We start from the raw sequence: 57671 nt of genomic DNA on the forward strand, positions 1-57671 counted from the left end.
TTAGATACCCACTCATATCTTCCTTGTCGAAGGAGAACCCTATACCAACGAGATAACCAGACACACTGCAGACAGCTCTAACAACACAGAGAGGATCCATAACGTTTCCTTCTATAAGCCCAACAGGTCGCGTCTTGCTGTAGTAAGCGTCTAATTCAACCCGTTGCAAAAGGTTAGATAGCCTTTCTGAAAACTTACCTACACTCCCACTGATCTTTGTTCGTACTGCCTCTTCCCCAAAACTCAGGATTTGTCGAGACTTCTGTGAAAAGCTCTTTGTGACGTGATATCTAAACTGCGGAAGACTTGGAAAAGGCTTACCCTCCTTCTGAATATATTTAAACTCCCCCCTTGATACCACAATTGATTCACAGCCAAACACGTTACACACTACCGCCCCATATATTTTCTCCATACTAGTCAATGCTTTACTATACTGAGCATACCCCCTAGTAATCATATTCAACATTTCTTTTGTCACTCCGTATTCTTGCCCTCCTTCATGTAATGGCTTTCTACCGAGCTTTTTCACTTTGGAAACCTCCTGTCGGTCCCAACGACCTATGTTTGAGAATTTGGACATCAACGACCAGATATTTCTGCCAAATAATATATATGTATAAAACCAAAGCCTAATTCGCTTGGCATGCTGAGTGGGGCTTAATTCCCTTGCATATTTATTGAGCTTTGAATCCAACCCAGGATCACTTAAACCTCCTTCAAATAATTCTAACGCACCAGATATGTACATAAACCGCTTAACGACTCTATCTGCGTATGAAATAACTTTTGACTTTCGTTGCCGCTCAAGTTGGTAAAAATTTACTCCTTCGTAATCACGAAGCCATGGAGGAAGGCCCCATTGTTTTTCAGCACAAACTATACGCCCACTCAAAAGCCCATTTTCAAAATCCAAGGCGCTCATAGAGAGCAAAATTGATTTCGGGTCCTTTCCTAATGAAAAGAAAACCAAATTTACGCGCATTAATTCCTGATTATTTGATAAAAAATAGTACGTTTCACCCGCCAGAAGTCCGTTATACCCACGCTCACTTACCAATTGCATTCCAACGTTCATATTTTCTTACTCGGCAAACAGAGACTGATAAACACTCAAGACATCCCGCGCCTCCTCTCTCATAGGCTTATCAACAAGTACCGGATCAAATAGACTAACTCTCAGCTGGCGCGTCCAGACCGCATTGTAAAATACACGCAACAAATGTTCCCTATTGGCATACTTTAGATATTTATTAATTATAGAAAAAGGAGTATCACTCTCAACAACACCAAAATTCAGGTTTTCTATCAGATCCGAAACTAAACTTTTTTCAAGAGGTATCGACCTATGGTGCCATGAAAACAACAAATCCAAGTTAACTATTACCTGCACATCAATGTCGTCCGGCACGAACCTTACTGTTCGTATTCCTGCATCTCTGTAATAGCGCTCTTCTAATTCGTGTCTAAACTCAGCAGCATGCATATCCTTTTGCTTCTTCAAAGGACCTTTTACCTTTCCGTAGTCCTTTTCTGAAAAATCCCGACGATACTTTTTCACTGTCCAATTTACGCAATATGGATAATTGTCACCGCCCATACAAAAAAGCAAAAGATCGCCTATATATGGAAACGCCATCCTTTCGCCACCTTCACTTTTAGGCAAATAAAATCCATTATGCCTTTTCACATCGCCCATTCGTTCGCAAACTCTTAATGTCCCCTCCAAACTTTTAAGCACCATTCCAGCGCTTGCTTGATGACCATACAATGGGTGCTCCGAAGATGTCGCCCACAGCATTTTTTGCTCATGTAGATCAAAAACAGCAGGATTATAAAGAGCTAACAACGCTGCCTGTTTCTCGGGAGAGGATAAAAAATGTAGCGATCGACCTAACCGCTCACTTCTCATTATTGTTGCCCAGGAAATACGGGGGGCCTCGAACTTTGTGGCCTCTATGGCGGGAGTATAATCAGCCCCAAATATTCCTGTTTTTTGACGGGCGTATATTTTCAATAGATTAGTTAAGTTGGCTTTCATCTCGTTATGCCTCGAATACCCACGTTACACATCCCGTCCGCACTTTTTTTCGTGCACAGCAGCTTCTTTCCGCCTGACCACCCGTGGGTTCTCAGGCCGAACAATTTCATGGACGAATGGGTATATCGCCGGACTTGACGTCCGCCGCTCAGAGACACAGAATGGAGTTATCAGGACGCAATCTGATAGCTCCACGGAAGCCCGAGGTCCTACCCTCGGGCTTTCTGTTTTCTTGAATACCCTTCAGCTTATTTTGTCTTCATTTTTTGACCTCTTCAGATTTTCTGATTGCCGCCGAGCAAACGCGTCAGGGCTTGCTCTTGGGTGGGTTCCTCAACCCGAGTGCTACAGCAATTGCATGTGCCTTACCTCTCAGGCACCTTGAGCGTCCGCTTAACACCGCATACACGTCTACCCGTGAAAACCCGTGCGCATCGGCCCAAGCGCTTACAGTCATGCCACTCTCTGCAAACTCAGAACGTCTAAGCTCCAGCTTTTCACGAGGTATGTCCATGATAAGCATCCTTCAAATTTGTCTAATTTTTTTATAATTACTCATCCTTTCGTTAAAAATCAAGATAATACTTTTAGTTAAACTTTTAACTCTTGCCTCGTATACATAAGAAACTTTCGTTTAGAGATTCTTTTCACGTACCTATATTTAAGATCTACAACGCTGCCCGCCTTAGCGTTGCACTTTCTTCCAGCGAAAATCTCAATATTCGCGGCCTCAGACCATCTGTATTCCCGTCTATACTCTGTAGGAGCACAGTGTTCGCATATAGGTACAACGGGGGTGTAAGCCCGGACTACCAAGGGCACAAGGCACAATGCAGGGAGTAAGGTCATGTCCGAATCTGCGTTCACGGCCCTGGAGGAATGAAGCTTCCATCGACGTACTGATAGTTGTTTTCGAGCTCGGCTCGACGGCAGCGCATAGGCTCCGAAACTACCGACCTTAAATCTAACAGTATCCGAAATGCTGTCCCGGCCTTCGATTTCAGTTCGCAAAATCCGTAGTCGACGACGTGCTCAGCGCAGCCATCGCAATTCTTTTCGCCTCGCACTGCCATGGGATACCCAACACGTGGACTTCCAGCCCAAAGCCGTTGATCTGCCATCTGTCAGCAGGTGTTGCACGCGATTTAATTAGGAGCCTTGAGATGCCCCTGAAATGGTTGCCCGATGAAACGCTGTATAGCCTCTGCTGCCGCGAGCACTGCGTTAGCGGAAATACCTCCGACGCTGACACATGCATAAGCCTTTTCGATCACCCATACGTGGGAAGCCGGACTGACTTTCCCGCGCGCCTTGATGCGCTCATGAGGAATAGCAAAGGTGTTCTAGGCTCACCGCAGGAAATTATCAATAACCACTCAGTGCTTCCGTTCTTTCTGCACTGGCAATCAGAGCAATTCAAATCACAGATACTACATGCGGCATTAGTTTCAAGTACAAAAGCCGTAGTATCTACGAAATATAGATTAGGCTTAATGAGCAGTAGCTTTCCCTCAAGACTGCCTCTTAAAGCGTGCTCAGCTTGTATAAAGGTAGACCTAGAGAAATACTCAACCCCTTATTGGCATCTATCGCATCAATATCCGGGAGTCTGGTACTGCAAGGTGCACAAGCTACTATTACAAGAACACCCAATCGACCCTGAACTATTTCGAATAAAAATGTGGCAGTTACCATCCCTTAACACCCTGCCACCTCTAAACACGGAAGGACACACCTTAATAAACACCGAAGCACTCACCGGCATCTCAAGACTGAGTTCAATATGCGAAGCCTACGGTAGGCTCCCTCTAGAAATATCACTCAACCAAGAAACAGTGTTAAAAACACATTATGAAGCGCTGGAGTCCTTAACACTCAGAGCCAACTCAAAGCTGCTGCTAACAGAACTCTCGCATAGCTACTGCCTTGCAATACGCGACCTAATCAATATACCAGAGCTTTCCGTGCTGCCCTTGACAGCACAAGAAGCAAAATCACAACTAGCAACATTATTCAAAAAAAGAGCCTCAAACACACACCCACTTCGTCATCTTTGTTTTGTCTTTTTTTTATATGGTTCATGGGAAACCTTTTGGAAAGCCTACAACAGAAACATTATAAACAATCATCCCACTTTTGCGCTCCGCGCTTCAGCAGGAGCAGTTTTCACCTCTAAGCCCACATCGGACCTAAGTGAAAAAATATTAGTATTAAAAAACACCGTAAAATGCAGTAGCAAAGAAGCAGCAAAAATATTAGGGGTTAACATTGAAACACTCATCATCCATGCAGAGCGTTGCGGAGTACCGTACCCCAAAAGACCGAAGAAACTTACGCCTCTGATACGTGCCTCCATCCTAAATGAATTAGGCAAATGCATCGATCTACAAAAAATCTCAGATCTATATCAAGTATCCATAAAGACCTTAAAAACTTTGCTAAGAGCTAACCCTGAAATTTATCTGACACATAGGAGAGAAAAACATAAAGCCCTTATTGAGTCATATCGTCAGCGTTGGACCCTTAACATTCGGCTGCACAAAAACGAAACCATCAGGGGGCTCCGAAAGCTCGACAGCCAGACTTACACATGGCTCTATAGGCATGATCAAAAATGGCTTAAAAATATCAACAAAACGAGAACAAAACACACAACCAATAACAGGGTTTCACTCTGGAAAACCAGGGACGACGCGCTATTGGCCCTGCTGCTTCCTGCTATACAATCGCTGCAAGAGAACAAATCTCTATCCCTATCGAATGTATTCAATCGAGTACCCAGACTTAAAAAATACATTAGAAATCTGGCAAAGCTACCAAAAACCCACGAGGCTTTAACTGCTAATAACATCATTAGCAAACCTTGAATACTGTAACCATCTTCTGCCTATTTATACCTCTCATCTCACAAACCCAGTTCCTCATAGAGCCTTTGACGCCCGCCAACTCTCAACCCGTGATTCGACTCATGAGCACTTAAGCGTTCATATTCAAATTGAATGGCCGCCAAGAATGTTTCGAAGGTATCAAATAAACAGAATCCAGTTAAAAGCTTTCTGGATAGCGGAGCTGCTGCTACATTATTTTTAGGGAAAATTATTCTTGCTGAAGGATTTCGCCATCCACCAAGAACCTTACTCAAAAAGCTGCCATCAAAATTCGAATACATATAATCATTTATATCATCCAATCCACACCCACGCCCTGAAACTCGCTCTCCTATAGCTTTGTTAAAAGCTCTAACTAGAACCTCATTAGGTATAGGCGCCAGATTAGCAAACATGAATTCTCTTGAAAAAACTGAGAATAACTGGCCAGTGATATCTCGCTCTTCGACTAAAGTTGAGCCACGCCATCCACAATCGCATCCGGCGATATGCACACTTAATACCTCAGCTCTTTTCAAAAAACCACTAGAGCAGTCGGGGCACGCACTAAAAACTCTTATACCGTGCCTCCAACATGAATACACACCGGGGATTTGGTGAGAACGATGCAAATAAGCCACTCCATATTTATTACGATCCTCCTCCAAACATTCAGGACAAACCCAAACTTTATTTTCCTCACCTGAGATAGACTTCGACGAGTACAACTCTTCACCGCCCACTAAACCGTCCAAAAATCTGACATTACGAGCAACAAAGGCTGCATATAATGGGAGCATGCTATTTTTGTATATCAAGCCTTGAGCAACTTCTATACTTTTATCACCAAATCGACTCAACACACCCCTAACATCATCAACACTTAATGACGACAGGTTAAATGCTTTCTTCCCAAACAAGTCCAAAATTGTTTCAGTGACTGAATACCCACCCGAAACAACGTGATAACGAGAGAGAAGAGACGCTAAGCTTTCATCAGGAAACGAAGACAATAGAAATTTAACGGCATCAACCACAGCATTGCCTCACATCAAAACCAAGGCACAAAAAAATACAATAACAAATACTCAAAGTCTATCTAACGTCGAGTTAACTCCAATTACCATCGCCATTTTTACATCAACCTCCACGCGGCCATCTGAAGATGGCGTGGTCGAAGACTCTCAACCTCCATACACATCCAGCCTCCCCCCCCGCAGAAAGGGGATGGTGTGAAAATGATCTCATCCAGGCGAACGAGCGCCCGCCACCAATAATCTGCTGCCAAGGAAGGAAGCATTCAGCCAGCTCCTACCTTACCCACGTCTCGCAGTACGACTCGAAATCGCGCCAGACTTTTTTATTTTGCGACCGACTTTATTATTAAGGATCACATTTGAACGCTAAGCTTGGGCCTATGGATGACTCAGATTATTTACGCCTGCTGACCATCGCGGCCGAGCAAGCCAACGCGTTCCTGTCCAATGCCCGCAAATGGGAGCGTGAGCGTTGGGTCTGCCAACGCCTGCTGCAAGGCTTGAACATTCCCTATCGCGCCGACGAATTCGCCCCCGCTGGCGAGCCACCGGACGTGCTGTTTCGTGACGCAAGTTTCGAGGTGTTCTTCGTGCTCGACGAAGGCCGGCGCCTCAACGACGAATGGCGCGACGAATTGCAGCGGCGGCGCAGCGCGTTTTCCCTGAGTTCGCTGGTGCGCCGCGAGGCCAAGCCCCGGCGCATCCCGGCCAATGAATTCCTGCTGAGACTGGCACCGACCTTGCGCAAAAAAGCCCACAACTACAAAGAACGCGGCATGGATCTGGGGGAGCTGGACATCATCGCCTTCGCCAGCCTCAAGCGCGAAGTGCTCGACCTCAACAGCCATTTCCCGCCGCCCACCGAATACCTGCGCCAGGGCTGGCGTTCGCTGTCGCTGGTCGGCCCGACGTTCGCCCGCGTGCTGTTCGCCCACCCGGATGCGCCGGATTTCCTGCGCAGTAACCTGGGACGCAGCATTGTTTTCGACGTCGGGATCAGCCTGTGAGCCCATTGCAGGAATTGATTGCCGAGGTCCCGCAAGTCGGTCGTGTGCGCTGGATCGGAGTGCGCCCGGAACCACACGTACCGATGATCGAACTGGAAGCCGTGGAAGCGCGGCTCGAGGCCGGTTTGACGGGTGATCGCGCCCGCCCCGGCGTGCGCAATGCCCGGCAGGTGACGTTGATTCAGTGGGAACACCTGGCGGTGATCAGTTCGCTGATGGGCCGCCCGGACGATCAACCGGTGCTGCCGAATGATCTGCGGCGCAACCTCGTCGTCAGCGGGATCAACCTGTTCAGCCTCAAGGGCCGTCGCTTCAAAATCGGCCAGGCGATTTTCGAAACCACGGGCTGGTGCCAACCCTGCGCCCGCCTGCAAAACAACCTCGGCCCCGGGACGTTTCAGGCCGTTCGCGGCCATGGCGGAATCACCGCCCGGGTGTTACAAAGTGGAATCATTCGCCTGGACGATACGGTGAGCGTCGAGCCTGTTCCCGACAGCGGCTATGCTCCGTTCAACGTTCGTTAACTCTGCCTGTAGCTTCTACACATTCAGCAACGTCTACTCCCCTGACGAGGCCCAATATGACCAGCCGCCTGAACCCCGACGACCAGAAGCATGTCGAAGAGTACCTGCACTTGTCCCAGCACCAAGTCGAGCGCCGGCCTTTCCGGCCGTGGATGCTCCTGGTGGTGGTGCTGGCAGTGACCATTGGTTTGGGCCTGTTGAGCCGACTGATCAGTTACCTGACGCTATGAGCCGCTTCGCGCTCGCGGGGGTGACCGCACCGATTTCTTTTAGCCTTGCGAGATATCCCCATGACTCATCGTATTGTCATCGTTGGCGGCGGCGCCGGCGGTCTGGAGTTGGCTACCCGTCTGGGTAAGACTCTGGGCAAGCGTGGCACCGCCAGTGTGATGCTGGTCGACGCGAACCTGACCCACATCTGGAAACCGCTGTTGCACGAAGTGGCGGCCGGCTCGCTGAACTCTTCCGAAGACGAACTCAACTATGTTGCCCAGGCGAAATGGAACCACTTCGAGTTCCAGCTGGGGCGCATGAGCGGGCTCGATCGTACGCAGAAAAAAATCCAGTTGGCGGCGACTTACGACGAAGCCGGTATAGAACTGGTGCCCGCCCGTGAAGTGGGTTACGACTCGCTGGTGATCGCGGTCGGCAGTACCACCAACGATTTCGGCACCCAAGGCGCGGCGCAGCATTGCCTGTTCCTCGACACCCGTAAACAGGCCGAGCGCTTCCATCAGCAACTGCTCAACCACTACCTGCGCGCCCATGCCGGGCAAACCGATGTCGTGGAGCAAATCAGCGTCGCTATCGTTGGCGCCGGTGCAACCGGTGTCGAACTGGCCGCCGAACTGCACAACGCCGCCCATGAACTGGCGGCCTACGGTCTGGACCGGATCAAACCGGAAAACATGCACATCACCCTGATCGAAGCCGGGCCACGGGTGCTGCCAGCCCTGCCGGAACGCATCGGCGGGCCTGTGCATAAAACCCTGGAAAAACTCGGGGTCAACGTGATGACCAATGCGGCTGTGAGCGAAGTCACCGCCGACAGCCTGATCACCGCCGATGGCAAAGTGATCAACGCCAGCCTGAAAGTCTGGGCCGCCGGGATTCGTGCACCGGGTTTCCTCAAGGACATCGATGGCCTGGAAACCAATCGCATCAATCAACTGCAAGTGCTGCCGACCCTGCAAACCACTCGCGACGAAAACATTTTCGCCTTCGGCGACTGCGCCGCTTGCCCGCAACCGGGCACTGACCGCAACGTTCCGCCACGGGCCCAAGCAGCGCATCAACAGGCTTCGTTGCTGGCCAAATCCCTGAAGCTGCGGATCGAAGGCAAACCTCTGCCTTCGTACAAGTACACGGATTACGGCTCGCTGATTTCGCTGTCGCGTTTTTCGGCTGTGGGTAACTTGATGGGCAACCTCACTGGCAGCGTGATGCTGGAAGGTTGGCTGGCGCGGATGTTTTACGTGTCGCTGTACCGCATGCACCAGATGGCGCTGTATGGCGCGTTTCGCACGGCGATGCTGATGCTGGGCAGCAAGATTGGGCGTGGGACTGAGCCAAGACTCAAACTCCACTAAGATTCTCGTCGGCTGTCAGGGCCTCTTCGCGGGCAAGCCTCGCTCCTACAAGGTCATCATTAACCTGTAGGAGCGAGGCTTGCCCGCGAATGGGGCGCCTGGGTCTAACCTGCCAACACTTGCGTATCCCACTGTATCCCGCGCCACCGTTTCGCCCCTTCGCTTACAAACTCCCCCTCGCGCGACACAGTAGCGATACACCCGCCCCGCTAAATGGCCCCACCCAAGCAAGGCACTGCCTGCTTCGGTTAACGCCGCGCTGTGCGGCAACCTTTATCGAGCGGTTGTGTCGTGCAACCGAAGGAGAGTTGAAATGTCCCGTACCACTAAAAACACTATCGGTCTGCTCGGCGCTGTTTTGGCTGGCGGCATGATGTTGACCGGTTCCGTATTTGCTTCCCAGCCACTGACCCAAGGCTACCTGCTGGCATCGGCCGAGCCAGTGGTGAAGACCCCGGAAGGCAAGTGTGGCGAAGGTAAATGCGGTGATGCGTCGATGGCCAAGACTGACACTGATGGCGATGGCAAGGTGTCCCGCGCGGAGTTCCAGGCTGTGGCGCCCAAGGCTGACTTCGACAAGATCGACACCAACCATGACGGCTTCATCGACGAACAAGAGGCATTCGATAACGTGAAAGCCAACTACGAAGCCAATGGCAAAAAAATGCCAAAAGGTTTGTTCGAACACCTCAGAGACAATAGCTGAGTCAGCCAACACCCAAGCCCCGCCTCTCCCTGGAGACGCGGGGCTTTTTTTCGTCTGGCCGTCTTACACCCGAAAGCGCTGCACCATGCCTTGCAGGGCATTGGCCAGTTTCGACAGTTCATGGCTGGAGGCGCTGGTCTGATCGGCACCTGCGGCGGAGCGTACGGACAGGTCGCGAATGTTCACCAAATTACGATCCACTTCCCGCGCCACTTGCGCCTGTTCCTCAGCCGCGCTGGCGATCACCAGGTTGCGCTCGTGAATCTCGTGCACCGACGCGGTGATGGTCTGCAAGGCCTCGCCTGCGCGCTCGGCCAGGACCAGGGTGCTGGCGGCACGGGAGGCGCTGGCCTGCATGGAATCCAGCGCCAGGCTCGAACCGCTGCGCATGCCCTGGACCATTTGTTCGATCTCCTGGGTCGATTGCTGGGTGCGATGGGCCAGCGCCCGCACTTCATCGGCCACCACCGCAAAACCACGACCACTCTCGCCAGCGCGTGCTGCTTCAATCGCCGCGTTGAGCGCCAACAGGTTGGTTTGCTCGGCAATGGCCCGAATCACCTCCAGCACTTTACCGATGTCCTGGGACTGATTGGCCAGCGACTGCACCAACTCACCGGTGTGCTGCACGTCGCTGGCGAGGGCGTTGATGGCATTCGCGGTTTCGCTGACCCGTTCCTGGCCCAAGTGCGCCGACTCGCTGGACTGACGCGTGGCGTCGGATGTCGACACCGCGTTGCGTGCGACTTCTTCGACGGCGGTGGTCATTTCGTTGACCGCCGTCGCGGCTTGCTCGATTTCGTTGTTCTGCTGTTGCAGCCCCTGGGTGCTGTCGAGCGTGACGGCGTTCAGCTCATCGGCGGCGGTGGCCAGTTGCGTGGCGGAACCGCTGATGCCTTGCAGGGTTTCGCGCAGGTTTTGCTGCATGCTCGCCAGGGCTTTGAGCAAACGGCTGACTTCATCGTTGCCATGGGTCTGAATCGGGTTGGTGAGATCGCCCCGCGCCACGTTTTCTGCAGCGTTCAAGGCTTCTTTCAAGGGGTGCACGATGCTGCGGGTCAGCAGCATCGCCAGGCCGACGGTGGCCAGCGCCGCCAACGCGATGAACAGGCTGACGATCATCCGCGATGTTTCGTAGTGCGCGGCAGACTTCTGACTTTCAGCGGCGACCTGTTTGGCGAACAGATCCGCGAGGTCATTCAGTTGTTTGCCGGAACCGTCGACCACGGTCTTCATGTCCACCAGCAACAGTTTGGTCAATTCGTCGCGACGGCCCTGTTCGGCCAAGGTGAACGACTGGGCAATCCCCGAACGGTAAGCGGCGAAGGTGCTTTTGAACTGGTCATACAACAGTTTGCCGTCTGCGGTGGTGACCAACTTGTCATACGCGGCAATCTTGTCGCTCAGCTCTTTATCCCGGGTGTCCATCTGGCTGCGGTACTGCGCAATGTTCTTCGGGTCCTGATCCAGGGCCATGCGCAGGGAAATGGTGCGGATGCGCAGCATGAGCTCACGAATTTCGTCGCCACCGCGAATGCTCGGCAGCCATTGGCTCTCAACCGCCACTTCGCTGTCGCGAATGCTCGACATCTGCCCCAGCGCAAACACCCCGAGCAGTGCCACCAGTACCGCGATCACAGCGAAACCCAGCGCAGCACGGGGGGCAATATTGAGCTGACGAAGAAACATAACGAACGCCTTTTCTTTTTATGGGCGGAAGGAAAGCGCTGTTTGCGCTCCGATGGCTCGTTATCGGCAAGTTGTACGATGACTTGAAGAGGGATTCACTTTCTCGCGAACAAAAAAAATCCCCGTATCTTTCGATACGAGGATTTTTAATATGGTCGGGGTAAGGGGATTCGAACTCCTGACATCCTGCTCCCAAAGCAGGCGCGCTACCGGACTGCGCTATACCCCGGTAAAAAAAAGGCGACCTTTACAAGTCGCCTTCTTCGATCAGTGCTTTTGGCCTCTGATCTTAAGATCTGATTCCAGCGTTAACTGGTTTCAAAAATGGTGGGTCGTGTGGGATTCGAACCTACGACCAATTGGTTAAAAGCCAACTGCTCTACCAACTGAGCTAACGACCCAAAAATGGTCGGGGTAAGGGGATTCGAACTCCTGACATCCTGCTCCCAAAGCAGGCGCGCTACCGGACTGCGCTATACCCCGGTTTGAAATTGGCTCCGTGACCAGGACTCGAACCTGGGACCCAATGATTAACAGTCATTTGCTCTACCGACTGAGCTATCACGGAACTACATATTTCAATTTACAACGGTGAAACCTTTGCTTCTCTTCGACCCGTTCGCATCGCTGCGTTCGTGTGTCTGAGGCGCGCTATTCTACAATCTTAAGCACCTCTGTCAACCCCCTAAATTGCATTCAAGTTAATGATTTGCAACTTATTTCAGATTTCCGCTTGGGGAGCAGAAACCCTTCCGGGTGACTTACTGCGGGGCGCACTTTACAAGCCTTTTCCTTAGAGTTCAACAGCCTGGCGAAAAAAAGGCCTCGCAATGCGAGGCCTTCTTTATTTCAGTGGCGTTACGGCTCAGGAGAAAACGATTTCGTCGTTTTCCACACTGCCAACCGCTGTCTCGCCCGGCAGGAAACGACCGGACAGAATCAGTTGCGCCAACGGGTTCTCGATCCAGCGCTGAATCGCCCGTTTGAGCGGCCGTGCGCCATAGACCGGGTCGTAACCGACGGCGATCAACTTATCCATCGCCTCAGGGCTGAGCTCCAGTTTCAGCTCACGCTCGGTCAGGCGACTGCGCAGACGGCCCAACTGGATCTCGGTGATGCCCGCGATCTGATCCCGCGCCAGCGGCTCGAAGATCACCACTTCGTCGACACGGTTGATGAACTCCGGCCGGAAGTGCGTGGAAATCGCATCCATCACTGCCGCCCGTTGCGCTTCACGATCCCCAACCAGTTCCTGGATCTGTACCGAACCCAGGTTGGAGGTCATGACGATCACAGTGTTCTTGAAATCCACCGTGCGGCCATGGCTGTCCGTCAATCGGCCATCTTCCAGCACTTGCAGCAAAATGTTGAAGACGTCCGGGTGGGCCTTCTCGACCTCGTCCAGCAGGATCACCGAATAAGGCTTGCGACGTACCGCCTCGGTCAGGTAACCGCCCTCTTCATAGCCCACATAGCCTGGTGGCGCGCCGATCAGTCGAGCCACGGAATGTTTCTCCATGAATTCGGACATATCGATGCGGATCATCGCCTCTTCAGTATCGAAGAGGAATTCGGCCAGCGCCTTGCACAGCTCGGTTTTACCGACACCGGTCGGGCCGAGGAACATGAACGAACCACTCGGACGATTCGGGTCGGACAACCCGGCACGGGAACGCCGCACCGCGTTGGAGACCGCGATCACCGCTTCGTTCTGACCTATCACACGTTGGTGCAACAGGCTTTCCATCTTCATCAGCTTGTCGCGCTCGCCTTCGAGCATCTTCGACACGGGGATGCCGGTCCATTTCGACACGACTTCAGCAATCTCTTCTTCCGTCACCTTGCTGCGCAGCAACTGGTTTTCGCTTTTGCCGTGCTGGTCGACCATTTGCAGGCTGCGCTCCAGGTCCGGGATGATCCCGTATTGCAGCTCGGCCATGCGGTTCAGGTCGCCTTTACGACGGGCCGCTTCCAGTTCCTGACGGGACTGTTCGATTTTCTGCTGGATCTGCGCAGAACCCTGGACTTCGGCTTTCTCCGCGTTCCAGATTTCTTCGAGGTCCGAATACTCGCGCTCCAGACGCACGATTTCTTCCTGGAGTTTTTCCAGGCGTTTAATCGCCGCTTCGTCGCTTTCTTTCTTCAGCGCCTGGGACTCCACCTTCAACTGAATCAGGCGACGCTCCAGACGATCAAGCACTTCCGGCTTGGAGTCGATCTCCATGCGGATGCGGCTGGCGGCTTCGTCGATCAGGTCGATGGCCTTGTCCGGCAACTGACGGTCGGTGATGTAGCGATGGCTGAGCTTGGCCGCCGCGATGATCGCACCGTCGGTGATCGCCACTTTGTGGTGGACCTCATAACGCTCTTTGAGGCCCCGCAGGATCGCGATGGTGTCCTCTTCGCTCGGCTCTTCCACCAAGACTTTCTGGAAACGCCGTTCGAGGGCTGCGTCCTTCTCTATATATTGGCGATACTCGTTGAGCGTGGTCGCGCCAACGCAGTGCAGCTCGCCGCGAGCCAGTGCCGGTTTGAGCATGTTGCCCGCATCCATCGAGCCTTCGCCTTTACCGGCGCCGACCATGGTGTGCAGCTCGTCGATGAACAGAATGATCTGCCCTTCCTGCTTCGACAGCTCGTTCAACAAAGATTTGAGGCGTTCTTCGAACTCGCCACGGTACTTGGCGCCGGCAATCAAAGCGCCCATGTCCAGGGACAACAGGCGTTTGCCTTTTAGGCCATCCGGCACTTCGCCGTTAATGATGCGCTGGGCCAGGCCTTCGGCGATGGCGGTTTTACCCACGCCAGGCTCGCCGATCAGCACCGGGTTGTTCTTGGTTCGGCGTTGCAGGACTTGAATGGTCCGGCGAATTTCGTCGTCACGGCCAATCACCGGATCAAGCTTGCCTTCTTCGGCGCGCTTGGTCAGGTCGACCGTGTATTTATCCAGGGCCTGACGCGACTCTTCGTGATTGGCATCGTTGACTGCTTCGCCGCCACGCAGGTTGTTGATCGCATTTTCCAGGGCTTTCTTGCTCACGCCTTGGCCGAGCAGCAGCTTGCCGAGCTTGCTGTTGTCGTCCATGGCGGCGAGCAGCACCAGTTCGCTGGAGATGAACTGGTCACCCTTCTGCTGGGCCAGGCGATCGGCCTGGTTGAGCAGGCGCGCCAAATCCTGCGACATGTTGACGTCGCCGGTCGGGTTCTGGATTTTCGGGAGCTGATCGAGTTCTTTGGTCAGCTCTTTGCGCAGGCTGTTGACGTCAAAGCCGACTTGCATCAACAGGGGCTTGATCGAACCACCCTGTTGTTCAAGCATGGCTTGCATCAAGTGCGCGGGCTCAATGCCCGGATGATCGTGGCCGACAGCCAGGGATTGGGCGTCGGACAAGGCTAACTGCAACTTGCTGGTTAAACGGTCTATACGCATGGGTCACCTTCCTTTTGAGCAGGCCGGACCTAAAAACCATCCTGAATGAAGAAACCTGCCAGATGCTTCACTAGATGTGGTCGATTCTGGGAGTTTCAAGCGTCGTACAGTTGATGTAGATCAGCGAAGTCTAGCGCTCGAGCCAGACAAGGGAGGCAAACCGACCAGTACGTGGACTGCGGCGGTAAGAAAAGAAGCGTGGATCGGTCACGGTGCAGAAACCGCCACCATACACAGCGGTGACACCGCGAACCGCCAGACGCAAGCGCGCCAATTCATAGATGTCAGCCATAAACTTGCCGGCATTCTGGCTCGGAACAAATGCTTTAGCAGCCTCAGGCAGTTGCTGAATGAAGACGTCCCGTACTTCCGGGCCGACTTCAAACGCTTGCGGGCCAATGGCCGGGCCGAGCCAGACCAGCACGTCTTCCGGCGCCAGGGCCAGACGGTCGAGGGTCGCTTCCAGCACGCCACCCGCCAACCCGCGCCAACCGGCATGGGCGGCGGCAACGCGAGTGCCGGCACGGTCGCAGAACAACGCGGGCAGGCAGTCCGCCGTCATCGCCGTGCAGGCGATCCCGGGCGTTGCGGTCCAACTGGCGTCGGCGGCATCCACCCGGCTCGGGTCCGCATGGGCCACGACAATGCCGTGAACCTGCTGCAGCCAGGCCGGTTGAATAGAGAAATGATCGGTGAGGCGACGGCGATTTTCGGCCACAGCGTCGGGGCTGTCGTCGACGTGATCGCCAAGGTTGAGGCTGTCGAACGGCGCCAGACTGACGCCGCCCGCACGGGTGGTTACACAGGCTTTCACCCCGGCAGGCGCAGGCCAGTCGGGAATCAGCCAGTCACTCATCCGATGAACGCCTCACGGTCTTGCTTGAGCAATGTCAGCAACCAGACGAAATCGTCGGGCAGTGGCGATTCCCAGCTCATGCGTATACCGGTCGTCGGATGATCCAGTTCCAGGAACCGCGCATGCAGTGCCTGACGTGGAAAAGCCTTCAACGATTCGACCATGGTCACACTGGCTGCCGGCGGGATGCGGAAGCGACCGCCGTAGGCAGGGTCTCCGACCAACGGGAAGTTGATGTGGGACATGTGCACACGAATCTGGTGCGTACGACCGGTTTCGAGCTTCACCCGCACGTGAGTGTGGGAGCGGAAACGCTCGAGCACGCGGTAGTGGCTGACGGCTTGCTTGCCACCTTCCATCACCGCCATGCGCTGGCGTTGCTGGCCGTGACGACCGATCGGCGCGTTGATCTTGCCACCGGCAGTCACCACGCCGATCACGATGCACTCGTAGATCCGGCTGACGCTGCGGCTCTGCAACTGTGTTACCAGTTGCGTCTGCGCTTGAATGGTCTTGGCCACCACCATCAGGCCGGTGGTGTCCTTGTCCAGGCGATGCACGATACCGGCGCGGGGCACATTGATAATGTCCGGCACGTGATGCAGCAAGGCGTTGAGCAAGGTGCCATCAGCATGACCGGCAGCCGGATGCACCACCAGACCCGCAGGTTTGTTGATCACCAGGATGTCGTCATCTTCATAGACGATGTCCAGCTCGATGTCCTGAGCGATCCATTCGCCTTGAGCTTCCTGCTCGGCAGTCAGCTCAAGAATGGCGCCACCATGAACGATGTCTCGCGGGCGGATAACCGCCCCATCCACAGTCAGGCGGCCGTCTTTGATCCAGGCGGAAAGGCGCGAGCGCGAGTGCTCAGCGAATAATTGTGCGGCGACTTGATCGAGGCGTTGGCCGCCCAATTCGGACGGCACCTCTGCGCGAAGTTCAATTTTATCGGACATGCTCAGACTAGGCGTCGGCACAGCCTTTGGTTTCGGCTGCGCGCTTGTGGTTAAATACGGCGTCTTTTGCCCCGAGGCTATTCAACGGGGCGCTCATCATAACAGGACGGCCCCGCCCAAGACAGCGGCCGTCATAGGGACGCAAGCCGCCATGCAAGTGAAACACCTGCTGCTGATCGCCATCCTCGCATTGACCGCTGCTTGCTCATCGAAGGAAGTCGTAGACGAAAACCTGAGCGAAGTCGAGCTGTACCAGCAGGCTCAGCACGATCTGGACAACAATAGCTACACCGCCGCCACAGCCAAGCTGAAGGCGCTGGAGTCGCGTTATCCGTTCGGCCGCTATGCTGATCAGGCTCAACTCGAGCTCATCTACGCCAACTACAAGAACTCCGAGCCAGAAGCTGCCAAGTCTGCCGCCGAGCGCTTCATTCGTTTGCACCCACAGCATCCGAACGTGGACTACGCGTATTACCTCAAGGGTCTGACCTCCTTTGACCAGGACGTGGGCCTGCTGGCGCGCTTCCTGCCGCTGGACATGACCAAGCGTGATCCGGGTGCTGCCCGCGACTCGTACAACGAGTTCGCCCAGCTGACCAGCCGCTACCCGAACAGCCGCTACTCGCCGGATGCCAAGCAGCGCATGATTTACCTGCGCAACCTGCTGGCGTCCTACGAGATTCACGTTGCCGACTACTACCTGACCCGTCAGGCCTATGTCGCCGCCGCGAACCGTGGTCGTTATGTGGTGGAAAACTTCCAGGAAACCCCTTCGGTCGGTGACGGCCTGGCGGTGATGGTCGAGGCCTACCAGCGTCTGCACCTGGACGAACTGGCCAACACCAGCCTCGAAACCCTGAAGCTCAACTACCCGAACCACCCAAGCCTGGTGGACGGTCAGTTCAAGCCTTCGGTCGACGAAGCGGACAACCGCTCGTGGCTGAGCAAGGCTACCCTGGGCCTGATCGAATCCCGTCCGCCGCTGCCGCCGGGCGAAACCCGCGCCAACCAGGACGTGCAGAAGCAGTTCCAGGACGCGAAAGATTCGATTCCTAGCGAACTCAAGCCTAAAGACAGCAATGGCGACGTGATCAAGGAAGAGCAACACGAAGCTGAAGGCAACAACAGCGACCGCTCGTGGTTCAGCTACATGACCTTCGGCGTGTTCGACTGACACCGCCGTTGTGCAAAAAGGGAGACTCTTGAGTCTCCCTTTTTTATGGCGGCGATTTATTACGCTGTGCGCCTGTCATGTCCTTGGCTAAACTGCCGGATCATCACTCAAAAAGCCGCCCATCATGCTTCGTTTATTGTTCTGGATCGCCCTGATTGCCGCCGCGGTATGGTTCTGGCGCAAGTTCAAGAGCCCGGCGTCTGCCGCCCGACCTTCTGCCGAACTGGAAGCCGCACCCATGGTGCGCTGCGCCCACTGCGGCGTACACCTGCCCCGCGACCGCGCGCTGAGTCTTCAACAACAGTGGTATTGCAGCCAGGCTCACCTTGAGCAAGGCCCGGGCTCCAGTGCTCGCTGAGGCGTCCAGCCCCGGCAGTAAACAGGCCCAGCGACTGCTGCGCCTCTATCACCTCTACCGTTTAAGTATCGGCATCACCTTGGTGCTGCTGATTTCCAGCAACATGGACAACCAGTTGCTGACGCTGGCCAATAACGACCTGTTGCGCAGTGGCAGTTGGTTGTACCTGGTGCTGAACATTTTGCTCGTGGTGTTCCTGGAGAACATCCGGCGCCCGGCACAGCTGTTCAGCCTGACCCTGGTCGATGTCTTGCTGCTGTGCGGCCTGTTTTACGCCGCCGGAGGCGTGGCCAGCGCCATCGGTAACTTGCTGATTGTGTCAGTGGCAATCAGCAATACGCTGCTGCGTGGGCGCACAGGCCTGCTGATTGCGGCGGTCGCGGCCCTTGGCATCGTCGGCTTGAGTTTCCTGCTGAGTTTCAACCGCCCCACCAACCCCAGTGACTACCTGCAAGCCGGCACCCTCGGCGCCCTGTGCTTTGCTGCGGCGTTGCTGGTGCAAGGTCTGATCCGTCGCCTGGAAGTCAGCGAACACCTCGCCGAACAACGGGCCAGCGAAGTGGTCGGCCTCGAAGCGCTCAATGCGCTGATTCTGCAACGTATGCGCACCGGTATTCTGGTGCTCGATGAGCAGCGCCGTGTGCAACTGGCCAACCACAGCGCCCTGTCCCTGCTGGGCCAGGAGCGTCTCGACGGCGAGCTGATCGATGACTACTCGCCGCTTCTGGTCGAACGCCTGCAACTGTGGCGCAACAATCCGACCTTGCGCCCACAGAGCCTGAGAATCGCCAGCTCCGGCCTTGAGCTGCAACCGAACTTCATTGCCCTGGGCCAAAGCCCGCATCCGCAGACCCTGGTGTTTCTCGAAGACCTCGCTCAAGTTGCCCAGCAAGCCCAGCAACTGAAACTCGCCGCCCTCGGTCGCCTGACGGCCGGTATCGCTCATGAGATCCGCAACCCGCTTGGCGCCATCAGTCACGCGGCGCAGTTGCTGCAAGAGTCCGAGGAACTGAACGGCGCGGACCGGCGTCTGACGCAGATTATCCAAGACCACTCTCAGCGAATGAATCGGGTTATCGAAAACGTCCTGCAACTGTCCCGCCGCCAGCAAACCACGCCACAACGGCTTGATCTGAAGCCGTGGCTGACACAGTTCGTCGCACAAACCCGTGAAGCCGCCACCGAGCGTCAACAGATCCACCTGCACATCGACTCGGGAGACTTCAGCACCCTGATGGACCCCAATCAACTGACCCAGATTCTCGACAATTTGTTGCGCAATGCCTGGCGGCACAGCGCATTGGTCCACGAACAGGCGCAGGTCTGGCTCGAGTTATTTGTCGACGCTGACAGCCAGTTGCCGGTCCTGGAGGTGCTGGATAACGGTCGCGGCGTTGCCCCGGACCAGCAGGTGCACTTGTTCGAACCCTTCTTCACCACCAGTAGCCAGGGCACAGGCCTGGGGCTTTATCTGTCCCGTGAGCTGTGCGAAAGCAACCAGGCCCGCCTAGACTTCAAACCACGCCAAGGCGGCGGCTGCTTTCGCATCACCTTTGCACACGGACGGAAACAAAGTTGAACATGAGCCCACGGCAAAAAATCCTGATCGTCGACGACGAACCGGATATCCGCGAACTCCTGGAAATCACCCTGGGACGGATGAAACTCGACACCTTCAGTGCCCGCAACCTCGGCGAAGCCCTGGCCCTGCTGGCCCGGGAGACATTCGACCTGTGTCTGACCGACATGCGCCTGCCCGATGGCACCGGCCTGGACCTGGTGCAACACATCCAGCAACGTTATCCACAAACGCCGGTGGCGATGATTACCGCCTACGGCAGCCTCGAAACCGCCATCAACGCCCTCAAGGCTGGCGCTTTCGACTTCCTGACCAAACCGGTGGACCTCACCCGACTGCGAGAACTGGTCACCAGCGCCCTGCGCCTGCCGGCTCCGGGTGGCGCCAACACCGCCATCGATCGACGGTTGCTCGGCGATTCATTGCCCATGCGCAACCTGCGTAAACAAATCGACAAACTGGCGCGCAGCCAGGCCCCGGTGTACATCAGCGGAGAATCCGGCAGCGGCAAGGAACTGGTCGCCCGCCTGATCCACGAACAAGGTCCACGGGCCAGCGGCCCCTTCGTCCCGGTCAACTGCGGGGCGATACCGTCGGAATTGATGGAGAGCGAATTCTTCGGCCATCGCAAAGGCAGCTTCAGCGGCGCCATCGAAGACAAGCCGGGGCTGTTCCAGGCGGCCCATGGCGGCACGCTGTTCCTCGATGAAGTGGCGGATCTGCCGCTGGCGATGCAGGTCAAACTGTTGCGGGCCATTCAGGAAAAAGCCGTGCGCAGCGTTGGCGGGCAACAGGAAACCGTGGTCGACGTGCGCATCCTTTGCGCCACTCATAAAGACCTGGATGCTGAAGTCAGCGCCGAACGTTTTCGCCAGGATTTGTACTACCGGCTCAACGTGATCGAGTTGCGGGTCCCACCCTTGCGCGAACGCCGGGACGATATCGAGCTCCTGGCCAGCCATGTCCTCAAGCGCCTGGCCGCCGGCACCGGCCAACCGGCCGCCAAACTGCACCCGCAAGCCCTGGATGCGCTAAAAGGCTACCGGTTTCCGGGCAATGTGCGGGAATTGGAAAACATGCTCGAACGCGCGCACACCTTGTGCGAGAACAAACAGATCGAAGCCAGCGACTTGCGCCTGGCCGAAGGTAACTGCGCCGCCGAGGCCGGCGTGCCGGACCTGACCCGGATCGACAATCTGGAAGACTATCTGGAAAACGTCGAACGCAAACTCATCCTCCAGGCCCTGGAAGAAACCCGCTGGAACCGCACGGCGGCGGCTCAGCGGTTGAATCTGTCGTTTCGGTCGATGCGCTACCGGCTCAAAAAATTGGGGCTGGATTAAAACCTGAAAGATCGCAGCCTTCGGCAACCCCACAGGGGCAATGTTCTCCTGTAGGAGCTGCCGAAGGCTGCGATCTTTCGATCTTCTTAAATCCGCCCGAGCGGCGCATATGGCGCCGGATCAATAATCGGCTCGCGCCCCAACATCACATCCGCAAACAACTGACACGACGCCGGCGCCAGCACCAACCCATTGCGGTAATGCCCACAGTTGAGCCACAGCCCGGCAAACCCCGGCACTTGGCCAATGTAGGGAATGCCTTCTGGCGAACCCGGCCGCAGCCCGGCCCAATGCCCAACCACTTCGGCATCCGCCAGCGCCGGGATCAACTCCACCGCCGAAGCTTTCAGGCTTTCCAGCGCCGATTCGGTCGGGGTCTTGTCGAAGCCTTCGTGCTCCAGCGTGCTGCCAATCAGGATATGCCCATCGCGCCGCGGGATCGCATAACGCCCCTTGGCCAGCACCATGCTCGGCAAAAAGTCCGCCGCGCATTTGTAGAGAATCATCTGGCCTTTGACCGGTTCGACCGGCAACGCCAGGCCGAGGCTTTTCAGCAAATCACCGCTCCAGGCGCCCGCCGTCAGCACCACTTGATCGCCATGAATCGCGCCGCTGGATGTCTGCACCCCGACCACCGTGTCGCCTTCACGGATAAACCCGCTGACTTCACATTGCTCATGGATTGTCACGTTTGGCAGCGCCAGCAGCGCGGCTTTCAGGGACTTCACCAATCGCGGGTTGCGTACGTTGGCCACGTCGGCCATGTAGATCGCCCGGGAAAAACCGCCGCCCAGGACCGGCACCGCATCATGTGCCGCCGAGATATCCACAGCCCGCAGCGGGCGGTTTTCCCGTTCGGCCCAGGCCAGCGCTTCGGCCTCGTCATCCAGATCCAGCCAGTACAGCCCGGTGGTGTGCACTTCGGGGTCAACACCGGTGGCGGCAAATAACCGCTCACCGAGCTGTGGATAAAAATCCTGGGACCAATGAGCCAATGCCGTGACCGCCGGGCTGTAACGCCACGGATAGAGCGGCGAAACGATACCGCCCCCGGCCCAGGACGATTCCTGGCCGACATTCGAGCGATCCAGCAGCACAACACTTTGCACTTCGGACGCGAGATTGAACGCCGTCAGCAGGCCAATCACCCCGCCGCCGACAATCACCACTTGCTGTTGCCTGGTCATGTTCTGATCCAACCGTTCAAAAGACAGCGGGCGCAAAAGGCGCCCGAAAAAGAAACTCAGCGGCCCCAGCAATCCTTGGTGGCCAGCCCGGCCGTGGCGTTGACCATGCTTCTGACGCCGGTGTTGGTGATCGTGAAATCACCACATTTGTCGGTGGCCATGGCCGTACCGGCCTTGCGCACGGCCGTCAGTAGAAAGGTCTGGTCGGTAATGGTCGGGGTGATGGTGTAAAAATCGTTGCCCGTGCTCAGGCCGGTGGCGTTGGTGTAGACATTATTTCTGGAATAGAACCGTTCAAGAATTTGCGCCTGCTCGGAAAGCAACCCGGCCACTTCGGTGCGACGGCCCTTTTTCACGTATTCGGTGAGGCTCGGATAGCCAATGGTGATGACGATACCGATGATCGCAATCACGATCATGATTTCGATCAGGGTAAAACCTCGGTTGGATCTGCGCATTGCCTCAACTCTCACTTACTGTATTTGTCGCCACATGATGCGACGGCTGCCGCCACCGCCAGGTTTTTCCGCCAGAGAGGTGATTCCACCACTGGAGTCGTTCACGATCTTGCGGCCCGCATTGTTGACGATCGCGTTCAGCGTCGGAATACCACCGGAGAAAATCACTCCGCTGGTAATCGAATCCGTGCTGTCGACCACCCCGTCGCCATTGGTGTCGAGCACCGCATAGCTGAGCATCTTACCGCTGAATGCATCCAGTTCGACCAGTTTGCCGGTGCCGAAACTGGCGCACGGGTCAGTGGTATCGACGCTGGCCGTGGTGAACACGATTCGCCCGGCCGCCAGGCTGGCCTGATTGATCACCCGTTCACCGGTCAACACGTTGTTGTACACCAGCGGCAGGTACCAGCCCTTCTCTGCCGGGTATGTCGTCTCATTCTGGCTCGTGGTGATGAACTGTCCGCCAGCGCTGCCAGTGATCACCCCGGTCACCGACTGGGCTTGCAAGCTCGCCACGGTCAGTTGGCCAGATCCACCATCGGCATCCCACACGGAGTAGAACGCCTGAAGATCCTTGTTGGTTTTGTCGGCCGTTTCATTGAACTTGCCGGTGCCAAAAAATATTTGCTTGCCGCCCAGAGAGTTGTCCGCCAGCAGCGGTTGCGCGGTAATCGGCTGCGTCGCGCCCCCCGGAGTCGTGAACAACGGCTTGCCGGAAAAGGCCACGACCCAGGTGTCTGTCGAAGTGCCGCTCAGGTCAAACTTCCACAGCCGCCCTTTCAAGTCGCCGCCATAGGCGGCCTGCACCACATTCTGCGAGTTGACCTTGAGCTTCACCGACGACAGTCCATTGGTGGTCTCGGTGCTGTCGATGACGATTTTCTTGATCAGCGAGCCGTCGCGAACATCCACCACGTACAGCGCCGCCACCCCCGAGTTACTCCCGTAACCGTTGGAGATGAACGCCGCCCAGCGCCCATCGGCCAAGCGTGCCACTTCGGGGCGCGCGTAGGCATAACCCAGATCATTGAAAACGTTCGCGGTGTTTGCCGTGGTCGGTGCGCTGATTTCCCATAACGCCTTGTATACGTTGCCCGCCGAGGCATCGAACAACTGCACCGCGTAGAACGCCTTGCCACCCGCGCCGGTCCCGCCCAGGGCCAGGGTCTTCCAGGCGCTGTTGAGTTGCATGTCGTACACCCCGACCTGACCATCGACCAGAAACTTGTGGCTGACACCATTGATGTAGGTGGGATCGGCGATGTATCGCAGCGAAGGCAGCACGCTGGATGGCATGTAGGCATAACGTCGAGCGCCATTGGACGCGTTGATGACGCTGAGGAACCCGTCATTGGCGTTGACTACCAGGCTGGCGCTCATATTCGCCGCTTTGGTCGCCAGGTAGGCGGTATAGGTGGTGTCGCCCACCAGGTCCGAAGCGGTTTGATCCGAGGGTGAAGCCAGCGCCAGCGGTGAGTTGATGATGTCGCCGAGCAGCACCGTACGGACTTTCAGCCCGGCCTTGTTGGTGCCCTTGCTCCATTCCACCAGGTCATTGCCGACAATGCCGGTTGGCAAGCTCAGGCCGAGTGTCGTTTGCTGGGCCGGGGAAAAGTTGCTGTAGGCCAGGGTAATGGCGGCGTTGCTCAGGGTGTTCCAGGACTGGTAGGTCGGCGCCGTGGCACTGGGCACAATGGCCGTGTCGGTGGTCCACAACACCGACGCGGTGTTAACCGAGCCGCTGGCGGTAAAGCCGTAGGCCTTGATCGTCCCGCGCCAGTCCTTGGGGTCGTAGGTGGTCTGGAAATAGCTCGAACCGCTGGACAGCGTGCTACTGCTAGTGACCCCACTACCACCCGAGCCCGCCTTGGAAGTGATGTTACTCAGGGCCGAGGACAGTGCCGTGTTGAGGCCGGCCGCATCGTTCGCCTGGTAATACAGGCCCTGGCCGTAAGCCGCGGCATCCGACAGCATCGGGTTGGCCGAGGTGAATCCCACGGTGTAGGTATTCATGTTCTGCTTGGGAAAGTCCGCCAAGTCCCAGGCCTTGCCCGCCAGATCGGTGCCGGTCGAACGCATGTCGATGTCAAAGGCGAATTTGACGATGTCGTCCAGATACAACGTGTCACCCTCGCCGTCACCGTTGAGGTTATTGCCGTCGTTGTTGATCCCGTCCCAGTTCGGCAAACGGCTGCCGCCCAGCGGATCGTTGCTCGGGAACGTCCGGTCATACGTCGGCAAGCCGTCGGTGATTACCACGCCATAGTTCTTCTGGCAGCGGTACTGGATCGGGCTGGTGTAGGTCGACGGTGTGGAGTTGTAGTACGGCGCCATACCGCGAAAGTAACGGGTGATTTCGTAATAGGTTTCGGCCAAGGGTGTGTTGGCGATGGCACTGAGCCCGTTGATCGCATTAATCAGGGCGTTGTAGTTGGTGTCGGCCTGGGCCTGGGTAACGCTACCGCTAACGACCGACAGATCGCTGATGGAGCGCGCGATGAAACCGCCGTTTGCGCCGTTGTTACTGGTCGGTGGATTGAAAGTCGCCAGGCCGATACGCAGGCCGCGGTTACTGGCCACCAGTGCCGTGGAGACGTTACGTGCCACGTTGACTCGGTAATCGTTGGGAATCGCGCCGGTGGTGAAGTCCCGGTTACTGCCGTTCGCCAGGCTCACCACATAGGACAGATAGTCGTCGGTATAGCGGGTGTTGCCGCTGCCGACCGGGTCGGGAAGCTTGAGGCACAACGGCGTCAGGCTGTTGTTGTAGAACGCGTAGGCGCCCCCGGAGCAACCGGAGGTCGGCAGGCTGGAGAGGAAAATCGAGTCGCCGACGATATCGGACGAACTCACACACAATCCGATAAAGGCGTTGCATTGCCTGGCCGGTGTCCGGCTGACAGAGGGATCGAATCCTGCCGCGTAGATGATGGTGTTCATGCTCCCCGAGTCATCGATCAGCAACATGACGTTCGGCGGCACGGCGGCGGCGCTCAACAACGGCGAATCCGACGGTGTGAAGGCGTAGGCCGGCGCGGCCAGGTACAGGCTCAGCAGCGCGCCGAAAACCATCTGCGCCCATCGGCGACGCCAGCCACCGCGAGCATCAATACTTGGCATAGATGCTCTCCACCACGCTGCGAACGTTGTTGCCCACGATGCCCACCGCCGTGACCCGGTACAGCGTCGCCGAGGTATTGCTTGGCACGTTGACGGCGGTCAGCGTGGTACCGATGTTCTGCACGCCATAAAAACCGCCACCGGCGGCGATCCAGGTAACCCCCGACGTCGAGTTAAGCCCGGTGCCGGTCACCGTTGACGATTCTGCCGGCGGCGCACATTGGGCCGTGCTACCGCAAACCGCCAGCGTATAGGTCGCCAGTTGCACTGCGCTTTCGCCCATGCGCAACGTCGCCTCGGCCAGTTGAAAGGATTGATTGCGCAGGGTCACGCTGCCGGCCATTTTTTCCTGGAGGGTCGCGTTCTGCATCGATGAAATACCAATCAGGGTCAGCAACAACAGAAACACCAGGCTGACCAACAAGGCCATGCCCTGTTGATTGTTTTGTCTGCCGGTCGGGGTTCTCATCCGCCACTCCCCCTATTGAAGCCGGTTGCGCAAAGCGGCAACCACGTTGAAGGTTTGATTGCGCACGAGGTTGTTCGGATCGGTCAGCGTCAGGGTCAGACGCACGCTGCGGATCAGCGCCGGGTTGGCCGGGTTGCTGCTGTAACTGGAGGCCGCCACATCCGTGGTGCTGGTGGCCACACCGAACGACACGTTGAACGCACTGACGTTGTTGACCAGCACCGCCTGAGTCGGCGTGCCGCTGCCGACGCCCATCAACAACTGGTTGTTGCTGAAGCTGTAGATCAACCGGCGGATCGGGAACGCCACTTGCCCGGACGCCGGCGCCCTGACGCCGGTATAGGCCGTGGCGCTGTTGCGGCAGTCGGACACCACCGTCCAGGTCGGCGTCCCGCCATTGCCGCCGACATCCGCAGTCACCAGCGTGAGCTTGAGGTTGGCGTTATCCCAACTGATCGGCGCCAACTGACTGGCATTGAAGTCACCCGCCGAGCTGGCGTCAGTCACCGTCCCCAGGCAACCGAACATGCCGATCATGCGAACTTCCTGAATCATCTTGCTCAACACGAACCGCGCATCTTCCTGCATCCCGGCGGCGGTGTTCTGGCTGACGTAGGTGTTCTTGGCGGCGATGAAAACCTGCGCCACGCCCAGCACCACGATCAGGCTCAACACCAGGGCGATCAGCATTTCGATCAGGCCGAAACCTCGGCTGGAATGCTTCATGGGGTCGCCGCCGGGTCGACGGCGGCGCGACTGGTCAGGACGAAACTGCGGCGCGTGTTGGCAACGTTGGCGGCCCGCGAGTCATCCCAGGTGATGGTGATGGTGTACACCCGCTGGTTCAACGCAACGCTGCCGGTGGCGGTCGTGCCGCCGAAGTTGACGATGTTGGTGGTGAAATCGTAGAGATCCTGATCCCGGGCGACGCTCAGGTTGGCCGAGGTTGGAGGCGTGACGGTGTAATCGGCGCCGGAGTTGGCGCGGATGCGGTCCATCATGTCGTAGGCGATGAAACTCGCCTGACTGGTCATGCGCGAGCTGTCGGTGTATTTGAGCGCATTGAGCTGAATCGCCGCCGCCCCCAACAGCCCCACGGTCAGAATCAACAACGCGACCAAGACCTCGATCAGCGTCATGCCTTCCTGAGCAGCCTTGCTCCATTCCCTCATCCGCAACTACCACCCAATAGAATCCGTCCGTTCAAACACACATTCAGCGTCCTGCTTTGCGCCCCCAATACATAGCTGATCACCACCGCCGTGGACGGTGCCGCCAAACCGCCCAGATTGTTGAAATCGATGGTGGTCACTCCTGAGGTTAGCGTCAGAGTCGCACCGCTGCTCATCGCTGGAACAACCCGCAATACATTCGCCGAAGTGCCAGTACTGTCATAAACCGTCAACTCCCCGGTCCAGACGCTGCCACCGGCCGTCGGGCGCAGTCGCGTGGTGATGCCTCGGTCGATGGCCTCCAGCCGGGCGTAGTTGAGACCGCGCTGCAGGTCGCCGATCTCGGTATCGGCCCGGGTCCCCTGGACCGAACGGGTAAACATCGGCACGGCCAAAGTAATCAGGATCAAAAAAATCGCGAGCGTGATCAGCACTTCGACCAGCGTGAAACCTTTTGTACGATGATCCATCGGTGCCCTCCGTTGCCGTCGGCTATACCTGCCCTTACACGCTAGAACATTCGACCGACAGATGTACGGTTGTTTTGCCATTACTCGCGCAAGGATTGCGCGAATCGCAGCACTCCACGGAGGGAGAAACATGCATCAGCGAGGCTTCAGCCTGATCGAACTGCTTATGGGACTGACAATTGCCGGGATTGTTCTGCTGTTGGTCAGCCCGGCGTTTGCCGCGCTGACCGAATCGAACCACCGTGAGGAGGCGGCGCAATCGCTGATCAGTGGCATACGCAACGCCCGGACTGCGGCACTGACCCACAATCAGAGCGTGGTGATTCACGCGATCAACGGCGATTGGGGCCAGGGCTGGCGGATCATTCTGGATATCAATGGCCGAGGGCCGGAGGACAGCAGCAATCCGCTGCTGGTCGAGCGGGCGAGTGAAGCCCGGGTGCCGATTGTCGGCAATTGGCATGTTCGAAGTTTTGTACGCTTCAGTCCGCTCGGCCAGCCATTGATGCCGGGGCGGGCTTTTCAAGCAGGGACACTGCACCTGTGCGCGAAACGCGAACCCGTCAGTCACTTGCGGGTGGTACTGGCGGCGACGGGCCGCGTGCGCCTGGACAGTAAAAAGACTGACCAGGCGCTATGTGCAGAGGAAAAACGGCTTAAAGCAAAGAACGCACGCGCAATTCTTTAGGCATGGAGAAAGTGATGTTCTCCTCGCGACCGGCCAGCTCATCGGCACCGGTAGCACCCCAGGCCTGCAATTGCTGGATCACGCCACGCACCAGGACTTCCGGCGCGGAGGCACCGGCAGTGATGCCGATCCGCTCGACACCGTCGAACCAGCTCTTTTGCAGGTCTTCGGCGCCGTCGATCAGGTAGGCCGGGGTCGCCATGCGCTCGGCCAGTTCACGCAAGCGATTGGAGTTGGAGCTGTTCGGGCTGCCGACCACCAACACCACGTCGCACTCGTCGGCCAGTTGCTTGACCGCGTCCTGCCGGTTTTGCGTGGCGTAGCAGATGTCGTCCTTGCGCGGACCACCGATGGCCGGGAAACGCGCACGCAGGGCGTCGATCACGCGGCTGGTGTCGTCCATGGACAGGGTGGTCTGGGTGACGAACGCCAGCTTATCGGGGTTGTGCACTTGCAGTGTCGCAACGTCTTTTTCATCTTCGACCAGGTAGATCGCACCACCATTAGAGCCATCGTACTGGCCCATGGTGCCTTCGACTTCCGGGTGACCGGCGTGACCGATCAGGATGCACTCACGGCCGTCACGGCTGTAGCGCGCGACCTCAATGTGCACTTTGGTCACCAGCGGGCAGGTAGCGTCGAACACTTTCAGGCCACGGCCGGCGGCTTCGGTGCGCACAGCCTGGGAAACGCCATGGGCACTGAAGATCACGATGACGTCGTCCGGCACCTGATCCAGTTCTTCGACGAAGATCGCACCACGGGAGCGCAGGTCTTCGACGACGAATTTGTTGTGGACCACTTCATGGCGCACATAGATCGGCGGCCCGAAGACTTCCAGGGCGCGGTTGACGATTTCGATCGCCCGGTCCACACCGGCGCAGAAGCCACGGGGGTTGGCGAGTTTGATTTGCATGCTGTGCCTCGTGTCTTGCGCGCAAGAAGTTAGATCATTACACCCTGTAGGAGCGAAGCTTGCTCGCGAAGGCGGTGTGTCATTCAACATTGATGTTGAATGTGATGACGCCTTCGCGAGCAAGCTTCGCGCCTACAATTGACCGTGTTGGGTCAGTTACAGCGATTTGACGTCGAAGATCTCGACGTCAAAGGTCAATGTCTTGCCAGCCAGCGGGTGGTTGAAGTCGATGGTGACGTGGTCGTCATCGAACTCTTTCACGATACCGGGCAATTCAGTATTGGCCGCATCGTTGAAGATCACCAGCAGACCCGGCGACAGGTCCATGTCCTTGAACTGTGAACGCGGGATGACCTGCACGTTTTGCGGGTTAGGCTGGCCGAAAGCGTTTTCCGGCGCGATGGTCAGGGTGCGCTTATCGCCAGCCTTGAAGCCGAACAGTGCCGCTTCGAAACCCGGTAACAGGTTGCCGTCGCCGACCTTGAAGGTCGCCGGAGCTTTGTCGAAGGTGCTGTCGACGGTGTCGCCGTTCTCCAGGCGCAATGCAAAATGCAGGGTGACTTCCGTGTTCTGGCGGATGCGTTGCTCAGCCAATACCTGTTCAGTCATGAACGGTTTCTCCGGTTTTCTTGCTTTTGAACATGTCCAGCGCAAGCATCACGGCGCCGACAGAAATTGCACTGTCAGCAAAGTTGAACGCCGGGAAATACCAGCGGTTCTGCCAATGCACCAGAATGAAATCGATCACATGGCCCAGGGCGATGCGGTCATACAGATTGCCCAGCGCGCCACCCAGCACCAGCGCCAGGGCGATGGCCAGCCAGGTTTCGTTGCGGCCCAGGCGTTTAAGCCAGACCACCAGCACCGCACTGACCACCACCGCGATCAGCGCAAACAACCAGCGCTGCCAGCCGGAGCTGTCGGCCAGGAAGCTGAACGCTGCGCCAGTGTTGTAGGCCAGGGTCCAACTGAACAAATCGGGGATCACCACGATTTGCTGGTACATCTCGAGCTTGCCTTCGAAGTAGAACTTGCTGGCCTGGTCAATGACCAGGACCAGCAGGCTCAACCAAAGCCAGCTCAGCCGTCCGAAACGGCCAGCCGCGTTAGGCATAGTGACGAACCTCGCCCGCGCCGCTGATGTTGTCGACGCAACGACCGCAGATTTCCGGATGCTCCGGGTTCACGCCGACGTCTTCACGGCAGTGCCAGCAACGGGCGCACTTGGCGAAGGCCGACTTGACGATTTTCAGCTTCAAGCCGCTGACTTCGGTGACGACCGCATCGGCCGGAGCCTGTACGAACGGCGCAACGCTGGCGGTCGACGTAATCAGAACAAAGCGCAATTCGTTGCTCAGCTTGGCCAGGTCGGCGCTCAGCGCCTCTTCGGCGAACAGCGTCACTTCGGCTTGCAGGTTGCCACCGACGGCTTTGGCCGCGCGCTGGATTTCCATTTCCTTGTTGACCGCGACCTTCACCGCCATGATCCGCTCCCAGTAGGCGCGGCCCAGTTCGACGTTGTCCGGCAATTCGGTCAGGCCTTCGTACCAGGTGTTGAGCATCACCGATTCGTTGCGCTCGCCCGGCAGGTATTCCCACAGTTCGTCGGCGGTGAACGCCAGGATCGGCGCGATCCAGCGCACCAGCGCTTCGGAGATGTGGTACAGCGCGGTTTGCGCCGAACGGCGGGCCTTGCTGTTGGCGCCAGTGGTGTACTGGCGGTCCTTGATGATGTCGAGGTAGAAACCGCCCAGCTCCTGCACGCAGAAGTTGTGGATCTTGGAGTAGACGTTCCAGAAGCGGTATTCGCCGTAGTGCTCTTGCAGCTCGCGTTGCAGCAGCAAGGTGCGGTCCACGGCCCAACGGTCCAGCGCCAGCATTTCTTCGGCCGGCAGGATGTCGGTGGCCGGGTTGAAACCGGTCAGGTTCGAGAGCAGGAAGCGCGCGGTGTTACGGATACGCCGGTAGGCGTCCGCACTGCGCTGCAGGATCTGCTCGGAGACCGCGATTTCACCCGAGTAATCAGTGGAAGCAACCCACAGACGCATGATGTCGGCGCCCAGGGTGTCGTTGACCTTTTGCGGCGCGATCACGTTGCCCAAGGACTTGGACATCTTGCGACCGGACTCATCGACAGTGAAGCCGTGGGTCAGCAGCTCGCGGTACGGCGCGTGGTTGTCGATGGCGCAACCGGTCAGCAACGAGGAGTGGAACCAGCCACGGTGCTGGTCGGAACCTTCCAGGTACAGGTCGGCACGCGGACCGGTCTCATGCCCCATCGGGTGCGAACCGCGCAGGACGTGCCAGTGCGTGGTGCCCGAATCGAACCAGACGTCCAGGGTGTCGCTGATCTTGTCGTACAGCGGCGCTTCGTCACCGAGCAATTCCGCCGCGTCCATCTTGAACCAGGCTTCGATACCTTCGACTTCGACACGCTGGGCCACGACTTCCATCAGCTCAACGGTACGTGGGTGCAGTTCGCCGCTTTCCTTGTTCAGGAAGAACGGGATCGGCACGCCCCAGTTGCGCTGACGGGAGATGCACCAGTCGGGACGGTTGGCGATCATCGAATGCAGGCGCGCCTGGCCCCAGGCCGGAACGAACTTGGTTTCTTCGATAGCTTTGATTGCCCGTTTGCGCAGCGTTTCGCCGGACGTTGGTTCTTTGTCCATGCCAATGAACCACTGCGCGGTGGCGCGGTAGATCAGCGGGGTCTTGTGGCGCCAGCAGTGCATGTAGCTGTGTTCGATGATCGCGGTGTGCAGCAGCGCACCGACTTCGGTCAGTTTGTCGACGATGGCCGGGTTGGCTTTCCAGATAAACTGGCCGCCAAAAAACTCCAGCGACGTCGCGTACACGCCGTTGCTTTGCACCGGATTGATGATGTCATCGTTGACCATGCCATACGCTTTGCAGGTCACGAAGTCGTCCACGCCGTAGGCCGGGGCGGAGTGAACCACGCCGGTGCCAGCGCCCAGTTCGACGTACTCGGCCAGGTAAACCGGCGAGAGACGATCGTAGAACGGGTGACGGAAGTTGATCAGTTCCAGTTCTTTACCGGTGGTGGTCGCGATGACCGAACCTTCCAGGTTGTAACGGGCCAGGCACGACTCGACCAGCTCTTCAGCCAGGACCAGCAGTTTGTCGCCGACATCGACCAGGGCGTAGTTGAATTCCGGGTGAACGTTCAGCGCCTGGTTGGCCGGGATGGTCCACGGGGTGGTGGTCCAGATCACGATCGAAGCAGGCTTGGCCAGGGACGCCAGACCGAAAGCGGCAGCCAGTTTGGCTTCGTCGGCAATCGGGAACGCGACGTCGATGGTCGAGGACTTCTTGTTCTCGTACTCGACTTCCGCTTCAGCCAGGGCCGAACCGCAGTCAAAGCACCAGTTCACGGGCTTGAGGCCCTTGAACACGAAACCGCCCTTGACGATTTCGGCCAGGGCACGGATTTCACCGGCCTCGTTTTTGAAGTCCATGGTCTTGTACGGGTTGGCGAAGTCGCCCAACACGCCCAGACGGATGAATTCGGACTTCTGGCCTTCGATTTGCTCGGTGGCGTAGGCACGGCACAGTTCGCGGGTTTTATCCGCGCCCAGGTTCTTGCCGTGGGTCACTTCGACTTTGTGCTCGATCGGCAGGCCGTGGCAGTCCCAGCCCGGAACATAAGGCGCGTCGAAACCCGAGAGGGTTTTCGAGCGGATGATCATGTCCTTGAGAATCTTGTTCAGTGCGTGACCGATGTGAATCGTGCCGTTGGCGTACGGAGGGCCGTCGTGCAGAACGAACTTCGGACGATCCTTGCCAATCTCGCGCAACTTACCGTACAGGCCAATACTGTCCCAGCGCTGCAGGATCTGCGGTTCGCGCTGTGGCAGGCCGGCCTTCATTGGGAAGGCGGTGTCCGGAAGGTTTAGCGTGGCTTTATAGTCGGTCATTTAAGGCTCTTCATTAGCGATTGGCGCTAGGTGCGACAGGGCACGGGCGGCGGCGACATCCGCATTGATCGCCGTCTTAAGCGCCTCCAGAGAGGCGAAACGCTGCTCTTCACGCAGCTTGTGGTGGAAAACCACCGTCAAACGCCGGTCATACAGATCGCCGGCAAAATCTAAAAGGTGTACTTCGAGGTGGGCCTTGCCGTCACCCTGGACCGTTGGTCGCACGCCGATATTGGCGACGCCTGGCCAGGTCTGGCCGTCGATGTCGACATTGACCAGGTAAACCCCGGACAGCGGCACGCGGCGACGCTTGAGCTGGATGTTGGCGGTCGGCGTACCGAGCTGGCGCGCCAGTTTCTGGCCATGCAGGACGCGCCCGGCAATCCGGAACGGACGCCCGAGCAAGCGTTCGGCCAAGGCGAAATCCGCCGCGGCCAGGGCATTTCGCACCTGGGTACTGCTGACGCGAATACCGTCCAGCTCGACGGTTTGCGCTGCTTCGACAGTAAAGCCTTGCTGGACGCCGGCTTGTTGCAGGAAATCGAAATCCCCTACCCGGTCGCAGCCGAAACGGAAGTCATCACCAACCTCCAGGTGCTGCACACCCAGGCCGTCCACCAGAATCGTATCGACGAATTCGGCGGCGCTGAGTTTGCTCAGACGCTGGTTGAACGCCAGGCACAAGACCCGATCGACGCCTTCTTCGGCCAGCAGTTGCAGTTTGTCCCGCAACCGGGCCAGACGGGCCGGAGCCGTGTCAGGGGCGAAGAATTCCCGCGGCTGCGGCTCGAAAATCACCACGCAGCTGGGTACGTTCAACTCGAGCGCACGCTCACGCAGCCGGGCCAGGATAGCCTGGTGACCACGGTGAACACCGTCAAAGTTGCCAATAGTGGCGACACAGCCCCGATGCTGGGGGCGCAGATTGTGGAGGCCTCGAACCAGCTGCATAACGCGCTTCTTGCTCATAAAGTGGTCGATTATAACCACACCCGGCGGCCGACGACAGGCAACACCGTAACCCAAAGTGATCGAGCCGACAAAACTGCCGGCTCGCCCGTGTTTATCGAGGCAAACGCCTCAGCTCAACGCCTTGCGATTGAAGTCGCGCAAACGGAAGCCCATCAACAGCAACATGCCGAAATAGGACACCACGCCCGCCGCCACCAGGGCGCCCAGGCGCAGGAACCGCTCCAGCATATGCCCCTGATCCCAGGCCGGCATGAAATGCATCCCGGCGAGCAATACCGCAGACATCACCAGCACCGCAATCACCAGTTTGAGCCCGAACTTGCCCCAGCCCGGTTGCGGCTGGTACATCTGCTGTTTGCGCAGTTGATAGAACAACAGCCCGGCATTGATGCAGGCGCCGGCACTGATGGCCAGCGCCAGGCCGGCATGGGCCAGCGGACCGATCAGGACCAGGTTGAACAATTGCGTGACGATCAAGGTGAATATCGCGATCTTCACCGGCGTACGGATGTTTTGTTGCGCATAAAAGCCCGGCGCCAGCACTTTGATCACGATAATCCCGAGCAAACCGACGGAATAAGCAACCAGCGCTCGTTGGGTCATTGAGGCATCAAACGCGTCGAACTGGCCGTACTGGAACAGCGAAACCGTCAGCGGTTCAGCCAGAATCCCCAGCGCCAGGGAACACGGCAGCACTAGCACGAAGCACAAGCGCAGGCCCCAATCGAGGATTCGCGAATATTCATGGCGATCCTTGCTGGCGTATGTCTTGGCGAGCGTCGGCAGCAGAATCGTACCCAGTGCCACGCCGAGCACGCCGGACGGCAACTCCATCAGGCGATCGGCGTAATACATCCACGACACGGAGCCGGCGACCAGGAACGAGGCGAAAATCGTGTTGATGATCAGTGAAATCTGGCTGACGGAAACCCCTAGAATCGCCGGAAGCATTTGTTTCATCACCCGCCAGACGCCGGTGTCGCGCAGGTTCAGCCGTGGCAGCACCAGCATGCCGATCTTTTTCAGGTGCGGCAGTTGATAGAGCAATTGCGCCAGGCCACCGACCAGCACCGCCCACCCTAGGGCCATGACCGGCGGATTGAAGTACGGCGTCAGGAACACCGCAAAAACAATCATGCTGACGTTTAGCAGGGTCGGCACGAAGGCCGGCACCGAGAAACGGTTGTAGGTATTGAGGATCGCCCCGGCCAGGGAAGACAGGGAAATCAGCAATATGTAGGGAAAGGTCACCCGCAACAGGCTGCTCGTCAGTTCGAATTTCTCAGGCGTATCGGTAAAACCCGGGGCCGTGGCCCAGATCACCCAGGGCGCGGCGATCATGCCCAACGCCGTCACCAGCGCCAGCGCCAGCGTCAACAACCCCGAGACGTAGGCAATGAAGGTTCGCGTCGCCTCTTCGCCCTTCTGGCTCTTGTATTCGGCCAGAATCGGTACGAAGGCCTGTGAAAACGCGCCCTCGGCGAAGATCCGCCGCAACAGATTGGGCAGTTTGAACGCGATAAAGAAGGCATCAGTCGCCATCCCCGCGCCAAATGTACGTGCGATAAGCGTGTCACGAACGAACCCCAAAATGCGGGAAAGCATCGTGATAGAGCTGACGGCGGCCAACGATTTGAGCAGATTCATTGAAAGAGTTTGTGCCTGTCGATAAACAGCAGGCGAACAAAGCGCCTACTTATGCGATACTCCGCGCCGCAGCAGCACAGAGCCAAAGCTCGCGAGTTTACAGGTCAAGCGCCGGAAATAAATATCCCGCCTCTTTATACCTACCACTTAGCGGAACGTCTCAACCGCCCTTGACAAGACATCAACTCATCGGCATGATTCGCGGCCTATTTTGTTTGCTATTTCCTAAAAAGTCTTTCGAGGAGCTCGACGGTGGCCAACACACCTTCCGCCAAAAAACGTGCAAAACAGGCTGAGAAGCGTCGCAGCCACAACGCCAGCCTGCGTTCCATGGTTCGTACCTACATCAAGAATGTAGTTAAAGCCATCGACGCAAAAGACGCTGAAAAAGCTCAAGCAGCTTACGTTCTGGCTGTGCCAGTTATCGACCGTATGGCCGATAAAGGCATCATCCACAAGAACAAGGCAGCTCGTCATAAGAGCCGCCTGAACGGTCACGTCAAGGCTCTGAACCTTGCTGTAGCCGCTTAAGCGATAAGCTTGTTGAAAAACCGACCTCAGGGTCGGTTTTTTATTGCCTGGGATTTAGTGAATTCAATGCAAAAAAAATGTGGGAGCGAGCTTGCTCGCGATGACCGACCAACATTCAACATCTCTATTGACTGAAAGTCCGCTATCGCGAGCAAGCTCGCCCCCACATCTAGATCCGCATAAGACTTATTGGGCGTGCGTCCACGGCAAAATCGGAATCGCCGTCACCGCATTCTGCGGACTACCCTCGATCAGGCGATCGCTGTACACCAGATACACCAGCGTATTGCGCTTCTTGTCGAGGAAACGCACCACCTGCATCGTCTTGAAGACCAGCGATGTGCGCTCCTTGAACACCTCATCACCATCCTTCAATTCACCCTTGAAGCTGATCGGCCCGACCTGACGACAGGCGATGGACGCCTCGGCGCGATCTTCAGCCAACCCCAAACCACCCTTCACGCCACCAGTCTTGGCACGCGACAGGTAGCAGGTCACGCCCTCGACCTTCGGATCATCGAAAGCCTCGACCACAATACGGTCGTTCGGCCCGACGAATTTGAACACCGTCGACACCTGACCGATCTCTTCAGCCGACGCCAGCAACGGCATCGCCAACAACAAGCCCAATAATCCCTTTGCTACGCGCATGCAGTTTTCCTTCAGACCAGAATCAGGTTGTCGCGGTGAACCAGTTCCGGTTCCGCCATATAACCCAACAGACCGACAATCGCTTCAGACGACTGACCGATGATTTTTTGTGCTTCAAGGGCGCTGTAATTGGCGAGACCACGGGCAATTTCTCGACCGTCCGGCGCCACGCACACCACCATCTCGCCACGACGGAAGCTGCCCTGGACCAGTTTGACACCCACCGGCAGCAGGCTTTTATTACCTTTGGACAACGCCGTCACTGCCCCCGCATCCAGTACGAGAGTGCCACGGGTTTGCAGATGCCCGGCCAGCCATTGCTTGCGCGCCGCCAGCATGCCGCGCTCAGGCGACAGCAACGTGCCGATGCGCTCGCCAGCCTTGAGGCGATCCAGCACACGCTCCAGGCGCCCACCGACGATGATGGTGTGCGCCCCGGAACGTGCCGCCAGACGCGCCGCACGCAATTTGGTCTGCATGCCGCCACGCCCCAGCGCACCACCGGTACCGCCGGCAACCGCATCCAGCGCCGGATCATCGGCGCGCGCTTCGTAAATCAACTTGGCGTCGGGATTGTTGCGCGGATCTGCGTCGAACATGCCGTCGCGGTCAGTCAGGATCACCAGCAAGTCAGCCTCGACCAGATTGGCCACCAGCGCCGCCAGGGTGTCGTTATCGCCGAAACGGATTTCGTCGGTGACCACCGTGTCGTTCTCGTTGATCACCGGGATAACCTTGAGCTCGACCAGCGCACGCAAAGTACTGCGGGCGTTCAGGTAGCGCTTGCGATCGGACAGGTCGTCATGGGTCAGGAGAATCTGCGCGGTGTGCAGGCCATGCTCGCCGAAACTTGACTCCCACGCCTGCACCAGGCCCATCTGACCGATGGCGGCAGCCGCCTGCAACTCGTGCATCGCACTGGGTCGTACAGTCCAGCCCAAGCGGCTCATGCCAGCAGCCACCGCCCCGGAGGACACCAGCACCAGCTCGACGCCCGCCTCATGCAAGGCCACCATCTGCTCAACCCAGACACCCATTGCTGCGCGATCCAGGCCCTTGCCGTCCGCCGTCAGCAAAGCGCTGCCGATCTTCACGACCCAACGCTGCGCACCTGTCACCTTGCTCCGCATCATCTTCAACCTTAGCTTGAGGACAGCGCGACCCAGCGCTGCCCGTGACGTTATTCGTGGCTATTCGTGACCAACGATCGATTTCCAGATACTAAAACGCCGCTCCAGTGAGCGGCGTTCAAGTTTATCGCAACGAATCAGTCACGCACGTAAATGATTTCCGGACCGTCTTCGTCATCCACATCTTCTTCGTCCCAATCATCGTCACCGATGTCATGGACCGACTTCACGCCGCTACGGCGCAGGGCACGCTGGTCATCCAGGGCCTGCAACTGAGCGCGGGCTTCGTCTTCGATGCGCTGATCGAGCTCGGCGAGCTCTTCTTTGTAGACCGGGTCGTTAGCCAGGCGATCGGCACGGTCTTCCATGTAACGCATGATGTCGTGGCACAGACGCTCGGTACCGAGCTTGGAGATGGCCGAGATCACGTAGACCGGACCGGTCCACTCCAGGCGATCAACGATCTCCTTGACGCGCTCTTCGTGCTCTTCTTCCAGGATCTGGTCGCACTTGTTCAGCACCAGCCAACGATCACGCTCGGCCAGGGACGGGCTGAACTTGGTCAACTCGCTAACGATCACTTCAGCCGCATCCGGGGCGCTGGCGTCATCGAGTGGCGCCATGTCCACGAGGTGCAACAGCAAACGGGTACGCGACAAGTGCTTGAGGAAGCGAATCCCCAGGCCCGCGCCGTCGGAAGCACCTTCGATCAGGCCCGGAATGTCCGCAACCACGAAGCTTTTCCAGCGATCGACGGAAACCACACCCAGGTTCGGCACCAGCGTGGTGAACGGATAGTCAGCGACTTTCGGCTTGGCGGCCGACACCGAACGGATAAACGTACTTTTACCGGCGTTCGGCAAGCCCAGCAGACCGACATCCGCCAACACTTTCATTTCCAGTTTCAGGTCACGCGCCTCGCCCGGCTTACCCGGCGTGGTCTGGCGTGGAGCACGGTTGGTGCTCGATTTGAAACGGGTGTTGCCCAGACCGTGCCAGCCGCCGTGAGCCACCAGCAGGCGCTGGCCAGCCTTGGTCAGGTCGCCGATGACTTCCTGGGTAGCGGAGTCGATAACCGTCGTACCGACTGGAACGCGCAGTACCAGCTCTTCGCCTTTCTTGCCGGTGCAGTCAGTGCTGCCGCCGTTGGAACCGCGCTCGGCATCGAAGTGCCGGGTGTAACGGTAGTCCACCAGGGTGTTGAGGTTTTCGTCGGCAACCATGTAGACCGAGCCGCCATCACCGCCGTCACCGCCGTTCGGGCCACCGTTTTCAATGAACTTTTCGCGACGGAAGCTCATGCAACCGTTGCCGCCGTCGCCGGCCTTTACTCGAATCGATACTTCATCAACAAACTTCATAACAAAACGCCTCTCGTCATACGGACGAGCCGAAAAACACTAAGACATAAGACTCTTGCAAAAATGAGCGCAGCGACCTCAAGCAACGACCGAAAATCCAGCTGCTTTCGCCCATCACAAACAGCTTTGCAAGAGACTCACCCCACAAACGAAAAAGCCCCGTCGCGAGACAGGGCTTTTCCAGCAACTACGTAATTATGCCGCGACGACTGCAGTCTTCGGGACAATGCTCACGTAACGGCGGTTGAAAGCGCCTTTTACTTCAAACTTGATCACGCCGTCGATTTTCGCGAACAGGGTGTGATCTTTACCCATGCCAACACCGTAACCGGCGTGGAATTGGGTGCCGCGCTGACGCACGATGATGTTGCCCGGAATGATAACCTGGCCGCCATACATCTTCACGCCAAGGCGTTTGGCTTCTGAGTCGCGACCGTTACGGGTACTACCACCAGCTTTTTTGTGTGCCATGAGTCAATTCTCCTAGTGAGGAATTAGGCTGAAATTAAGCCTGAATACCGGTGATTTTGATCTCGGTGTACCACTGGCGGTGGCCCATACGCTTCATGTGGTGCTTACGACGACGGAACTTGATGATGCGGACTTTATCGTGACGACCTTGGGAGATCACTTCAGCCACAACGGTAGCGCCAGCAACAACTGGAGCGCCGATGTTCACGTCATCGCCATTGGCGACCAACAGAACGCGATCAAAAGTAACGGATTCGCCGGTAGCGATTTCCAGTTTTTCGATCTTCAGGTATTCACCTGGGGCGACCTTGTATTGCTTGCCACCAGTAACAATTACTGCGTACGACATGGTATTTCTCCGATAATCCTGCTCACCCAGCTCTTTATAAGAAGAGGTATTGGCTGGCATGGCTGCATTGGGCTGGAAGGCCTGATTGCAATTGCGTAAGGCAGGTGCTGCCCAGGAAGTTCAGGGTGCGCGATTGTACGCAAGCTGCCGGAGTGTTGCAAGGGGCCGTCCATCGCGCCTTGACAGGTCCGGACGTGGGTCCTAGCATGCCGCGCAACCCTTCTGGAGCAACTGTCGCTGATGCAACCCCAAGCTTTCTACCGCGCGGTGGCGGACGATTTTAGCGCCGTCGACGGCATCATCAAGAAGCAGCTGACTTCCCGAGTGCCGCTGGTATCGAAAATCGGCGACTACATCACCTCGGCGGGCGGTAAACGCCTGCGTCCTCTATTAGTGTTGCTGTGTGGCAAGGCCCTGGGTCGCGAAGGCGATGACCTGCGCCTGCTGGCCGCCACTATCGAGTTCCTGCACACCGCCACCCTGCTGCATGACGACGTGGTCGACATGTCCGGCATGCGCCGTGGCCGCTCGACCGCCAACGCCATGTGGGGCAACGCCCCGAGCGTGCTGGTGGGCGACTTCCTGTATTCGCGCTCCTTCGAAATGATGGTCGAACTGGGCTCCATGCCGGTGATGAAGATCCTTTCGCAAGCCACGCGGATCATTGCCGAAGGCGAAGTGCTGCAGTTGTCGAAGATCCGTGACGCCAGCACCACCGAAGAGACCTACATGGAAGTCATCCGCGGCAAAACCGCGATGCTCTTCGAGGCCTCGACCCACAGTGCCGCCGCCCTGTGCGAAGCCACGCCGGAACAGCGTGAAGCGCTGCGCACCTTTGGCGATCACCTGGGCGTGGCCTTCCAACTGGTCGACGACCTGCTGGACTACAAGGGCGACGCGGAAACCCTGGGCAAGAACGTCGGTGACGATCTGGCCGAAGGCAAGCCGACCCTGCCGCTGATCTACACCATGCGCGAAGGCACCCCTGAACAGGCCGCCCTGGTACGCCAGGCGATCCAGAAAGGTGGCATCGAAGACCTCGAAAGCATTCGTGGTGCCGTTGAAGCGTCCGGCTCGCTGGAGTACACCGCACAACTGGCCCGCGATTACGTGGCCCGCGCAATCAAATGCCTCGACGCGTTGCCGGCCAGTGAATACCGGGATGCACTGGTTGAGTTGAGTGAATTTGCGGTAGCCCGCACGCACTGATATTCAAAGCAAGATCAAAAGATCGCAGCCTTCGGCAGCTCCTACAGGTGCACTCAAAACCCTGTAGGAGCTGCCGAAGGCTGCGATCTTTTGCTGTCAGCTCCCTCCTCCAACAAAACCCTATACAATGTGCGACTTTTAGCGATCCTCAATCCAAGGAGCCCTAGTGAGCACGTTGCCACCCTGCCCGAAATGCAATTCCGAATACACCTACGAAGACGGCGCACAGTTGATCTGCCCGGAGTGCGCCCACGAGTGGTCTGCCAGCGGCGAAGCTGAAGCGGCGTCCGATGACACCGTGAAAAAAGATTCGGTAGGCAACGTCCTGCAGGACGGCGACACCATCACCGTGATCAAGGACCTCAAGGTCAAGGGCACGTCCCTGGTGGTCAAGGTCGGCACCAAGGTCAAGAATATTCGCCTGTGCGACGGTGATCACGACATCGACTGCAAGATCGACGGCATCGGCCCGATGAAACTCAAATCCGAGTTCGTCAGAAAAGTCTGAAGTTGCTGTCTTCCATCCCGCGCCCGGCGTGGGATGGTGCTTCGCCCTCCCCCGCTTCGCCCAGCAATCCCGCGCAGTAGCCAGACGCCAGCCGTTTTGACCTTACGCAACCTTTACCCTGAAAAAACCACAAACCGCCAATAGGTCCTTGCTATTTGATGAATAAGAATTATTCTCATTGAAACCCATCAATGGAGATGAGACCCATGACTTATTTGATCGATGCCTGGCTGGACCGCCCACACCCTTACCTCAGAATCCTGCATCGGGAAACCGGGGAAGTCTGTGCGGTGCTTGAAGAAGAAGCCTTAAGCGAGTTGCAGGATCAGGGTGATCTGGACGTCAGCGGCTTGAGTTCCAGCGAGCCGGTGGTGCTTAAGGAACTGGTGCGTAATCTGTTTCTGTTCTGCTATGCCCGGGCATTGCGCCCGACCAGTGAACTGCACCATAAGCTCGAAATATGAGTAACGCCGCAAACCCCGTAGGAGCGAGGCTTGCCCGCGAAGAGGCCGTCACATTCAACATCATCGTTGACTGACACACCGCCTTCGCGAGCAAGCTTCGCTCCTACAGGATCACGTTGATCACACGACCGCAGGGATCATGGGATCACAGTCTTACAGAACGTCGAGCAGCTCGACGTCGAACACCAGTACGCTGTGCGGCGGAATGCTGCCAACGCCTTGGGCGCCGTAAGCCAGTTCGCTCGGCACGTACAGACGCCATTTGCTGCCGGCATTCATCAGTTGCAGGGCTTCGGTCCAGCCAGCGATCACGCCGCCAACCGGGAACTCTGCTGGCTCGCCACGCTCGTAGGAGCTGTCGAACACAGTGCCGTCGATCAGGGTGCCGTGGTAGTGGGTGCGCACTTGATCTTCACGGGTCGGCTTGGCGCCTTCACCTTGGGTCAGTACTTCGAATTGCAGGCCGGAAGCCAGGGTGGTGATGCCGTCACGCTTGGCGTTTTCAGCCAGGAACGCCAGGCCTTCGCCAGCAGCGGCTTCAGCTTTGGCAGCGGCTTCGGCTTGCATGATCTCGCGGATCACTTTGAAGCTGGCCGACATGTCTTCCTGGCTTACACGGCTTGGCTTACCGGCGAACGCGTCGGTCAGGCCAGCGAGGATCGAATCCAGGTTAACGCCCGGTGGCGGGTTGTCGCGCAGTTGGTCGCCCAACTGACGGCCAATGCCGTAGCTGACGCGGGTTTCGTCGGTGGACAGATTTACTTCGGACATGACACTGCTCCGCTGTGCGGACAGCCCTGGAACGTGCCGTGCGTGCACAGCGCATCCCGGAGCGCCCGGAATCAAAAGGGCGAGCAGACTAGCACAGATGCCATGGCATTGATCAGAGCCGTCAGCCGTGGCGATGAACAGAAGCGTCAGCCTTGCCAGGCTGAACGGAAGGCAATCGGCACCTTCAGGCTTTCTTCGGCACTGGCGCCGAGCCCGCACATTTCGTCATGCACCGAGGTGTGTACCAGGTTGAACGGCAATTTGGGGAACGCGTGCAACACTTCGCGGGCATGTTCGACCGAACGCAGATGAAACATCTGGCCGTGGGTATCGCTCAATGGGTAAGCCGCCCCATGCATCCGCGCTTCCAGCAGGTAGATCCCGCCTTCCAGGGAAATCAGGTTCAACTCATCGACTTTTCCGGCGATGGCATACGCATTCAACTCTTGCAGGTTCATGAGCGCACCTCGAACAGTGGCTGACCAAGACCCTTACAGGCATATGCCTCGACGCATCAAAGTACAAGCCACAAACAACACCGCTTGTCTGTTTCACATTGACTCTGTAGGAGCGAGGCTTGCCCGCGAAGAGGCCGTCACATTCAACACCATCGCTGAATGACACACCGCCTTCGCGGGCAAGCCTCGCTCCTACAGGTTTTGTGTAATCAGTGCTTGGTGAGTTTATCCAGGTAACCCATGGCAAACGCCGAGACCACAAACGTCATGTGAATGATCACGTACCACTTCAAGTGCTCGGGATCGACGTTCTTGGCGTCCATGAAAATCCGCAACAAGTGGATCGACGAAATCGCCACGATCGAGGCGGCCACTTTCATCTTCAGCGAAGACGAATCCATGGTCCCCAGCCAGTTCAGCTTCTCCTTGCTCTCATCGATGTCCAGTTCGGAGACGAAGTTCTCGTAGCCGGAGATCATCACCATCACCAGCAGGCCGCCCACCAGTGCCATGTCGATCAGCGACAGCAGCACCAGAATCAGGTCCGATTCCGCCATCGAGAAGACGTTGGGAATGACGTGGAAGACTTCCTGGAAAAACTTCAACGCCAGCGCGAGCAAGCCCAGAGACAGACCGAAGTAGATCGGCGCCAGCAACCAGCGGGAGGCGTACATTGCATTTTCGATAAAGCGTTCCATTGAATCTCACACAAGGGCTGGTAAATGGCCGCGAGTATAACAGCGGCTCGTTACACCCAGAAACAGCCGGAAAATCCGTCACCTGCGCGTGTATGACAAAGTTTTTCTGCTAGTGTCCAAACCTATGACAGTTCAGCGATACCGGACAGGAAGACAGGAAATGGATGTGCGATTGCCTTTAACGAGTGCCCTGTTTGGCGCGATGTTGTTGATCAACGGCTGCTCGCCGGCTGATGAAAAAAAAGCCGTCAGCCTCGAAGAAAGGACCGCCCAATTCGAGAAGTCCCTGGATGCAATTACCGACCAGAAGCTCAAGGACGCCGTGGCAGACCTCGGCGGCTCGTTGCTGCTGCTTGAACGCGCAGAATTGAAGCTCAAGACCAAACCGATAGAAACCGAGTATGGCGACGATGCCATGCAGTTGCTCAAACACTATCCAACCCCTCAGGCCTTGGTCGATACCTACCTCAACGGGCTGTTTGTGCTGCGCAAGACCTCCAGTTCCGACTACCTGACCGACCTGTCACCGGTGTTCCCTTTCAGCTTCACCATGCCCGCGCAGTTCCCGTTCCCCCATGGGCTTGAGTGGGAGTCCGTAACCCTCAGCAACAAAAAAGTGATCCCTTTTCAGTCCGAATGGTCGGAAACCGATCCAGGCATTCAGCTCAGCCCCTCGAGTTCCAACGTCGATAATCCGGACGACTTGACGGTGACCTACCCGTTCATCGAAGGCCTGGAAGTCGACAACAAAAAACAGCCGCAACCGCTGATGCTCAAAGGCAAGGCCGAAGTGATCGCCCCGCACCGGATTTTCACCGTGGCGCTGACAAAAAAGGATGTGGGCAAGGCCCGCGTCGACGACAACGTCAGCGTGACGTTGCTCAGTCTGGACAAAAACGTGGCGGAACTTGAAGTGAGCAATACGAAGCCGCTGATCCCGGAAGTCAGCGAAACCCCGCTCAACCCGCTGATCGTCCAGGCCAAGGACACGACGGCAGGCTTTCTGTCGCGCTCAGGCTCGATCAACGAAAGCGCCGCGCAAATCGCGTTCTACGAAAAACAGTTGGGAGAAATGCAGGCGCAAACAGCCTGGAGCGATGCGTTCGAAAAACAACTCAAGGACGAGCAGCAGGCCTTTGAGCAACAGCAGACCCGCCATTACACCCGGGTCTACTTCAACGGCACCGTCGACACACTTGAGGTCAGCGTTCTCGACTTTTCGGATGCCACGGTCACCCACAGGGATTTGCAACTGCCGGTACTCAGCTTTGACCCGAACACCACGGAGAAAACCATTCAGCCACTGCCCATGCCAGTGGTGGTGTACGACGATCAGGCTGCGACCTGGCTCAAAGGCGCGACGCTGACCGAGGAGCAACTGCAGAAGAACGTCAGCATCAATCAGTCAGTGGATGATCCAAACGCCGCGCGTATTGAGTTCGATCACCTGCGAACCTTCAATGACGAACTACTCGGCACCTCCTTCAGCCCTGGCGACAGTCCGGTCACGTTCTTCACCGCAGACGATAACGGCAAGCGCGATGAACCGATCGAGTTGCCACCCGAGGCTTATCAGGTCGATCCGTTGCGCGGCACCATCACTTACGATTTGAACCTGTTTCCGGAGACCCCGGCCTTCGCGGTCGGCTCAATGCCGCTGTTCCTCGCCACCGTCGAACAGAAAACCCTCGACGCCCACCAACTGCCCAAGGGCCTGGAGCTCAAAGGCAATGCACTGGTGGTGGATCTGAAACTGTTTCCCGCCCAGGACTGGCGTTTTTTCGCCAAGGACGACAGCGGCAACTATCTGAAAGAGATTCTGTCGGTCAGTCATGACGCGAGCGCAGAAGGCCCCGCGCTGTTTGGCGTGCATTATTTCTACGGCCAGCCGACCCGGCTGGAAACCTACCAGCGAACCGACCTCGCCACCGTGGAATATGGTTTCGAGGTCAAACTGGACAAGACCGAGACGGCCAACCCTGCCCAATAACCGCACTCAATGCTCAAAGCCACCGAGGCTGCGGCAACGACCACCATTGATTTCCCGCAACTGGGCTTGCAGGTGCAGGCACCAGATTTGCGGGTCGTCGGCCAGCTCATAGCCGTGCAGCGTCAGGCTTTCAACAATGGTGTCGAGGATTGATTCGGCCACGAACGGGCCATGGAACGGGCCTTGAGCCTTGATGGCCGAAGGTTGTTCGCCGGCCATTCCGGCGGCGAAGAGTAAGGTCCACATCCCCGTATCTCCCGCCAATGGGCGGATGGCGCACTCGATACGGGTCACAAGACCCAGGCATTGACGGGTGAGGCAGAGGTTGCGCGACATGGCGGCGACCCTCGGTAGATCCGGTATTCAGCCCCCATGAGAAGGCTGTTTCGATCCAGTGATTGCTGTCCTTATCCTTGAGCTGAGAATAGAAGAAAAGTTCGCGCAGCAAGCAAAGCGAGACCAGAAGGCGCCGAGCGGTCATTGTGTGAATATTGACGCCAGAGTGATGGCACTTTCTAACCTCATTGTCGATTTCGCCAATGCATAAAAAACCCTGTAGGAGCGAGGCTTGCCCGCGAAGGCGGTGTACCAGCCAACATTAATGTCGGCTGATAGATCGCATTCGCGGGCAAGCCTCGCTCCTACAGGGGATCTACGTCCAGATCGTTCAGGCTGGTTTGGTTTCGGCCAATGCCTCCAGTGCGATTTCTTTCTCGGCTTCCTTGAGGTCTTCTTCGCTGATCATTTCCGCGATCACTCGCAAGCGTTCCACGACCCGCGCGTTGACACTGCCTTCCGGGAACTGACCATCGGCATCCGGCGCACCGGCAGGCTCGCCCACCAACAGGCTCAGGGCCTCGTCAGCCTGACGCACGGCGTAGACATGGAACTGCCCCGCCCGTACCGCCGACAGCACTTTCTCGTCGAGCATCAGCGTCGCCACGTTGGCCTGCGGAATGATCGCCCCTTGCTCACCGGTCAGCCCACGGGCTTCGCAGAGGCGGAAGAAGCCTTCGATCTTCTCGTTGACCCCGCCCACCGCCTGCACTTCACCGAACTGGTTGATGGAACCGGTGATCGCAAAGCACTGCTTGAGCGGAGTTTTCGACAACGCCGAAATCAGCGTGCAGGCCTCGCCCAGCGACGCACTGTCGCCATCGACGTAGCCGTAGGATTGCTCCAGCGCGATGCTCGCGGAAATCGCCAGCGGGAATTCCTGGGCGTAACGGCTGCCCAGATACCCGGTCAGGATCATCACGCCTTTGGAGTGAATCGGCTGGCCGAGGTTGACCTCCCGCTCGATGTCGACAATGCCGCTGCCACCCGGATACACCGTGGCGGAAATCCGCGCCGGCACACCGAACGCCGAGTCGCCGACCTCCAGCACCGTCAGCCCGTTGCATTTGCCGACGGCCGCGCCATCGGTGTCGATCAGGATGATCCCGGCGAGCATGTCGTCGAGAATCCGTGCCGACACGCGCCCGGTGCGAGTCGCTTTGGCTTTCAGCGCGCGCTCGATGTGCCCGGCGTCGGTCATCTCGTCGCCGGCCAGGTGACGAATGAAATCCGCCTCGCTGACCAGTTGAAACAAATCGCCAATGCGCGCCGACAACCGCCCCTGGTGTTCCGCCAGACGCGCGCTGTAGGTCGCCAGACGCGCCACCGCATCCGCCGTCAGCGGCGCCATGCCTTCTTCGGAGGTACGGGTTTTGAGCAACTGGGCGAACTGCTCCAGACTCTCGTCGACCATCGGGATGTCTTCGTCGAAGTCCACCAGGACGCGGAACATCTCCTGGAAGTCCGGATCAAGGTCTTGCAGCGTGTAGTAGAGCTGGCGGGCGCCGATGATGATGACTTTGACCTGCAACGGAATGTGTTGCGGGGTCAGGGTCACGGTGGCCAGACGCCCCAGTTCACCCAGCGGCGATTCCATTTTCAGCTTGCGCGATTGCAGGGCACGCTTGAGCGCATCCCACACGAACGGCTCGCTGAGCATTTTTTCCGCTTCAAGGATCAGGAAACCGCCATTGGCGCGGTGCAAGGCTCCCGGACGCAACTGTCGATAAGTGGTGTAGAGCGACCCCTGATCGCTGCTGTACTCGATGCGGCCAAACAGGTTTTCGTAAGTCGGGTGCGGCTCGAACACCACCGGCGCACCACCACTGGCCGAATGACCGACCACCAGGCTCGGCGCGTATTGTTCTTCGAGCATCTTGCGCGCAACGGCATCGACCTTGCTGTCGTCGACCAATTGCTCGACCACGGTTTTCAGCAGGTAAACCTGCATCGCTTGCAGGTAACCGCACACCGCGGCGTTCTCGGCGTATTTCTCCGACAACGGCGACAGTAACGGTTGCAAGGCCAGGGTGATGGTTTCTTCGTTGAGCTGGCGCAGTAAGTTGCTCGACTCGCGTTTCCATTGCGGCAGGCTGGCGAGTTCTTCGTTCAGCCGCTCTTCCAGACCGGAAATATCTTCGTGAAAACGCTCACGCTCGGCTTCCGGCAACTGCGCGAACTCGGCTTCGTCCAGGGCCTTGCCTTCGCTCATCGGGGTGAAGGCGATGTTGCTGGCGTCGCGGTACAGCGCGACTTCTTTCTCCAGCGCCAGGCGCTCGATGATGTCCAGGGCCTTGTCGTAGCGCTGATTGAACGCGCGGTCGATGGCGCTTTTCTTTTGCTGGTAGGACGGGTGCTCGAACACCGCCGGGAAAGTCGCCAGCAGGTTGTCGATCAAACCGTTGATGTCACCGATAAACGCACCGGCGGTGCCCGATGGCAACTCCAGGGCGCGGGGTTCGCGAGGCTCATCGAAATTATTGACGTAGACCCAGTCCGCCGGGGTCTGCAGGCGTTTGCCTTCGGCTTTCAGGTAGCGTTTGACGAACGAGAACCGGCCAGTGCCGGGCTCACCCATGACGAAAACGTTGTAACCGGGGCGCGGCATGGCCACACCGAATTGCAGGGCTTCAACAGCACGTTCCTGGCCAAGCACACCGCGGAAGGGCTCCAGATCATTGGTGGTAGAGAAGCTGAACTGTTCAGCGGAAAACGGACGGGTCAGCGCTTCGGGCGCTAGACGCAAGCTGGCAGCAACAGGATCAGGCATCGGGCTTCCTTACATCAGGCGGGGCAGATAGCGGCATTCTGGCGCTGCCCATACCCGACTGGCAAGGCGCGCCTCAAGCCAAAGCATAGACAAGTCGCCATCTCCAGGCGGGCCAGGCGCAAATCAATGTTTGCAGGGAATGTTTTGCAAAAAATCACGGAACCCTTGGAACGTGCCTAAACTCCAAACTGCGCGACTGGAACTAATAACCGGTCCACTGACGTCGAGATGACGCCAGACCCCCTTGTCCATTGGTATGCACACAAAGAGAACACAGCTATGAAACGGATTCTTCTCGGTACTCTCTTCACCGTCGTATCCCTCAACGCCATGGCTCAGGCGCCAGGCGGCCCGGATTGTGGTTGGGGCAACATGCTGTTCGAAGGGCAGCGTGGCACCCCGGCTCACTTCCTGGCATCCACCACCAACGGCACCTCCGGCAACGCAACATTCGGCATGACGTCCGGCACCAACGGTTGCTCGACCAATGCTGCGCTGACCTATGGCGGCAAATCCTGGATTGCCATGAATGGCATGATGAACGAGCTGTCCGAAGACATGGCCAAAGGTAACGGCGAAGCGCTGACGACCTATGCCGTGGTACTGGGCGTGGCGCCGGAAGATCGCGCGCACTTCGCCGCCGTGACGCACGAGCACTTCCAGCAGATCTTCAGCAAGGCTGACGTGACCGCTGACGACGTGCATACCAACACCCTGGCCGTCCTGAAGAGCGATCCTCGTCTGGCCAAGTACGCGACCCAAGCTTAAGCTCGACCCAACCGCTCCTTCCGGGGAGCGGCTTTTGTTTTTTGGACCTGCCCTCTCCGGGTAATGCCAATCAGCTGTAGGAGCCGTAGGAGCTGTAGGAGCTGTCGAGTGAAACGAGGCTGCGATCTTTACCGGCTCACTTGAGTCTCAAGTGAAAGATCAAAAGATCGCAGCCTCGTTTCACTCGACAGCTCCTACGGGTCCCACGGGTCCCACGGGTCAATGGCATCCGCCTCTTTGGGTCTTTGTTTCTTCCGACTTAAGTTGCCCACTATGCTCAAACGCCTTGCCTGGCTGGCGCTGTGTGTCTGCGCCCCCCTGTCCGCCGCGCCACACATTGACGATCAACGTTTGCAGCAACTGGCCAACGACCCTTTCTGGATTTCCCTGGGCCACTACGAAACCGCCAAGCTCGGCGGCTGGCGCAGCTATGTGAGCGACAAGAAATTCTTCCTCGCCCCCGACGGCAATGAACACCCCGACCATGAATTGGCAGCGACGGTCCAGGCGTTGTATGCCTCGGTCAGCGCCGGCGAAAAACACGCCCAGTGCGTCTACCCGGCCCGCACGCGCTGGCTCAAGGCACAACTCAACCTGACCGACCTGCCGAAGCTGGACTGCGCCGAGTTCACGCAATGGTTCAAGGACGTCGCGCCCCACAGCGCGGTGATGATTTTCCCGGCGGCGTACCTGAACAGTCCGTCGTCGATGTTCGGCCACACCTTGCTGCGCATCGACCAGGCCAATGTGCAAAGCGATAACACCGCGCTGCTCAGTTACGCGATCAACTTCGGCGCGTACATCGAAGGCTCGGACAACAGCATCCTCTACGCCTGGAAAGGCTTGATGGGCGGCTATCCAGGGTTGTTTGCGCTGGTGCCATACCAGGAAAAACTCTCGGAATACCGCAGCCTCGAAAACCGTGACCTGTGGGAATACCGGCTGAACCTGACCCAGCAAGAAACCGAGCGCATGGTCGAGCACGTCTGGGAGCTCAAGCAGATTCAGTTCGACTATTTCTTCTTCGATGAAAACTGCTCTTATCGCTTGCTGGAACTGCTGCAAGTGGCGCGGCCAAGCCTGCGCTTGACCGAGCAGTTCCCGCTCACGGCGATCCCGACCGATACCGTCAAAGCGGTGAAAGAGGCCGGGTTGGTGGAATCGATCCAATATCGTCCGTCCCGCGAACGTGAACTGCTGAGTCGCGCCGCGCCGTTGAATCCTGAAGAACAGCAATGGGTGCTGAAAGTCAGCGCCGATCAGAAACAATTGCAGGCGCCTGCGTTCAAGGCCCAACCGCGCGACCGGCAAGCGCTGATCGTCGATGCGGCTTACCGCTTGGAGCGCTACCGCGCCAACGGCCAGGAACGTGACCCTGAACGCGCCCAGCGCAGTTTCGAACTGCTGCGGGCGATCAACCAGAACCCGCCGCCGGAACTGGACATCCCGCGCCCCGGCTTGCCCGAGGACGGCCACGAATCCCGCACCTGGCAGGCCGGCCTCGGCACCCGTGGCGACAAGTCGTTCGGCGAGTATGGCTTGCGCATGGCCTATCACGACCTCAATGACAACGCCGAGAGCTTCCCGCTGGGCGCGCAGATTGAAATCCTTCAAATGAAACTGCGCCAGTACGAAGGCAATCACTGGCAACTGCAGCAACTGGACCTGGCGACCATCCGCTCCCTGACCCCGCGCAATGAGCTGCTGCAACCGCTGTCCTGGCAAGTCACCGGGGGCCTGGAGCGAGTGCCGGGCAAGCATGACGACGAAACTCTGGTCAGCCATGTCAACGGTGGCGCGGGTGGCACCTGGAAACTGGGGGAAGACGTGCTCGGTTTTGCCCTGGGCACCGTGCGCATCGAACACAACAACGACTTCGCCGGGTTCGTCGCCCCGGCGGCCGGTTTCAACAGCGGCGTGCTGTGGAAAAACCCGTTAGGCAATTTCAGCCTGGAGACCAAGGGCGATTTCTTTACCAATGGCGAAGTGCGCCGTAGCCTGAGCCTGAATCAACAGTGGGAATTGTCGCGCAACCTGGGCCTGCGCCTGAGCGCCCAACGGGAGTTCAGCCACCTCGCCTCGCCTGAGAACGAAGTGATGCTTGAGGTGAAGTGGTATCACTACTAGATCGAAAGATCGCAGCCTTCGGCAGCTCCTACGGGTGCGCGCGGTCAATGTAGGAGCTGCCGAAGGCTGCGATCTTTTGATCTTTCTTTCACATCCCGCTGACGAATCCACTTCTAGACTTCGAGGTATAGGCCGTCAAACGGTCGGGAGTCTGAAATGTGGCGTTACGCGGGTGTGGTGGGATTGCTGTTGTTGTGCGCGGGTTGCCAGTCGACCCACGAAGACCTGATCGCCAAGGGTTACCCGCCGGCCTTCGCCGATGGTTTTGATGACGGTTGCGTCAGTGGCCGTCAGGCGGCCGGGGCGATGACCGGGGAATTTCGTAAAAACGTGCCGCGCTATCTCAAGGACAAACAATACGCCGAAGGCTGGGGCGACGGTTTCCGCCAGTGCCAGGCGATGCTGGAAAACCAGGATCGCGAGGACTACCGCAGTCACCATTGGGATGAACGCGAACGTGCCTGGCAGCAGCAGAAAGACCAGGACGCCGCCCGAGCGTTTCGCTCGCAATAGGTCGCTGCCAGACATTCCTCGAAACTAAATCCCTGCAACCATGGCCCAAACCCTATAACGGGAGAAAACCATGAGTCGCGCTTTCGTCAATGAAGATAACGCCGCCAGCCAAGCCGACACGCCAGTGGAACGGCAAGTCAGTGCGCAGCCCAATTACGTCACCCCGGCAGGCCTTGCGCAGCTTCAAGCGAAGCTCGCCGAGGTGCAAAGCCTGCTCAATGAACAGAGCGCGAAGGGCGACCTGGCCGACAAGCAGCGACAGGCTGATCTTGAGCGGGACTGGCGGTATTTCAATCAACGGCTGCAAAGCGCCCAGGTGGTCAGCCCCGCGTCCTCGACCGACAAGGTACAGATTGGCGCGTGGGTGACGTTTGCCGATGAACAGGGCCATGAACAGCGTGTGCAATTGGTGGGTGAGGATCAGGCGGACGCTGCGAACGGGTTGATTAATTGGGGATCGCCGTTGGGACGGGCGTTGCTCGGCGCGCAGGTTGGGGATGAGGTGTTGTGGAAGCGGCCGGCGGGGGATTGGGTGATTGAGGTTTTGAACATAGATATCGGGTGATTTTCAGGACGCCTTCGCGGGCAAGCCTCGCTCCTACAGTTTTTTCGTGTGCCGAACGACATCGGCCCTGTAGGAGCGAGGCTTGCCCGCGAAGGCCGCCCCGCGATTTACCTGAATAATCCCCATAAAAAAACGGAGCCCCTGAAGGCTCCGCTTTTTCATGCAGCCAACCCGATATCAGGCCAGTTTCTTGTGCCGTACACGGTGCGGCTGGGCAGCCGCTTCGCCGAGACGCTTTTTACGATCCGCTTCGTACTCGGTGTAGTTACCTTCAAAGAAGATCGCTTGCGAGTCGTCTTCGTACGCCAGGATGTGCGTCGCGACGCGGTCAAGGAACCACCGATCGTGAGAGATCACAATGGCGGCGCCCGGGAAGTCCAGCAGGGCTTCTTCCAGGGAACGCAGGGTTTCAACGTCGAGGTCGTTGGACGGTTCGTCGAGCAGCAGGACGTTGCCGCCCTCTTTCAGGGTCAGGGCCAGGTGCAAGCGACCGCGCTCACCACCGGACAGGTCCTTGACGAACTTCTGCTGATCGCCGCCCTTGAAGTTGAAGCGACCGACGTAGGTGCGCGACGGAATCTCGTAGTTGCCGATGCGGATCTGATCGGAACCATCGGAGATTTGCTGGAACACAGTCTTGCTGCCGTCCAGGTCTTCGCGACTCTGATCGACGCAGGCCAGTTGCACGGTTTCGCCGACTTCGATGCTGCCCGAATCCGGTTGTTCCTTGCCCATCAGCATGCGGAACAGCGTGGATTTACCCGCACCGTTACCGCCGATCACGCCAACGATGGCGCCTTTAGGCATGGAGAACGACAGGTTGTCGATCAACACGCGATCGCCGTAGCCCTTGGTGACGTTCTTGAATTCGATGACCTTGTCACCCAGGCGCGGACCGGCCGGGATGTAGATCTCGTTGGTTTCGCTGCGCTTCTGGAATTCCTGGGATTGCATTTCTTCAAAGCGTTGCAGACGAGCCTTGGATTTGGACTGGCGGGCCTTGGCGCCTTGGCGCACCCACTCCAGTTCTTCCTTCATGGCTTTTTCGTGGGCCGACTGCTGCTTGGATTCAGCCGCCAGACGATTGGACTTGGCTTCAAGCCAGCCCGAATAGTTGCCCTCGTACGGGATACCGGCGCCGCGGTCGAGTTCGAGAATCCAGCCTGCAACGTTGTCCAGGAAGTACCGGTCGTGCGTGATCGCGACCACGGTGCCCGGGAAGTCGTGCAGGAAGTGCTCCAGCCAGGCGACGGAATCGGCGTCCAGGTGGTTGGTCGGTTCGTCGAGCAGCAGCATGTCGGGGGCGGACAACAGCAAGCGGCACAGGGCCACACGACGCTTTTCACCACCGGACAGGAATTCGACCTTGGCATCCCACGCCGGCAGACGCAGCGCATCGGCGGCGACTTCCAGTTGGCGATCCAGGTTGTGACCGTCGCTGGCTTGCAGGATGGCTTCGAGCTTGGCCTGTTCGGCAGCCAGTTTGTCGAAGTCGGCATCTTCTTCCGCGTAAGCGGCGTAGACCTCGTCCAGGCGCGCCTGGGCGTTCTTGATCACGCTGACCGCTTCCTCGACCACTTCACGCACGGTCTTGGTCGGGTCCAGGATCGGCTCCTGCGGCAGGTAGCCGATGTTCAGGTCCGGCATCGGACGGGCTTCGCCCTCGAACTCTGTGTCAACGCCGGCCATGATTTTCAACAGCGTGGACTTACCCGAACCGTTGAGGCCGAGTACGCCGATCTTGGCGCCGGGGAAGAAGGACAGCGAAATGTTTTTCAGGATTTCCCGCTTCGGCGGAACAACTTTGCCCAGCCGATGCATGGTGAAGACGTAAGAACCTGTTTGTCCGTGCTTGTCACCTTTTGCCATTTTTAATAACACCTATAATTCAGATATTGTGGGGCTTTGCTGTATTTATTCAGCACGCGATGCGGAATAAAAAAGTAATGTTTCTAATGGAGCCTAATTTGATTCGTTACTATACTTGAAAAAGTTAAGTTTTGGAGGCGAATCGTGAGTCATCAGATTGTAGCGATAAGGATCAATGGTGCTAGAGGAAAGCTGCTGGTGCAAGAGCACATGCCTGCTTACTACCCGAACCTTTATGTGACTTTAGAGCAGTCGGGCCGGGCTTTAAACACACAGCACAAATATTTGGAGCACATCGGGGTCGTTGAGGACTTTCTGAAGCATGAGTCGATTGACCTGATCGCCCGCCTAGAGGAGCGGCCAACGTCGCGCTACTTAACTGATAGTGAGATTTCACGATTTGTCGCGGACGCGGCATTATATAAGTCCACTTTGGACAAAAAGTATACAGGTATACGTCTGGCTCCTGCGGCCTACAAGACAGTGGGTATAGTCCATGCGCAGCAGCGACTTGAAGCCGTGCGCGACTACCTCAAATTCCTGTACGAAAAGCTGGGTGACGAGACGACGCGAGATGCAGCCCTTGATGAGGTCGAGCGGCGCCTCAATCGCAAGATAAAGGCGGCCAAGCCTGCCTGGAAGAAAGTCAGAAATGATGACATGAAAGGTCTGACCAGCCAGGAGCGAGATCGTCTGTTAGAGATCATGCATCCTGAGAGTGCTGAGAACCCCTTCGCAAATGAAGTACTGAAGCTGCGTAATTACATTATTTTGCTCTTGGGCCTTGATCTGGGGCTACGCCGCTCCGAAATGCTTCTGATTAAGCTCGGCGATATTCGGTGGCATAGCCGGGAACTCTCAGTCGTCAATCTTGAGAGTGAGGTGATCGACCCGCGCACGCTGGCTCCGCAATTCAAAACCCACGAACGAATGCTGGAAATGGGTGACGACCTTATCTTCGCACTCAAGAAATATATCGACACCTACCGTGTCTTTAGGAAGGGGCCGTCTGAGGCAAAAAAACATCCTTTTCTACTGGTGTCTCATCGACGCAATGATGGTAGGCCGCTGAGCGTTAAAGCCCTTGATGGCATCCTGCCTCGGGTTGGCAAAGTAGTGCCCGAACTGGCGCATATTCACCCTCATGTGTTGCGTCATGATGCAGTCTACACGCTGCTAGAAAGCATGCGAGAGGAGTTGGAAACACTTACCCCAGAGGATCGCACAACAAAGGCTCAAAAAATCCTCACCTATGCTTTTGGATGGAGTCCTCAATCCAATATGCCGAGCCTCTACGGGGCGAAATTCTGGAAGGAAGAAGCAAATAAGGCGATGAAAACACGCTCGGATAAATTCAAGGCTATCAGAGAGAGTGTCGAGGCTGAAGTTCGCAGGAGACACGCAGAGTGAATGTCGCAGCTTCAGCACTTGAAGTACCCACGCAGGACTCTTTTGATGCATGGCTGATTACACCTCGCCTTGCCAAATGCGGCCTGCTTTTCACTCCCTCTGAACCGATGTGGTGGCCTGATAGGTCATCCCGTAATGCGATCAATTGGCAAGCCGCAATCCGTTGCGTTCCATTCGATTGGCAACGCTGGTTACACGCCGCTTTGGCCTATCGCATGGCAGAGGTTTCACAGGGAACTATTGGCCTAGCTGCTTCAATTCTGTCGCGCGCTGCGCAGGTGGGGCTAGATCCCCTCAATGAGAATCACCTGATTGATTTGCGCGAGCGTTTTAATATGGGAGAATTTTCCGCGCTTGTCGGCTTCATGGGATTTTGGCAAGCGTGCGAATCGCTTGAACAGCGACCTTCGAAAGCCTTGATTGAAGCTTATAACGCGATACCCAAAAAGAAGCGGCCGCGAAACGATGTCATCTTGCGCCTAGATCCTGAACAGGGGCCGTTCACGCAGGTGGAGCAGGACGC

Annotated in this window: 54 protein-coding genes and 4 tRNA genes (1 of these 58 running past the window's edge); 22 read left to right on the plus strand and 36 right to left on the minus strand. The window is 57.5% G+C overall.

Translation table 11 applies throughout. From position 1 onward, the window contains the following. From V5E99_RS26655 to V5E99_RS26665, 3 genes are all read right to left on the minus strand, one after another. On the minus strand, positions 1-1078 hold a 1078-nt coding region (locus V5E99_RS26655), incomplete at its 3' end, for a hypothetical protein (RefSeq protein WP_499805295.1). Between the two features lie 6 nt (positions 1079-1084). Further along, positions 1085-2041: a PDDEXK family nuclease gene (locus V5E99_RS26660; RefSeq protein WP_499805296.1), complete on the minus strand. Its 957-nt coding sequence runs from the start codon at positions 2039-2041 to the stop codon at positions 1085-1087. Positions 2042-2348: 307 nt separating this feature from the next. Then, on the minus strand, positions 2349-2564 hold the full coding sequence (locus tag V5E99_RS26665; protein ID WP_499805297.1) for a DNA-binding protein: 216 nt from the start codon (positions 2562-2564) through the stop codon (positions 2349-2351). Between the two features lie 640 nt (positions 2565-3204). On the opposite strand from V5E99_RS26665, the gene V5E99_RS26670 reads away from it, so the two are divergent. Continuing rightward, positions 3205-4908: a TnsD family Tn7-like transposition protein gene (locus V5E99_RS26670; protein ID WP_499805298.1), complete on the plus strand. Its 1704-nt coding sequence runs from the start codon at positions 3205-3207 to the stop codon at positions 4906-4908. 38 nt (positions 4909-4946) lie between these two features. Here the strand turns inward: V5E99_RS26670 and V5E99_RS26675 are convergent, their stop codons facing one another. After that, a complete protein-coding gene (locus V5E99_RS26675; RefSeq protein WP_499805299.1) occupies positions 4947-5945 on the minus strand; it encodes a TniQ family protein in 999 nt (332 codons plus the stop codon). A gap of 380 nt (positions 5946-6325) precedes the next feature. On the opposite strand from V5E99_RS26675, the gene V5E99_RS26680 reads away from it, so the two are divergent. The 5 genes from V5E99_RS26680 (at position 6326) to V5E99_RS26700 (ending at position 9771) form a co-directional block, all read left to right on the plus strand. After that, a complete protein-coding gene (locus V5E99_RS26680) occupies positions 6326-6952 on the plus strand; it encodes a DUF1780 domain-containing protein (RefSeq protein ID WP_008154887.1) in 627 nt (208 codons plus the stop codon). Then, positions 6949-7476 (plus strand): MOSC domain-containing protein, encoded by a 528-nt coding sequence (locus V5E99_RS26685; protein WP_499805300.1) that lies wholly within the window; start codon positions 6949-6951, stop codon positions 7474-7476. Before V5E99_RS26680 ends, V5E99_RS26685 begins: the two co-directional genes overlap by 4 nt. A 56-nt stretch (positions 7477-7532) precedes the next feature. Then, the gene (locus V5E99_RS26690; RefSeq protein ID WP_007938396.1) at positions 7533-7706 is read left to right on the plus strand and encodes a DUF3094 domain-containing protein; all 174 of its coding nucleotides are present in this window, start codon (positions 7533-7535) and stop codon (positions 7704-7706) included. Positions 7707-7766: 60 nt separating this feature from the next. Next, positions 7767-9065 carry an NAD(P)/FAD-dependent oxidoreductase gene (locus tag V5E99_RS26695; protein WP_499805301.1) on the plus strand — a complete coding sequence of 433 codons (1299 nt, stop codon included), beginning with the start codon at positions 7767-7769 and terminating at the stop codon, positions 9063-9065. Between the two features lie 313 nt (positions 9066-9378). Beyond that, complete coding sequence (locus V5E99_RS26700; RefSeq protein WP_499805302.1) at positions 9379-9771, plus strand: HvfA family oxazolone/thioamide-modified RiPP metallophore; 393 nt, start codon at positions 9379-9381, stop codon at positions 9769-9771. 63 nt (positions 9772-9834) lie between these two features. Here V5E99_RS26700 and V5E99_RS26705 read toward each other — a convergent pair whose 3' ends face one another. The 8 genes from V5E99_RS26705 to rluD form a co-directional block, all read right to left on the minus strand. Further along, positions 9835-11460 (minus strand): methyl-accepting chemotaxis protein, encoded by a 1626-nt coding sequence (locus V5E99_RS26705; RefSeq protein WP_499805303.1) that lies wholly within the window; start codon positions 11458-11460, stop codon positions 9835-9837. 152 nt (positions 11461-11612) lie between these two features. Next, positions 11613-11689, minus strand: a tRNA-Pro gene (locus V5E99_RS26710). A 96-nt stretch (positions 11690-11785) separates the two neighbouring features. Beyond that, positions 11786-11861 (minus strand) — tRNA-Lys (locus V5E99_RS26715). 5 nt (positions 11862-11866) lie between these two features. Continuing rightward, positions 11867-11943: transfer RNA gene (locus V5E99_RS26720), tRNA-Pro, on the minus strand. Between the two features lie 9 nt (positions 11944-11952). Continuing rightward, positions 11953-12028, minus strand: a tRNA-Asn gene (locus V5E99_RS26725). Positions 12029-12325: 297 nt separating this feature from the next. Then, a complete protein-coding gene (clpB, locus tag V5E99_RS26730) occupies positions 12326-14890 on the minus strand; it encodes an ATP-dependent chaperone ClpB (protein ID WP_499805304.1) in 2565 nt (854 codons plus the stop codon). Positions 14891-15020: 130 nt separating this feature from the next. Then, positions 15021-15746 carry a peptidoglycan editing factor PgeF gene (gene pgeF, locus V5E99_RS26735; RefSeq protein WP_499805305.1) on the minus strand — a complete coding sequence of 242 codons (726 nt, stop codon included), beginning with the start codon at positions 15744-15746 and terminating at the stop codon, positions 15021-15023. Next, a complete protein-coding gene (gene rluD, locus V5E99_RS26740; protein ID WP_201194608.1) occupies positions 15743-16705 on the minus strand; it encodes a 23S rRNA pseudouridine(1911/1915/1917) synthase RluD in 963 nt (320 codons plus the stop codon). The genes pgeF and rluD overlap by 4 nt, the downstream gene beginning before the upstream one ends. Positions 16706-16856: 151 nt before the next feature. Here rluD and V5E99_RS26745 point away from each other — a divergent pair, with 151 nt between their 5' ends. The 4 genes from V5E99_RS26745 to V5E99_RS26760 all read left to right on the plus strand — a co-directional run bounded on the left by V5E99_RS26745 (position 16857) and on the right by V5E99_RS26760 (position 21159). Then, the gene (locus V5E99_RS26745) at positions 16857-17879 is read left to right on the plus strand and encodes an outer membrane protein assembly factor BamD (RefSeq protein ID WP_499805306.1); all 1023 of its coding nucleotides are present in this window, start codon (positions 16857-16859) and stop codon (positions 17877-17879) included. Positions 17880-18003: 124 nt separating this feature from the next. Beyond that, a complete protein-coding gene (locus V5E99_RS26750) occupies positions 18004-18237 on the plus strand; it encodes a PP0621 family protein (protein ID WP_499805307.1) in 234 nt (77 codons plus the stop codon). Next, entirely contained in the window at positions 18206-19816 is a 1611-nt protein-coding gene (locus V5E99_RS26755; RefSeq protein WP_499805308.1) for a sensor histidine kinase, read from the plus strand. Before V5E99_RS26750 ends, V5E99_RS26755 begins: the two co-directional genes overlap by 32 nt. A 2-nt stretch (positions 19817-19818) precedes the next feature. Further along, the gene (locus V5E99_RS26760) at positions 19819-21159 is read left to right on the plus strand and encodes a sigma-54-dependent transcriptional regulator (protein ID WP_499805309.1); all 1341 of its coding nucleotides are present in this window, start codon (positions 19819-19821) and stop codon (positions 21157-21159) included. Positions 21160-21245: 86 nt separating this feature from the next. Here the strand turns inward: V5E99_RS26760 and thiO are convergent, their stop codons facing one another. From thiO to V5E99_RS26795, 7 genes are read right to left on the minus strand one after another with little or no spacing between them, the layout of a single operon-like run. Next, positions 21246-22346, minus strand: a complete 1101-nt coding sequence (gene thiO / locus V5E99_RS26765) for a glycine oxidase ThiO (protein WP_499805310.1) — start codon at positions 22344-22346, stop codon at positions 21246-21248. 56 nt (positions 22347-22402) lie between these two features. Next, a complete protein-coding gene (locus V5E99_RS26770; RefSeq protein ID WP_499805311.1) occupies positions 22403-22804 on the minus strand; it encodes a type IV pilin protein in 402 nt (133 codons plus the stop codon). Positions 22805-22819: 15 nt separating this feature from the next. Beyond that, on the minus strand, positions 22820-25927 hold the full coding sequence (locus V5E99_RS26775) for a pilus assembly protein (RefSeq protein ID WP_499805312.1): 3108 nt from the start codon (positions 25925-25927) through the stop codon (positions 22820-22822). After that, positions 25914-26396 (minus strand): pilus assembly PilX family protein, encoded by a 483-nt coding sequence (locus V5E99_RS26780; RefSeq protein ID WP_499805313.1) that lies wholly within the window; start codon positions 26394-26396, stop codon positions 25914-25916. Before V5E99_RS26780 ends, V5E99_RS26775 begins: the two co-directional genes overlap by 14 nt. Before the next feature lie 12 nt (positions 26397-26408). Beyond that, positions 26409-27122, minus strand: coding sequence for a PilW family protein (locus V5E99_RS26785; protein ID WP_499805314.1), 714 nt, complete (start codon positions 27120-27122; stop codon positions 26409-26411). Beyond that, positions 27119-27568, minus strand: coding sequence for a type IV pilus modification protein PilV (pilV, locus tag V5E99_RS26790; RefSeq protein ID WP_499805315.1), 450 nt, complete (start codon positions 27566-27568; stop codon positions 27119-27121). Before pilV ends, V5E99_RS26785 begins: the two co-directional genes overlap by 4 nt. Continuing rightward, complete coding sequence (locus V5E99_RS26795) at positions 27565-28038, minus strand: GspH/FimT family pseudopilin (RefSeq protein WP_499805316.1); 474 nt, start codon at positions 28036-28038, stop codon at positions 27565-27567. Before V5E99_RS26795 ends, pilV begins: the two co-directional genes overlap by 4 nt. 130 nt (positions 28039-28168) lie before the next feature. Between V5E99_RS26795 and V5E99_RS26800 the strand changes: the two genes are divergently transcribed. Continuing rightward, positions 28169-28726, plus strand: coding sequence for a GspH/FimT family pseudopilin (locus tag V5E99_RS26800; RefSeq protein WP_499805317.1), 558 nt, complete (start codon positions 28169-28171; stop codon positions 28724-28726). Here the strand turns inward: V5E99_RS26800 and ispH are convergent. The 6 genes from ispH to murJ all read right to left on the minus strand — a co-directional run bounded on the left by ispH (position 28695) and on the right by murJ (position 36199). Next, positions 28695-29642: a 4-hydroxy-3-methylbut-2-enyl diphosphate reductase gene (gene ispH, locus V5E99_RS26805; protein ID WP_499805318.1), complete on the minus strand. Its 948-nt coding sequence runs from the start codon at positions 29640-29642 to the stop codon at positions 28695-28697. The two genes, V5E99_RS26800 and ispH, sit on opposite strands and share 32 nt — an antisense overlap. A 156-nt stretch (positions 29643-29798) precedes the next feature. After that, a complete protein-coding gene (gene fkpB / locus V5E99_RS26810; RefSeq protein ID WP_499805319.1) occupies positions 29799-30251 on the minus strand; it encodes an FKBP-type peptidyl-prolyl cis-trans isomerase in 453 nt (150 codons plus the stop codon). Next, positions 30244-30756, minus strand: a complete 513-nt coding sequence (gene lspA, locus V5E99_RS26815; RefSeq protein WP_054051366.1) for a signal peptidase II — start codon at positions 30754-30756, stop codon at positions 30244-30246. Before lspA ends, fkpB begins: the two co-directional genes overlap by 8 nt. Further along, complete coding sequence (ileS, locus tag V5E99_RS26820) at positions 30749-33580, minus strand: isoleucine--tRNA ligase (RefSeq protein ID WP_499805320.1); 2832 nt, start codon at positions 33578-33580, stop codon at positions 30749-30751. The genes lspA and ileS overlap by 8 nt, the downstream gene beginning before the upstream one ends. After that, a complete protein-coding gene (gene ribF / locus V5E99_RS26825; protein ID WP_499805321.1) occupies positions 33581-34531 on the minus strand; it encodes a bifunctional riboflavin kinase/FAD synthetase in 951 nt (316 codons plus the stop codon). Positions 34532-34660: 129 nt separating this feature from the next. Further along, positions 34661-36199 (minus strand): murein biosynthesis integral membrane protein MurJ, encoded by a 1539-nt coding sequence (murJ, locus tag V5E99_RS26830; RefSeq protein ID WP_499805322.1) that lies wholly within the window; start codon positions 36197-36199, stop codon positions 34661-34663. A 252-nt stretch (positions 36200-36451) separates the two neighbouring features. Here murJ and rpsT point away from each other — a divergent pair, with 252 nt between their 5' ends. Continuing rightward, a complete protein-coding gene (gene rpsT, locus V5E99_RS26835) occupies positions 36452-36730 on the plus strand; it encodes a 30S ribosomal protein S20 (protein ID WP_008154937.1) in 279 nt (92 codons plus the stop codon). Positions 36731-36916: 186 nt separating this feature from the next. Here rpsT and V5E99_RS26840 read toward each other — a convergent pair whose 3' ends face one another. The 5 genes from V5E99_RS26840 to rplU all read right to left on the minus strand — a co-directional run bounded on the left by V5E99_RS26840 (position 36917) and on the right by rplU (position 40692). Continuing rightward, entirely contained in the window at positions 36917-37381 is a 465-nt protein-coding gene (locus V5E99_RS26840; RefSeq protein WP_010467533.1) for a CreA family protein, read from the minus strand. Positions 37382-37392: 11 nt separating this feature from the next. After that, positions 37393-38511, minus strand: coding sequence for a glutamate 5-kinase (gene proB, locus V5E99_RS26845; protein ID WP_499805324.1), 1119 nt, complete (start codon positions 38509-38511; stop codon positions 37393-37395). 137 nt (positions 38512-38648) lie between these two features. Continuing rightward, positions 38649-39872, minus strand: coding sequence for an Obg family GTPase CgtA (gene cgtA / locus V5E99_RS26850; RefSeq protein WP_499805325.1), 1224 nt, complete (start codon positions 39870-39872; stop codon positions 38649-38651). Between the two features lie 195 nt (positions 39873-40067). Further along, a complete protein-coding gene (gene rpmA / locus V5E99_RS26855; RefSeq protein WP_046048788.1) occupies positions 40068-40343 on the minus strand; it encodes a 50S ribosomal protein L27 in 276 nt (91 codons plus the stop codon). Positions 40344-40377: 34 nt separating this feature from the next. After that, positions 40378-40692: a 50S ribosomal protein L21 gene (gene rplU / locus V5E99_RS26860; protein WP_003176051.1), complete on the minus strand. Its 315-nt coding sequence runs from the start codon at positions 40690-40692 to the stop codon at positions 40378-40380. A 240-nt stretch (positions 40693-40932) separates the two neighbouring features. On the opposite strand from rplU, the gene V5E99_RS26865 reads away from it, so the two are divergent. The 3 genes from V5E99_RS26865 to V5E99_RS26875 all read left to right on the plus strand — a co-directional run bounded on the left by V5E99_RS26865 (position 40933) and on the right by V5E99_RS26875 (position 42873). Next, entirely contained in the window at positions 40933-41901 is a 969-nt protein-coding gene (locus V5E99_RS26865; protein WP_499805326.1) for a polyprenyl synthetase family protein, read from the plus strand. Between the two features lie 166 nt (positions 41902-42067). Then, positions 42068-42409: a zinc ribbon domain-containing protein YjdM gene (locus tag V5E99_RS26870; protein ID WP_010467527.1), complete on the plus strand. Its 342-nt coding sequence runs from the start codon at positions 42068-42070 to the stop codon at positions 42407-42409. Positions 42410-42615: 206 nt separating this feature from the next. After that, on the plus strand, positions 42616-42873 hold the full coding sequence (locus V5E99_RS26875; protein WP_499805327.1) for a PA4570 family protein: 258 nt from the start codon (positions 42616-42618) through the stop codon (positions 42871-42873). Between the two features lie 153 nt (positions 42874-43026). Here the strand turns inward: V5E99_RS26875 and bamJ are convergent, their stop codons facing one another. The 3 genes from bamJ to V5E99_RS26890 form a co-directional block, all read right to left on the minus strand. Beyond that, positions 43027-43644, minus strand: coding sequence for a BamJ family beta-barrel-assembly machinery protein (gene bamJ / locus V5E99_RS26880; protein ID WP_499805328.1), 618 nt, complete (start codon positions 43642-43644; stop codon positions 43027-43029). A gap of 146 nt (positions 43645-43790) precedes the next feature. Further along, positions 43791-44102, minus strand: a complete 312-nt coding sequence (locus V5E99_RS26885) for a DUF6482 family protein (protein ID WP_499805329.1) — start codon at positions 44100-44102, stop codon at positions 43791-43793. A 209-nt stretch (positions 44103-44311) separates the two neighbouring features. Beyond that, positions 44312-44800 (minus strand): TIGR00645 family protein, encoded by a 489-nt coding sequence (locus V5E99_RS26890; protein ID WP_499805331.1) that lies wholly within the window; start codon positions 44798-44800, stop codon positions 44312-44314. A 160-nt stretch (positions 44801-44960) separates the two neighbouring features. Between V5E99_RS26890 and V5E99_RS26895 the strand changes: the two genes are divergently transcribed. Continuing rightward, entirely contained in the window at positions 44961-46790 is a 1830-nt protein-coding gene (locus V5E99_RS26895) for a hypothetical protein (protein ID WP_499805332.1), read from the plus strand. A 6-nt stretch (positions 46791-46796) separates the two neighbouring features. Here V5E99_RS26895 and V5E99_RS26900 read toward each other — a convergent pair whose 3' ends face one another. Both V5E99_RS26900 and V5E99_RS26905 read right to left on the minus strand, forming a co-directional pair. After that, entirely contained in the window at positions 46797-47126 is a 330-nt protein-coding gene (locus tag V5E99_RS26900; RefSeq protein WP_499805333.1) for a PA4575 family protein, read from the minus strand. A gap of 331 nt (positions 47127-47457) precedes the next feature. After that, the gene (locus V5E99_RS26905; RefSeq protein WP_499805334.1) at positions 47458-49896 is read right to left on the minus strand and encodes a Lon protease family protein; all 2439 of its coding nucleotides are present in this window, start codon (positions 49894-49896) and stop codon (positions 47458-47460) included. Positions 49897-50175: 279 nt separating this feature from the next. Here V5E99_RS26905 and V5E99_RS26910 point away from each other — a divergent pair, with 279 nt between their 5' ends. From V5E99_RS26910 to V5E99_RS26925, 4 genes are all read left to right on the plus strand, one after another. Continuing rightward, positions 50176-50664 (plus strand): DUF3015 domain-containing protein, encoded by a 489-nt coding sequence (locus V5E99_RS26910; protein WP_054051400.1) that lies wholly within the window; start codon positions 50176-50178, stop codon positions 50662-50664. A 273-nt stretch (positions 50665-50937) separates the two neighbouring features. Then, positions 50938-52791, plus strand: coding sequence for an Lnb N-terminal periplasmic domain-containing protein (locus V5E99_RS26915; protein WP_499805336.1), 1854 nt, complete (start codon positions 50938-50940; stop codon positions 52789-52791). Between the two features lie 156 nt (positions 52792-52947). Continuing rightward, entirely contained in the window at positions 52948-53304 is a 357-nt protein-coding gene (locus V5E99_RS26920; RefSeq protein WP_499805337.1) for a hypothetical protein, read from the plus strand. A gap of 70 nt (positions 53305-53374) precedes the next feature. Further along, positions 53375-53869 carry a GreA/GreB family elongation factor gene (locus tag V5E99_RS26925; protein ID WP_499805338.1) on the plus strand — a complete coding sequence of 165 codons (495 nt, stop codon included), beginning with the start codon at positions 53375-53377 and terminating at the stop codon, positions 53867-53869. A gap of 177 nt (positions 53870-54046) precedes the next feature. Here V5E99_RS26925 and ettA read toward each other — a convergent pair whose 3' ends face one another. Beyond that, complete coding sequence (gene ettA, locus V5E99_RS26930; protein WP_499805339.1) at positions 54047-55738, minus strand: energy-dependent translational throttle protein EttA; 1692 nt, start codon at positions 55736-55738, stop codon at positions 54047-54049. 144 nt (positions 55739-55882) lie between these two features. On the opposite strand from ettA, the gene V5E99_RS26935 reads away from it, so the two are divergent. Next, complete coding sequence (locus tag V5E99_RS26935) at positions 55883-57148, plus strand: site-specific integrase (protein WP_499805340.1); 1266 nt, start codon at positions 55883-55885, stop codon at positions 57146-57148. Further along, positions 57145-57671 carry the 5' end (the start) of a hypothetical protein gene (locus V5E99_RS26940; protein WP_499805341.1) on the plus strand. The gene runs 1063 nt beyond the window's last position, so the window shows 527 of its 1590 coding nt (coding positions 1-527); it begins with the start codon at positions 57145-57147; its stop codon lies beyond the right edge, outside the window. The genes V5E99_RS26935 and V5E99_RS26940 overlap by 4 nt, the downstream gene beginning before the upstream one ends.

This window comes from Janthinobacterium sp. LPB2021202312-11-4, assembly GCF_037049705.1.
In the GTDB taxonomy this organism is placed as follows: domain Bacteria; phylum Pseudomonadota; class Gammaproteobacteria; order Pseudomonadales; family Pseudomonadaceae; genus Aquipseudomonas.

What these genes read in the sequence shown, in the direction of transcription:
- V5E99_RS26865 (WP_499805326.1), top strand. Translation starts at nt 40,933, where the DNA reads ATGCAACCCCAAGCTTTCTACCGCGCGGTGGCGGACGATTTTAGCGCC.
- V5E99_RS26795 (WP_499805316.1), bottom strand. Translation starts at nt 28,038, where the DNA reads ATGGATCATCGTACAAAAGGTTTCACGCTGGTCGAAGTGCTGATCACG.
- V5E99_RS26890 (WP_499805331.1), bottom strand. Translation starts at nt 44,800, where the DNA reads ATGGAACGCTTTATCGAAAATGCAATGTACGCCTCCCGCTGGTTGCTG.
- rpmA (WP_046048788.1), bottom strand. Translation starts at nt 40,343, where the DNA reads ATGGCACACAAAAAAGCTGGTGGTAGTACCCGTAACGGTCGCGACTCA.
- V5E99_RS26670 (WP_499805298.1), top strand. Translation starts at nt 3,205, where the DNA reads ATGCCCCTGAAATGGTTGCCCGATGAAACGCTGTATAGCCTCTGCTGC.
- clpB (WP_499805304.1), bottom strand. Translation starts at nt 14,890, where the DNA reads ATGCGTATAGACCGTTTAACCAGCAAGTTGCAGTTAGCCTTGTCCGAC.
- V5E99_RS26925 (WP_499805338.1), top strand. Translation starts at nt 53,375, where the DNA reads ATGAGTCGCGCTTTCGTCAATGAAGATAACGCCGCCAGCCAAGCCGAC.
- lspA (WP_054051366.1), bottom strand. Translation starts at nt 30,756, where the DNA reads ATGCCTAACGCGGCTGGCCGTTTCGGACGGCTGAGCTGGCTTTGGTTG.
- V5E99_RS26680 (WP_008154887.1), top strand. Translation starts at nt 6,326, where the DNA reads ATGGATGACTCAGATTATTTACGCCTGCTGACCATCGCGGCCGAGCAA.
- V5E99_RS26660 (WP_499805296.1), bottom strand. Translation starts at nt 2,041, where the DNA reads ATGAAAGCCAACTTAACTAATCTATTGAAAATATACGCCCGTCAAAAA.
- ettA (WP_499805339.1), bottom strand. Translation starts at nt 55,738, where the DNA reads ATGGCAAAAGGTGACAAGCACGGACAAACAGGTTCTTACGTCTTCACC.
- V5E99_RS26775 (WP_499805312.1), bottom strand. Translation starts at nt 25,927, where the DNA reads ATGCCAAGTATTGATGCTCGCGGTGGCTGGCGTCGCCGATGGGCGCAG.
- proB (WP_499805324.1), bottom strand. Translation starts at nt 38,511, where the DNA reads ATGCGGAGCAAGGTGACAGGTGCGCAGCGTTGGGTCGTGAAGATCGGC.
- V5E99_RS26900 (WP_499805333.1), bottom strand. Translation starts at nt 47,126, where the DNA reads ATGTCGCGCAACCTCTGCCTCACCCGTCAATGCCTGGGTCTTGTGACC.
- V5E99_RS26750 (WP_499805307.1), top strand. Translation starts at nt 18,004, where the DNA reads ATGCTTCGTTTATTGTTCTGGATCGCCCTGATTGCCGCCGCGGTATGG.
- murJ (WP_499805322.1), bottom strand. Translation starts at nt 36,199, where the DNA reads ATGAATCTGCTCAAATCGTTGGCCGCCGTCAGCTCTATCACGATGCTT.
- V5E99_RS26705 (WP_499805303.1), bottom strand. Translation starts at nt 11,460, where the DNA reads ATGTTTCTTCGTCAGCTCAATATTGCCCCCCGTGCTGCGCTGGGTTTC.
- V5E99_RS26910 (WP_054051400.1), top strand. Translation starts at nt 50,176, where the DNA reads ATGAAACGGATTCTTCTCGGTACTCTCTTCACCGTCGTATCCCTCAAC.
- V5E99_RS26840 (WP_010467533.1), bottom strand. Translation starts at nt 37,381, where the DNA reads ATGCGCGTAGCAAAGGGATTATTGGGCTTGTTGTTGGCGATGCCGTTG.
- rplU (WP_003176051.1), bottom strand. Translation starts at nt 40,692, where the DNA reads ATGTCGTACGCAGTAATTGTTACTGGTGGCAAGCAATACAAGGTCGCC.
- V5E99_RS26745 (WP_499805306.1), top strand. Translation starts at nt 16,857, where the DNA reads ATGCAAGTGAAACACCTGCTGCTGATCGCCATCCTCGCATTGACCGCT.
- ileS (WP_499805320.1), bottom strand. Translation starts at nt 33,580, where the DNA reads ATGACCGACTATAAAGCCACGCTAAACCTTCCGGACACCGCCTTCCCA.
- ribF (WP_499805321.1), bottom strand. Translation starts at nt 34,531, where the DNA reads ATGCAGCTGGTTCGAGGCCTCCACAATCTGCGCCCCCAGCATCGGGGC.
- V5E99_RS26915 (WP_499805336.1), top strand. Translation starts at nt 50,938, where the DNA reads ATGCTCAAACGCCTTGCCTGGCTGGCGCTGTGTGTCTGCGCCCCCCTG.
- V5E99_RS26875 (WP_499805327.1), top strand. Translation starts at nt 42,616, where the DNA reads ATGACTTATTTGATCGATGCCTGGCTGGACCGCCCACACCCTTACCTC.
- V5E99_RS26920 (WP_499805337.1), top strand. Translation starts at nt 52,948, where the DNA reads ATGTGGCGTTACGCGGGTGTGGTGGGATTGCTGTTGTTGTGCGCGGGT.
- V5E99_RS26895 (WP_499805332.1), top strand. Translation starts at nt 44,961, where the DNA reads ATGGATGTGCGATTGCCTTTAACGAGTGCCCTGTTTGGCGCGATGTTG.
- cgtA (WP_499805325.1), bottom strand. Translation starts at nt 39,872, where the DNA reads ATGAAGTTTGTTGATGAAGTATCGATTCGAGTAAAGGCCGGCGACGGC.
- pilV (WP_499805315.1), bottom strand. Translation starts at nt 27,568, where the DNA reads ATGAGGGAATGGAGCAAGGCTGCTCAGGAAGGCATGACGCTGATCGAG.
- V5E99_RS26785 (WP_499805314.1), bottom strand. Translation starts at nt 27,122, where the DNA reads ATGAAGCATTCCAGCCGAGGTTTCGGCCTGATCGAAATGCTGATCGCC.
- V5E99_RS26700 (WP_499805302.1), top strand. Translation starts at nt 9,379, where the DNA reads ATGTCCCGTACCACTAAAAACACTATCGGTCTGCTCGGCGCTGTTTTG.
- fkpB (WP_499805319.1), bottom strand. Translation starts at nt 30,251, where the DNA reads ATGACTGAACAGGTATTGGCTGAGCAACGCATCCGCCAGAACACGGAA.
- ispH (WP_499805318.1), bottom strand. Translation starts at nt 29,642, where the DNA reads ATGCAAATCAAACTCGCCAACCCCCGTGGCTTCTGCGCCGGTGTGGAC.
- pgeF (WP_499805305.1), bottom strand. Translation starts at nt 15,746, where the DNA reads ATGAGTGACTGGCTGATTCCCGACTGGCCTGCGCCTGCCGGGGTGAAA.
- V5E99_RS26885 (WP_499805329.1), bottom strand. Translation starts at nt 44,102, where the DNA reads ATGAACCTGCAAGAGTTGAATGCGTATGCCATCGCCGGAAAAGTCGAT.
- V5E99_RS26695 (WP_499805301.1), top strand. Translation starts at nt 7,767, where the DNA reads ATGACTCATCGTATTGTCATCGTTGGCGGCGGCGCCGGCGGTCTGGAG.
- V5E99_RS26665 (WP_499805297.1), bottom strand. Translation starts at nt 2,564, where the DNA reads ATGCTTATCATGGACATACCTCGTGAAAAGCTGGAGCTTAGACGTTCT.
- V5E99_RS26800 (WP_499805317.1), top strand. Translation starts at nt 28,169, where the DNA reads ATGCATCAGCGAGGCTTCAGCCTGATCGAACTGCTTATGGGACTGACA.
- V5E99_RS26760 (WP_499805309.1), top strand. Translation starts at nt 19,819, where the DNA reads ATGAGCCCACGGCAAAAAATCCTGATCGTCGACGACGAACCGGATATC.
- thiO (WP_499805310.1), bottom strand. Translation starts at nt 22,346, where the DNA reads ATGACCAGGCAACAGCAAGTGGTGATTGTCGGCGGCGGGGTGATTGGC.
- V5E99_RS26690 (WP_007938396.1), top strand. Translation starts at nt 7,533, where the DNA reads ATGACCAGCCGCCTGAACCCCGACGACCAGAAGCATGTCGAAGAGTAC.
- V5E99_RS26780 (WP_499805313.1), bottom strand. Translation starts at nt 26,396, where the DNA reads ATGAGAACCCCGACCGGCAGACAAAACAATCAACAGGGCATGGCCTTG.
- V5E99_RS26770 (WP_499805311.1), bottom strand. Translation starts at nt 22,804, where the DNA reads ATGCGCAGATCCAACCGAGGTTTTACCCTGATCGAAATCATGATCGTG.
- rluD (WP_201194608.1), bottom strand. Translation starts at nt 16,705, where the DNA reads ATGTCCGATAAAATTGAACTTCGCGCAGAGGTGCCGTCCGAATTGGGC.
- bamJ (WP_499805328.1), bottom strand. Translation starts at nt 43,644, where the DNA reads ATGTCCGAAGTAAATCTGTCCACCGACGAAACCCGCGTCAGCTACGGC.
- V5E99_RS26905 (WP_499805334.1), bottom strand. Translation starts at nt 49,896, where the DNA reads ATGCCTGATCCTGTTGCTGCCAGCTTGCGTCTAGCGCCCGAAGCGCTG.